The organism is bacterium (genome assembly GCA_031082185.1).
Lineage (GTDB): Bacteria > Sysuimicrobiota > Sysuimicrobiia > Sysuimicrobiales > Humicultoraceae > VGFA01.
In genome coordinates this window covers 1-56,416 of the sequence record JAVHLI010000004.1, presented here as the reverse complement: position 1 = coordinate 56,416, position 56,416 = coordinate 1, and the positions used below count along the sequence as shown (strand labels likewise).

The following is a 56,416-nucleotide window of genomic DNA, read 5'->3' as shown; positions in this document are numbered from 1 at the left end:
GGTGAACTACTGGGAACTGGAGACAGAGCAGCGCAATCCCAGGACCATGGAGATGGACCGCCTCTCCACCGAGGAGATCCTGCGTGTGATCAACCAGGAGGATGACAGCGTCCCCGATGCCGTGGCCGCCGAGATCCCCCAGATTGCGCAGGCGGTGGAAGCCATCGTGCGGGCCGTGCGCTCCGGGGGCCGCGTCATCTACGTAGGCGCCGGCACCAGTGGGCGGATCGGCCTGCTCGACGCGCTGGAGTGGCCGCCCACCTTCGGGGTTGAGCCGGGGCTGATTCCGGTCCTCGTCGCCGGAGGTTCGCAGGCCACAATCGGATCGGCTGCGCCGTCCGAGGATGACGCTGCCGCGGGCGCCGCGGAGGTATCGGCAATCGGCGCAGGAGGCAACGACGCGGTCGTGGCAATCGCCGCCAGCGGCGTGACGCCGTTCGTGCTGGGAGCCGTCGCAGAGGCGCGGAGGCGCGGCTGCACCATCATCGGTCTGTGCAATGCCCCCGGCTCGCTGCTGGAGCGGGCGGTGGATATTCCCATCACGCCGGTTACCGGCCCGGAGGTCCTCACCGGTTCGACGCGCATGAAGGCCGGGACCTCCCAGAAGATGGTGCTGAACATGCTCAGCACCACGGCCATGGTTCGGCTGGGCAAGGTGTATTCGAACCTGATGGTGGACATGCCGCCCAGCAACCAGAAGCTGGAATCGCGCGCGCGGCGCATGGTGGCGCAGGCGACCGGCCTGGATGCCGACGCCGGCGGCCGACTGCTGGACGAGGCCGGCGGCAGCACCAAGGTCGCCATCGTTATGGCGCTGGCAAGGGTGGGGCGCCAGGAGGCCGAGCGGCTGCTGGAACGGGCGGGCGGGTTTGTCCGGGCGGCAATCGAGGCCAGAGATGAGGGGTGCGGACGGTGAGAACCGCGGCTATTCTTGCGCGCAAAGACCCGAAGCGGGTGGTGGGCTTGATCTCGGGCACCTCGGCCGATGGGATTGACGCCGCTCTCGTTGAGATCGCCGGCGCCGGGCTGGAGGCACGGGTGCGGCTGGTCGCCGGCCTGACGGTGCCTTTCTCCGATGCGGATCGTGACGAGCTGTTCTCCATGTTCAATCCGGCGACCGCCTCGGTGGATCGCCTGTGCCGGTTCAACTTCCGACTGGGCGACCTCTTCGCGGACGCGGCGCTGGCGGTGATCGCCCAGGCCGGGCTGCATCCGGCAGAGGTGGATCTGGTCGGCTCGCACGGCCAGACGGTCTGGCACATTCCCAGCCCGGACGGCGCGACGCTGCAGTTAGGGGAATCGGCGGTGATAGCGGAGCGCACCGGCCTGCCGGTGGTGGCCGACTTCCGCGTGGCCGACATTGCCGCCGGCGGGCACGGCGCGCCGCTGGTGCCGTACTTCGACCTGGTCGTGTTCCGGCACCCCGCGCGCACGCGCGCTGTGCAGAACATCGGGGGAATCGGTAACGTCACCTATCTACCGGCCGGATGCGGTCCCGGCGACGCCCTGGCGTTCGACACCGGTCCCGGTAACATGCTGATTGACGGCGTGGTGCAACTCACCACCGGCGGGGCCCAGGCATACGACCACGGGGGCGCGATGGCCTCCAGGGGACGGGTGCACGAAGACTGGCTGGACGAGCTGATGGGCGATCCGTTTCTGCGGCTCTCCCCGCCCAAGACCACCGGCCGAGAGGTCTACGGCCGACCGTTCGCCGCGGCACTCCTTGAACAGGCGCTCCGCCGCGGGCTCGGCCCAGAGGACGCCGTGGCCACCGTCTCGGCGCTGACCGCAGATTCGATCGTGCGGGCCTACCGCGAGTTCCTGATTCCTCGGGCCGGGCTGGACGAGGTGGTGCTGGGAGGCGGCGGATCCTACAACGACTTCCTGCGCGGGCGCATTGCCTCGGGGTTGGGTCTTCCGGTCTACCGTTGCGAGGAGTTCGGGGTGGACGGCAAGCTGAAGGAGGCGATGGCGTTTGCGCTGCTGGCCTCCGACGCGGTGGCCGGGCTGGCCACGAACGTGCCGGCCGCAACCGGGGCAGCCGGGCCGCGCGTTCTGGGGAAGTTCACGCCCGCGCCCCTCGCGCCTGCACCCCGCGCGCCGGTATCCCGCACGGCGTAGGTGGTATAGTAAGGCGATGTTTCGCGAGGCCCTGAGGCGAGAGATCCGGGACGCCATCACCCGCGCCATGGAATCCGGCGCGATTCCCTCGGGTGATGTGCCGCCGTTCGATGTGGAGGTTCCCAGGGATCGCCGGCACGGCGACTATGCGACCAACGCGGCACTGCTGCTGGCCAAGCACGTCGGCGGGAAGCCCCGCGAGATCGCGCAGCGCCTGATCGAGGCCTACGCGCCTCCCCCTGATCGCATCGAGCGTCTCGAGGTCGCCGGCCCCGGGTTTATCAACCTGACGGTTGCCTGGCCCTGGAAGCGCGACTTGGTTGCGACTATCTGCCGGCTCGGGGACGGCTACGGCCTGCAGACGATCGGCGCCGGTCGGCGCGTGAACGTCGAGTTCGTCAGCGCCAACCCCACAGGCCCGCTTCACGTCGGTGCCGGCCGCAACGCGGTTATAGGCGACGTGCTGGCCAACCTGCTGGGGGCTCTTGGATTCTCTATCTCGCGCGAGTACTACATGAACGATGCCGGCCAGAAGGTGCACAACCTGGCGCGTTCGGTTGAGGCCCACTACCTGAACATGCTCGGGCAGCCCACGCCGTTTCCCGAGGGGGGCTACCCGGGCGAGTATGTCAAGGACCTGGCAGGCAGGATCGTTGCGGACGACGGCGACAGATGGCTGCGGGCCTCCCAGGACGAGCGCCTGGACCACTTCCGAGACGTGAGCGTGACCGCGGCCGTCGCGGACATCAGAGAGGTGCTCGAGCGGTTTGGTGTGAGGTTCGACACCTGGTTCAGCGAGCGCGGGCTGATTCGTTCAGGGGCGGTGGACCGGGTGCTCGCCGAGCTTCGGGCCCGCGACTACATCTACGAGGCCGATGGCAAGACCTGGTTTCGCTCGTCCTGCTTTGGTGACGACAAGGACCGGGTGATCGTCAAGTCCACCGGCGAGTGGACCTACTTCGGCAGCGACATAGCCTACCATCTCGACAAGCTGGCGCGCGGCTTCGACATGATGATAAACGTCTGGGCCATTGATCACATCGGCGATGTGGCCCGCGTCAAGGGCGGGCTGGCCGCGATGGGCGTCCCGCCCGAGGCCCTGGAAATCCTCATCTACCAGCACGTGCGATTGAAGAACGCGGGTGAGTCCCTGCGCATGTCCAAGAGCAGCGGCGAGTTCGTGGCCCTGCGGGAGCTGATGGACGCCGTCGGGGTGGACGCCGCAAGGTACTTCTTCGCGATGGCCTCGCCCTCGGTTCCCATGGACTTCGACGTCGCGTTGGCGCTTCAGCCCTCGCAGGACAACCCCGTGTACTACGTGCAGTACGCCCATGCGCGTATCGCCGGCATCCTGCGCGAGGCAACCGGGAAGGCAGGTGGCGGAGACGCCTGCTCATCGCTGGACCGCCCGCTGGAGCGCCTGGCCGACGAACGCGAGGCCGCTCTGATCCACGCCCTGGGCGAACTTCCCGAGGTTGTCCGACTGGCAGGTCTGCGGCGTGAGCCCCATCGTCTCTGCGCGTATGCCCGCGAGGTTGCCGAGGCGTTCCATCTCTTCTACGCCCACTGCCGCGTTCTGACCGACGATCCGGACCTGACCGCCGCGCGGCTGGCCCTGGTCGAGGCTGCCCGGATAGTGCTGCGGCGCACGCTGGGGCTGCTGGGGGTTTCAACCCCCGAAAGCATGTGATCGGAGGCCCACCTGATCGGCACCGGTTCGATTCGGCCGAGGTTGCTATTGCAATGGCATCGGCCTGTGTGATACGAATATCTCAAGATCTACCGGCGGCAGGTGCGCGGTCGCCGCTTGCCGCTATCAATCTCCGGCCCAAACGAAACTTCCGGGGTTGTGTCCCAGACGATGTTCGAACCACAAATCACGCGGTGAACAGTTCTGATAGACCTGCACGCCATCGGTAATCCCGAGGGAGGCGCACCTGTGATGACGATTCGCACACGCTTGGCCGCGGTGTTGGTCCTGATTGCCCTGGCCGCGGCTCCGGCCACCGCCCAGATCTTCACGGACATGAGCACGCACCCATCGCGGCGGGCCGCGGAGCGGATGGTGGCGAAGGGACTGGCGATTCGCCTGCCTGACGGCCGGCTGGCCCCTGAGGAACCTGTCACCCGGCTGGACATGGCGCTGTTCCTGGCCCGCGCGCTCGGCATACCCACGGGTGGGGTGCGTCCGCCCGACTTCCGCGACGTGGACCAGATTCCGGCGGCAGACCGGATGGCCGTCGCCGCGGCCTCGATAATGGGCACGGTCTCGGCCACGAGAACCGAGGTAAGGAAGGGTACCGTCCGGTACGCCCTGACGGCAAACAAGACCACGTACGGTCCCGACGAGGAGATCGAGATCACCTTCACGATCGCCAACGATGGTCCGGGCCGTGAGACCGAGTTCCTGTCCCCGGACCGCGGACGGACGCGCATCAAGATGAGTGACCGTGACGGGCTGAAGGCAGGGGTCGAGGGCGAGCTGTACACCGAGACCCGTGCCGCGGCTGGAGTAACACGCGGCAAGGTCGCAAGGTTCCGGGTGCTGGAGGCGCGCGCGGACGGCTCGGTTCTGGAGCTCTACGATGAGGGCGCCGTCCAGATCAAGCCGGGACTCAAGGTGTTCTTGCTGCAGGATGTCGCGTTTGAGTACACGACCTCGCAGTTCCACGACTTCGTGATCCGCGACGCGGAAGGGAACGAGGTGGCGCGCTGGTCGCTGAACCGGCCGTTCGTCCCCATGGAGCGGCCCGTGTCTCTGGCCGCCAACCAGTCAATGAAGTTCGCGTCGCGGTGGAAGCAGCTCGACCAGAACTCCCAGCCGGTCCGGCCGGGCCGCTACGAGCTGGTCGCAGTGCACACGACCAAGGAGAATCCCACAACGATCTTGATCGCGTTTCAGCGCGGGCTGATCTCGGCGTATCCCGACAACACGTTCAGGCCCAGGCTGCCGGTGACGAGGGCCGAACTGGCGGCGTTCATCGTGCGCGCCATGGGCCTTGAAGTGGAGGCGCTGCGCCGGGCCAACGATACGCTGGTGGTGGCCGACGCGCGCGATATCCCATCAGATTTGCGTGGGAGCGTGGTGGTGGCCATTGACCGCAAGATCGTCCTTCCCCTGGCCGACAACACCTTCCGGCCGGCGCGGACCGCCAACCGCGGCGAGGCGATCTTTGCCCTCAACGTCCTGATGGAGGCGCTGGGCCGCTACGACTATGTGACCGCGACGCTGCGCGAGGTCCGTGGCGGGCCGCCCCCGGTTGTGGTCGTCGAGGACGCGAACCGCCAGGTTCGATCGCACCGGGTGGCGGTTGTCAGCGCCATCTACCGGAACGATCAGCCGGTACTGCTGATGCAGCTGCGGCCCGGGGACACGCTCAAGATGCTGCGTCCCACCGAGGCCGCCGAGGTCATGTACATCGAAGCCACCGGAAGGTAGCGGCAATGGAATTCTTCGTCGACACCGCCAGCATCGAGGAGATCCGCGCCGCGCAGTCGTGGGGCATCCTCGACGGCATTACCACGAATCCCACCCATGTCGCCAAGGAAGGCCGCGAGCACAAGAGTCTGATCCAGGAGATCTGCTCGATCTGCCCGGGCCCTGTGAGCGTCGAGGCGACGGTGGCCGATGCCGAGGGGATGATTCGGGAGGGTGAGGAGTTCGCCACCTGGGCCCCCAACGTGGTCGTGAAGGTCCCGATCACGCCCGAGGGCATCCGGGCGCTGCGGGTGCTGCGCGCGAAGGGCATTCGGTGCAACGTCACGCTGGTGTTCTCGCTGGCCCAGGCGCTGATAGCCGCGAAGGCGGGCGGAACCTATGTAAGCCCGTTCGTCGGACGCCTGGACGACGCGGGCACCGATGGCATGGAGCTCGCACGCGACATCTGCGACGCCTACCGGAACTACGGGTTCGAGACAAAGGTGCTATCCGCCAGTCTCCGCCACCCGGTCCACGTGATCCAGTCCGCGCTGGTCGGCTGCCACGTGGCCACGATGCCGTTTAGGGTCATGGAGCAGCTCTTCAACCACCCGATGACCGACATCGGGCTCGAGAAGTTCCTGGCGGATGCCCGCCGGCTTCAAGTAGAACTCGAGGCCCGGCGCACCGCGCGCGGCTGAGCCCTCGCCGCGGTGGGGACCGAACAGGAGAGGTGATCTAGCCGTGCCGATAGCCGAACTCGAAACCAAGACCCTCGCGGAGCTCCAGGACATGGCCCGTGAGCTCAACATAGCCAACTACCGGCGCTACCGGAAGCAGGAGCTGATCATGCGCGTGCTTCAGAAGCAGACCGAGGATGCGGGCCTGCTGATTCGCGCCGGGATCCTGGAGATCATGCCGGAGGGCTACGGCTTCCTCCGGACCAGCGGATACCTGCCCGGGGGCGAGGACATCTACGTGTCGCCCTCGCAAATCAAGCGGTTCGGGTTGCGCGTAGGCGACGAGGTCCTGGGTCAGGTCCGGCCGCCGAAGGACAACGAGAAGTACTTCGCGCTCCTGCGCGTGGAGGCGGTCAACGGCCTCGACCCGGAGCAGGCGCGCTCGCGTCCCTCGTTCGAGCACCTGACGCCGATCTTCCCGCTTGAGCGGATCCGGCTGGAGTTGCCCGAGTCCGACCTAACCGTGCGGGTGGTGGACCTGTTCGCGCCCATCGGCAAGGGGCAGCGCGGCATGATTGTCTCGCCGCCCAAGGCCGGGAAGACCACCCTGCTCAAGAAGATCGGGCAGTCTATAGTACAGAATCACAGCGAGATCTACCTCATGGTGCTGCTGCTCGACGAGCGCCCCGAAGAGGTCACCGACATGCGGCGCTCCGTGGAGGCCGAGGTCGTGGCCAGCACCTTCGACCGGGCGCCCGAGGAGCACATCCAGGTGGCCGACCTGGTCTTGGAGCGCGCCAAACGTATCGTGGAAGGAGGCCGGGACGTCGTGATCCTGCTCGACAGCCTGACCCGGTTCTCCCGCGCGAACAACCTGGTCATCCCGCCGTCGGGCCGCACGCTTTCGGGCGGACTCGACCCCGCGGCCCTGCACAGGCCCAAGCGGTTCTTCGGCGCCGCGCGCAAGATCGAGGAGGGCGGCAGCCTGACCATCATTGCCACAGCCCTTGTAGACACCGGCAGCCGGATGGACGACGTGATCTACGAGGAGTTCAAGGGTACGGGCAACATGGAGCTGCACCTCAACCGGAAGCTCCAGGAGCGGCGCACCTTCCCGGCAATTGACATCAAGATGTCGGGCACTCGGCGCGAGGAGCTGCTGCTGACCGACGAGGAGTTGCGCAAGGTCTGGGTGCTGCGCAAGAGCCTCGAGCAGCTTGATACGGTGGCGGTAACCGAGCTTATCCTTGACCGGCTGCGCAAGACCGCGAACAACGCGGGCTTCCTTAGGTCCATCGTCAAGAGCTCAGAAGACAACGGGCCGTAGCAGGAACCCCCAGCCCGGTGTCGAACTGATAGAACTACCCAGTCAAACCGAGGAGGGAAGGTTGCGCACACCCGCCACAGCCATCGTGCTCCTCGGGATCTTCGTGGCGGTTACTCCCGCGTTCGGGGTTACGGACACCCATCGCCCCCCTGTCCAGGCCGTCGTGGTTCCGGCTTCCGCCGAAGAAGGCCTCCGGCAGATCGTGGCCCTGCGGCCATCGGCGCATGCCGCCCGGCAGATGGCCGCGGCGCAGGCAGCACAGAAGACGGCACAGGCGGCCGTGAAGGCATCCAGGCCTGACCCGACGCCCCGCGTTCACACGGTACAATCCGGGGACACCCTCTGGACGATCGCGCAGCGGCACGGCGTGACGGTTGAGGCTCTGGCCGCGACCAACCGGCTGGTCCTGACCGCGATCCTGCCGCTAGGCAGGTCCCTGGAAATCCCGTCGGGGGCCGCGTCGGTTACTGCCTCCCTGCCCGCGGCCCGTACCGTCGCGCGTCCCGAAAGGTCCGCGGTGCACGTGGTGCGGAGCGGTGAGACTCTGTGGGAGATCGCCGGCCGCTATGGGACGCGGGTCGAGGACCTGATGGCGATGAACGATCTGGGCGACTCCGACTGGATCAAGCCGGGCCAGCGGATCGTTGTTTCGGCAGGGGCGCTTCCGCGGCACCGGCAGGTCGGGCTGCGGTCGCGGACCCGGCCGTATCCGTCGGGGTCGGTGATGGCAGACGCCTCGCTGCTGCGCTCAGGCGGGGCCCTCATCTGGCCGACACGCGGCACCTTGACCTCGCGGTTCGGCTTGCGGTACCGCCGCCACCATGAGGGCATTGACCTGGCCGCGCCGCGGGGCACACCGATCTATGCGGCGCGCGATGGCGTCGTGGAGTACTCCGGGTGGAAGGGCGGCTACGGCCGGGTGGTGTTCGTCCGCCACGGCGGCGGCGTCGTGACCGTGTACGGCCACGCGTCGAGCCTTCTTGTCCAACCCGGGCGGCCCGTCAAGAAGGGCCAGTTGATCGCCCGTGTCGGTTGCACCGGCCGTTGCACCGGGTCGCACCTGCACTTCGAGGTTCGCGTCAACGGTCGCGCCGTCAATCCCCTGAGCTACCTTCGCTGATCCGTCCTCGCACATGAGCCGGCCTCGACGCCGGTGGTCCGGTCTGGTATAATCCCGCGTGTTCCCACCCCGGGATGAATGGCAAATGAGGAGAAGGACATGAAGCAGGGTATCCACCCAGACTACCAGGAAGCGCGCGTTACCTGCGCCTGCGGCGAGACGTTCGTGGCAGGATCCACCAAGAAGGCGATCCGCGTCGAGATCTGCTCGAAGTGCCATCCTTTCTACACCGGCCAGCGCAGGTTCGTTGACGCCGAGGGCAGGGTCCAGAAGTTCGTCCGCAAGTACGGCCTGAAGGTCCAGTAGGCCCTACGCGTCCGCTGACCCTGGCGCTGGTGGCCCTCTCCGCGGGATCCGTCCTGGCGTGGAGCCCGCCTGCCGGCGTCATCCTGTCAGCCGGCGCCATCCCGCCTGGCGATCGCGGCGCGCCCCCGGTTCCGCCCTGGGTGGCGACCGCGGGCGCGCGATCCGTGGTCTACACCCTGCCCGGCACAAGAGAAGATGCCGAGGCGGGCTCGGTGGCGGCCCTCTTGGACAACCTCCTACGGCAGATTGAGAGCGACAGCGGTCTTGCGCCGGACGGTGTGCTCACCTACCCGCTGTTCCCGTCGCCCGATGCGTTCCGGAGGGACTGGTGGCAGTTTGCGATCCTTCGGGACGGCACGGTCCACGGATGGGGGACCGTCGTCGAGGGGGGCAACGTTCTGGTCTCCCCTTATCAGATAGCGCGGATTGTCGTCCGCCAGGCGGTGGGGCGATCCGTGCCGCTCCTTTCCTGGGGGCTGGGGGACCTCGTCGCCGACAGGCTGGTCGGGATTGACAGCCACGCTCACGCGAGGCTGTTTCTTGATAGGGGCGGGCTGCTTCCGATTGCGGAGATCGTGCACCAGCTCGACTTCAGCCGGGCCCTGCCGGGCGCCTACGTCCAGAGCGTATCGTTTCTCGCCTACCTGGCCGAGGAGCACGGCCTGCGCCATGTGGCTGCGTTTGCGCGGGTCGGCGGAGCGCGGTGGTACGATTTCCCCTCGCTCTTCCAACGGTACTTCGGCATCTCGATTGCCGAGGCCGACCGGCGCTGGCGTACGCGGCTCGCGCAGGCGGCGCCCCCGCGCCTCTCGGACGCGGACTTCCTAACCTACAGGCGTGGGGTGGAATATGCCTGCGCCTACACCCTCGCCCAGACCCCGGGCCGGCTGGTTTCCAGGCCCGGCGGCGCGACGGCCTACGTCGAGGCCCTGCGCGCAACCGGAGCCCTGCGCCGGCTCGACATTGCGGACGCTTCTCGGGCCGTGGAGGCCGGCCGGAAGGCCGGCGAGCAGGTCCAACGGCGGGCCTCCCGGACGCGGCTGGCAGTCACGGCGGCGCTGTGGGCGCTGGGCCTGGGCCCAATCGTTCTGGCCGTGCTCCTGCTGGCGGGGCCGGCCATCCGCGACGCCTGGCGAGGCCGGAGGGACAGGCGCGCAAGAACCAGGAGGCGGCGATGAATCGCGCGACCGGTGGCATCGAGATTATCTGCGGGAGCATGTTTAGCGGCAAGACAGAGGAGTTGATCCGTCGCGTGCGCCGCGCACAGATCGCCCGGCAGCGAGTGGCGGTCTTCAAGCACGCACTGGACGACCGCTACGGCGCGGGTGCGATCACCTCGCACAACGGTGTATGCATCGAGGCGATACCCGTGACCCACAGCGCTGAGATCCTGCCTCTGGTGGAGCCGGGCACCGAGGTCGTGGCCGTGGACGAGGTGCAGTTCCTCGACAGCGGGATCGGGGAGGTGGCCGAGACGCTCGCCGGCAGAGGGATCCGCGTTCTCCTGACCGGGCTCGACACCGACTTTCGGGGCGTGCCTTTCGGACCGATCCCCCACCTGCTGGCGGTAGCCGAGGAAGTCACCAAGCTGCAGGCGATCTGCATGACGTGCGGGGCACCGGCGAGCCGTACCCAGCGGCTGGTGGAAAGCCGCGCGGCGCACTACAACGATCCGGTAATCCTGGTAGGCGCGCGCGAGGCCTACGAGGCGCGCTGCCGCAGATGCCACCAGGTTCCAGGCCGCCCAGGTGAACCGGTCGTGCCGGTGTTATAATCGAAAAGGCATGACACGCATGGATTCCCGCATGCAGGCCCGCCTGGAGGCGGTGGAGGCCCGGTTCGAGGCGCTGTCCGCGGCCATGGCCGACCCAACGGTTCACTCCGACCGGGCCCGCTACCAGCAGATCGCCCGCGAGTATTCGGGCCTCGATCTGACCGTGTCGCGCTTCCGTGCATATCGCGAAGCCTGCCGCGAGGCCGAAGAGACCGAGGTGATGGTGCGCGAGGAAACCGACCCCGAGATCCGCGATCTGGCGAGAAGTGAAGCGGTCCAACTGCTCGAGCAGATGGACGATCTCGAGGAGGAGTTGCGGGTGCTCCTGCTGCCCCGCGATCCGCGCGACGACCGCAACGTCATCATTGAGGTCCGCGCGGGGACGGGCGGCGATGAGGCCGCCCTGTTCGCCGGAGATCTCTTCAGGATGTACACGCGCTACGCGGAGTTGCGCCGGTGGAAGCCGGAGATTCTCTCCTCGAATGCGACCGGCATTGGCGGGTTCAAGGAGGTGATCTTCGCCATTACCGGCCGCGGGGCGTACAGCCGGCTGAAGTACGAGAGCGGCGTGCACCGCGTGCAGCGCGTGCCGGTGACCGAGGCCTCGGGACGCATCCACACGTCCACCGTCACGGTGGCGGTGCTGCCCGAAGCCGAGGAGGTGGAGATCGTCATCCAGCCCGACGAGATTGACGTGGGAACCTACCGGGCGGGTGGGGCCGGCGGCCAGAACGTCAACAAGGTTGAGTCCGCGGTGCGCATCCGGCACATCCCCACGGGGATCGTGGTGGTCTGTCAGGACGAGCGATCCCAATTCAAGAACCGGGAGAAGGCGATGCGCATCCTGCGGGCGCACCTGTTGGAGAAGGCCGAGCAGGAGCAGGCCGAGGCCATCGCCCAAGAGCGCCGCCTGCAGGTGGGAACCGGGGTGCGCAGCGAGAAGATTCGGACCTACAACTTCCCCCAGAACCGCATGACCGACCATCGCATCGGGCTCAGTCTCCACCGCCTCGACGTGATCCTCGACGGCGACCTGGACGAGTTCGTCGACGCGCTGACCTCGGCTGAGGAGACAGAGCGCCTGACGGCCGTGGATTGAGGACGGTCGCCGAGGCCTGGCAGGTCGGCAGGGAGCGCCTGGCCGCGCTGGGGATCGAAGAGGCCGCAGTCACGTCCGAGGTTCTGCTGCGCCACGCACTCGACCTGAACCGCACTCAGTTTCACATCGCATGGAACCAGCCGGTCCCCGACGGGGCTTGGGCCCGGTACCTGGGCTACATCGGCGAGCGTGCCCGCGGGCGGCCGCTGGCCTACATCGTCGGCCGCCGCGAGTTCATGGGGCTTGACTTCCTGGTGGACGAACGGGTGTTGATCCCGCGCCCAGAGACCGAGGTCCTGGTGGAAACCATGCTGGAACTGCTGTGTGGCACTACCAGTCCCGTCGTTGCCGACATCGGCACGGGCAGTGGCGCGATAGCGGTGAGCGTGGCCGTCCTGCGTCCCGATGCGCGGGTGGTGGCCACCGATCTCTCGCACGGGGCGCTGGATGTGGCCCGCGCCAACGCCGTTCGCCACCGCGTCGCTGAGCGCATCACCTTCCTTGCCGGCGACCTGCTGGGCCCGGTGATAGGTGGGGGATGGCACTTCGACGTGGTGGCGTGTAACCCGCCATACGTTGCCCCGGAGGTCGCCGCCGCCCTGCCGCGCGAGATCCGGGAGTTCGAGCCCGCGCTGGCAGTCGTGGCGCCAGGGTACGGAGAGAGCGTCCACGCCCGCCTGGTGGACGAGGCGCCGGGCGCGCTGCGTCCGGGAGGTTGGCTGGTGCTGGAGGTCGCAGCAGGCCAGGCGCCTCGGGTGGTCGAACTCCTGCAGCAGAGGTCCGACTACGAGGCGGTGCAGGTGCGGCGCGACGGCCTGGGATGGGAACGCGTCGTCGCCGCCCGTCGGCCCCACAGGGATCGTTGCGCAGGCATTGATTGTGGGAGGTGATCCGTGTGCGGATAGCGATCGGTGGAGACCACGCGGGCGTGATCCTTAAGGCCGAGGTGGCGCGGCTGCTGCTTGAGCTCGGGCACGAGGTGCGCGACTTCGGCACCGGCTCGGTCGAACCCGTGGACTACCCCGACTACTGCATCGCGGTGGCCGAGGCGGTGGCACGCGGTGATTCCGACCGAGGCATCATATTTGGCGGGACCGGCAACGGCGAAGCAATAGCGGCCAACAAGGTCCTGGGCATTCGCTGCGCAGTGGTCCACGACGTTACGACCGCCCGGCTGGCCAGGTCCCACAACGACTCCAACATGATCGCCCTGGGCGCGCGCATAGTGGGACTGGAAGTGGCCAAGGAGATCGTCCGGGCCTGGTTGACGACCTCGTTCGAGGGCGGACGACATATCCCACGGATCGACAAGATCTCAAGGTACGAGAAGGAGCGCAAGAAGTAGGGCTCGGGCTGCGATTCGGTCTACGCTATACCCGGCACCGGGAACCGCCGGCACAACGCCCGCACTTCTTCCCTGATGGCCGCGAGGCGCGGACTTGCGCCGATCGCGGCGCGGAACTCCTTGAACGCCCGGTTCCTGGCCTCCCGATCCTCCGGCAGCCGGAACTGACTGATCTCCTCGTGCACTCGGGCCATCCATCCCGCGATCTGATCCATCTCTGGCTCGCGCATGCCGCGCGTCGTTGCGGCCGGCGTGCCTAGGCGCACACCCGATGGGTAGAAGGCCGACGAGGGCTCGCCGGGAATCGTGTTCTTGTTGGCCGTGATGCCGACCGCGTCCATCGCCTCCTGCATGAAGACGCCTCGGCCGACGCCGCCGGGGGTGAGGTCCAGCAGCAGCATGTGGTTGTCCGTCCCGCCGGTCACAAGCGTGAACCCCGCGCGGATCAGCGATGCGGCCAGCGCCCGCGCGTTCGCCACGATCTGCGCGGCGTACGTGCTGAACTCCGGCCTAGAGGCCTCGGCCAGCGCAACCGCGATCGCGGCGGTGGTGTGGTCGTGCGGTCCTCCCTGGAGTCCTGGGAAGATGGCCCGGTCAACCTTCTCGGGCAGTTGCCGGTCCTTGGCAACCCCGCGGTCGGTGACCATTATCATTGCGCCGCGAGGACCGCGCAATGTCTTGTGGGTAGTGGTGGTGACGACGTGCGCGTGCCCGACCGGGCTGGGGTGCGCGCCGCCGGCCACCAGCCCGGCGATGTGGGCGATGTCCGCGGCCAGGTACGCCCCCACCTCGTCGGCGATCTCGGCGAACTGCGCAAACGGCATCTCCCGCACATAGGCGGTGGCGCCGCACCAGATCAGGCGGGGCCTGGCTTCGTGCGCCAGGCGCCGCACCTCGTCGAAGTCGATCATGCCGTCGGGGCGCACGTGGTACGGGACGCTCCGGTAGAAGATTCCGGTGGCGCTGACCTTCCACCCGTGGGTCAGGTGACCGCCGTCGGTCAGGTTCTGGCCCATTATGACATCGCCCGGCTCGCACGTTGCCATGTACACCGCCAAGTTGGCAGGGCTGCCCGAGTAGGGCTGGACGTTCACGTGCGGCACGTGGAACAGGTCCCTGGCGCGCCGCTGCGCCAGCCGCTCGATCTCGTCTATATGCTCGTTACCGCCGTAGTACCGGCGGCCGGGATACCCCTCCGAGTACTTGTTGGTGAGAATGGAACCCATCGCCTCCAGCACGGCGGCCGAGACGTAGTTCTCGGAAGGTATGAGCTCGATGCCGTCCCGCTGCCGCGCGCGCTCGCGCGCCATTATCGCGAACAGTTCCAGGTCCTGACTCTCAAGGATCATTCTCGGCCTCCAGGGGATCGGTGCAGTTGCGTCCCAGGTTGTATTCGGCGGCCGCCGGCGGCTTGCCTTCATGGGGAGGGATGCCTTTGTACGGCAGCGAAGCCGGTAGCAACTTCCAGACCATCCAGGAGGCTCGGTGATGTCTACCGTGCACGTGTTCGACCATCCGCTCATCCGGCACAAGCTCACGATCCTGCGAGACAAGCGCACCGGCCACAAGGAGTTCCGCGAGATCACCGAGGAACTGGCCGCGTTGATGGCCTATGAGGCAACCCGATCGCACCCGGTACGCGAGATCGAGGTCGAGACGCCGCTGGCCAAGACCACAGGTTGGTCCATCGCCGGGCAGGAGCTGGCGGTGATTCCGATCCTGCGGGCAGGGCTGGTGATGGAGACCGCGATCACCCGGCTCATTCCCACCGCGCGGGTCGGACACATAGGCATGTACCGAGACCACGAAACCCTGCAGCCGGTCAGCTACTTCGTTAAGCTGCCCGCAGACATCGCCGAGCGGGAGGCGATGATTCTCGATCCCATGCTGGCCACCGGCGGATCAACCGTAGAGGCGATCAACACCCTCAAGGCCCACGGATGCCACAACATCAAGGTTATGGCAATCATCTCCTCGCCAGAAGGGATCAAGAAGGTCCAGGAGGCCCACCCGGACGTTGAGATCTTCACCGCCGAGGTGGACAGCCACCTCAACGACAAGGGCTACATCGTGCCCGGGTTGGGAGATGCGGGCGATCGCCTGTTCGGGACCAAGTAGATTGCTCGGGACCAAGTTACCCCTGTGCTGAGCATTGTAGCCACCGTCCTCGCCTTCGCTCTGGGAGGCCTTCCCACCGGATACGCCGTGGGCCGGCTCCTGCGCGGTGTGGATCTGCGCCGCTACTCCGCGCACAACCTCGGCCTGGGGACGGTGGCCGCCGCGGCCGGAGCCCATACCCTCGCGCTGGCCGCCGCGCTTGATCTGCTCAAAGGAGGGCTCGCGGTTGTCCCCGCCCGGTTGCTGGGCGGCGGCGACTGGACCCTGGCCGCCTCCGCGGCCGCGGTTGTAGCGGGCCACGCCTACTCGCCCTTCTGGTTTCTCGCGCCGCCGGCAGCGGTGCGGGTGAAGGGCGTTGTCGTAACCGCGGGCGCGCTTCTCGGCCTGGGCGCCCTGGGCGCGGTGCCCTGGCCGGCGCTGGCGATCCCCGCGGTGGTGGCGTTGGTGACGCTGGGAGTGCCGAGGATCGCGGGGCGGCGCTGGGGCTATCTCTCGCTGGCGACGGTGCTTGCCACGGCCAGCCTGCCCGCGGGCCTGTGGGCGCTGGGCGGCCGTGCGCCGTACCTGGCGCTGGGTCTGGCGCTTGCGATAGTGAGCCTGTGGAACCACAAGGAACACCTGGCGCGGATAGCCGACGGTACCGAGCCCAGGATGGGCGAACGCCTTCCGCTGCCGCTGCTGTTGGGCGACGATGCCGTGTGCGCATTCCTGGTCCACCCGATGACCGTTGACGACAACTGGGAGGCCGGCAGGTTCCGCTGGCTGATGCCCCTGCGCCGGCGCGGGATCATCTCCGACGCCTTGGTGCGCCGGGTCGCGCGCTTCGTGCGGCCCATGAAGGTTGACGATATCCACCCGGTCATCACCGCCGACGGTCGGCGGGCCCGCGTCTACCTGATTGGGGTGCCGCTGCTGCCCGACCAGATCCGAGCGCATCCCCGTCTGGCGGTGCGGCGGGCGGTGCAGGCCGCCCACCTTGCCGAGAATCTGGGCGCCACGGTTCTGGGGCTGGGCGCCTACTGGTCCGTTGTCGGGAACAAGGGCGTCGAGGTGGCGGCAAGGTCCGGGATCGCGGTCACCAACGGCGGCGCCTATACCGCCGGCACCGTGAAGATGGCGGTGCCCGTGATCCTCGACCGGCTTCGCTCCCGCGGCATTGATCCGGCAGACGCCACGATCGCGGTGGTCGGGGCGAACGGCGTGGTGGGCTTCGGAATCTGCCGCCAGGTGGTGGAGCACGTGGGGCGCCTGGTCATGCTGGGGACCGATGCGTCACGGCTGGAGCGGTCGCGGGAGTTGCTGGCGCGCCGCCACCCCGGCGCGCGCATCGAGGCGACGACCGACTACGGGTTGCTGCGAGAGGCCGACGCCATCTTCACCGCCACCTCCTCGCCGCGCCCGGTCATCTTCCCCGAACACGTGAGGGACGGCTGCCTCATCATAGACCTGGGAAGGCCCTATGATGTGGACGATTCGGTGAAGGCAATGCCGGGAGCCGAGGTCATCCCAGGAGGAGTTGTGCGCCTTCCCGGGAATCCTAGTTGGAATATCAACCTGGGCTACGGTCCGGGCCTTGTGCCTGCCTGCCTGGCAGAGACTGTGATCATCGCGCTCGATGGGTGCACCCAGCGCATCAGCCTGGGGGACCGCACCAAGACCGAGAACATCGAGTACCTGGTGGCACGGGCGGCCGAGATGGGGTTCGAGGTTCAGACCACGGCACTTAGGAGGAGCGGTGATGACGAAAGAACAGGTGCTTGAGCAGGCCCACGCGTGGGGTGTGAGGTTTGTCCGCCTGCAGTTCACGGACATCCTGGGTACCCTAAAGAACGTGGAGATCCCGGTGGAGCAGCTCGAGAGGGCGCTCGACAACGAGATCCTGTTTGACGGTTCCTCTATCGAGGGCTTCGTGCGCATAGAGGAGTCGGACATGTATCTCATACCGGATCGCGAGACTTTCGCGCTCTTTCCGTGGAAGAACCGGGAGGGGGCCACGGCGCGCCTGATTTGCGACGTCTATACCGCCGAGCGGGAGCCGTTCGCGGGCGATCCCCGCTCCGTGCTGCGTCGCGTCGTCGCCGCTGCCGCGCGCAGTGGGTTCACCATGATGGCCGGGCCGGAGTGCGAGTTCTTCCTTTTTCCCACCGACGCCGACGGCCAGCCCAAGCTGACGACGCACGACCGGGCCGGCTACTTCGACATGGCGCCCGTGGACAAGGGTGAAGAGGCGCGGGCAGACATGGTGACCGCGCTCTCAGCCATGGGCTTCGAGGTCGAGGCCGGGCACCACGAGGTGGCCAACGGCCAGCACGAGATTGACTTCAAGTACGCCGACGTGCTGCGCGCGGCCGACAACATCGCCACGTTCCGCCTGGTGGTGCGGACGATCGCCAGGCGCCACGGGCTTCACGCGACCTTCATGCCGAAGCCCATTACCGGCATCGCGGGGTCGGGGATGCACACCCACCAGTCGCTGTACCGCGAGGGGAAGAACGCCTTCTACGACCCTGAGGGCACCCACCAGCTCAGCGCGACCTGCCTGCAATACGTCGCTGGGCTGCTGACCCACGCGCGGGGCATGTGCGCGGTGACCAACCCCCTGGTCAACTCCTACAAGCGCCTGGTGCCGGGGTACGAGGCACCGGTTTACATCGCCTGGGCCGAGCGCAACCGGTCGCCGCTGGTTCGCGTCCCGGTGTCGCGCGGGGACGGCACGCGCGTGGAGCTGCGCATGCCGGATCCCTCCTGCAACCCCTACCTGGCCATGGCGGTGATGCTGGCCGCCGGCCTCGACGGCATCACAAGAGGGCTGGACGCCGGCCCGCCGCTCAACCGGAACCTCTACGCGATGACGGAAGACGAGCTGGATCAGTTGGGCATCCGGGTGCTTCCCCGCAACCTCGACGAGGCGGTGGGGGAACTCCTGGCCGACGAGCTCATCACTGAGACGCTCGGCAGCCACATCGTAGATCATCTTGTACGGGCCAAGCGACTGGAGTGGCGGGAGTACATCACCCGCGTACACCCGTGGGAAGTTGACAGTTACCTTACGGCTTTTTAGACGGCCTTCTGAATGAGCAGACCTTCGTGGGACACGTACTTCATGCGGATGGCTCAACTCGCATCCAGCCGCTCCACCTGCCTGCGCCGCCAGGTGGGCGCGGTCGTGGTCAAGGACCGGATGGTTCTGTCAACGGGCTACAACGACACTCCCCGGGGGCTGCCCAACTGCGGCGACGGCGGCTGCGAGAGGTGCGCGGGCGACACGCCCCCGGGCACGGGTCATGACACCTGTCTGTGCCTGCACGCCGAGCAGAACACCATTATCCAGGCGGCCTACCACGGCGTCGCCATCGCGGGCGCCGCGATCTACGTTACCCACCAGCCGTGCCTGACCTGCGCCAAGATGATCCTCAACTCGGGGCTGCGCCGCGTGGTATTCTCAGGGGAGTATCCGGACGAGGCGGCGCGCCGGGTTCTGGAGTTGGGCGGGGTTGAACTCGTGCGGGTAGTGTGATACAGTAACCCCAGTCGTCATAGTTGCGTCTTCCGAATCGGGCGATGTAACTGCTGAGTCGCCCGTTTCATGTGTCCGCGGAGTTTATCTCACCAGGGCTGGGTGGACCGGTGGGCACGCGCATGATGCCGGCTCAAACCCGGCCCGGGTTTCCCCCGGGTCAAATCAGGAGGTAAGTCTAATTTCCATTTCAACGCGCGAGACCGCGTTCGGCGGCCTCGTATTGCGCCCGGAGACCATCCGGGCGATAGCCCGTCTTGGGTGGACCGAACCCACCCCCATTCAGTTGAAGGTTATCCCAGGGCTGACCGCCGGGCACGATGTGGCCGGCCAGGCCCAGACCGGCTCCGGCAAGACCGGTGCCTATGTGATTCCCATGCTGGAGCGCCTCGACCGTAACGCCCGAGGGATCCAGGCGCTCATACTCTCACCCGTCCGCGAGCTGGCCCTGCAAATCGCGGACGCGGTGCGCGCGCTGGGCGGACCCAAGCTCCGCGTTACCGCGCTGTACGGCGGGCAGCCCATCGAGCGGCAGCTCACCGCGCTGCGCGCCGGCGTTCAGGTGGCAGTGGCCACGCCGGGCCGCCTGCTCGACCACATCTCCCGGGGGTCCGTGAAGCTCGACGGCGTCCGGTTCCTGGTTCTGGACGAGGCCGACCGGATGCTGGACATGGGTTTCCTGCCCGACGTCGAGGAGATCCTCAGACGGACGCCGGCGGCGCGCCAGACGGCTCTGTTCTCAGCCACGCTGCCGGATGCGGTGTCTACGATCGCGGCGCGGCACATGCGCAACCCGGCGTGGGTTAGGGTTGCCGACAAGATGCCCACGGTGGATACGGTCACGCAGTACTACCTGGAAGTGGCCGAACAGGACAAAGTACGGGCGCTGCGGCTGCTGCTGACCAGCGGCGAGGTGCCCTCTGCCCTTGTCTTCCGGCGGACCCGCCGGGGTGCCGATCGTCTTGCGAAGATCCTGCGCGAGCGGGGCCAGCCGGCCGAGGTGATTCACGGCGACATGACCCAGGGCGCGCGGGTGCGCGCGCTGACCGCTTTCGCAAAGGGCAAGGCCCAGGTGCTGGTGGCCACCAACGTGGCCGCCCGCGGGCTGGACATTCCCGACATCTCGCACGTGATTAACTTCGACATGCCCGAGGACGTGGATACCTACATCCACAGGATCGGCCGCACTGCCAGGGCCGGCCGTGCAGGCGAGGCGGTTACCTTTGTAGGTCAGTACGACATGGAAGTGTTCGACCTGCTGAAGCGGCGGATCGGCTCGGCGCTTCAGCCCCACCCGCTGCCGCTGTACCGGTAGCGCGGGCGACATACATGATCGTGGCGGGCCCGGCGCATATGCGCCGGGCCCGCCCGTGCTTCGGCGTGCTCCGCCTGCCCCGAAGCGCTCGGTGCGCCCGGTGGCGCCTGACGTGGTATGCTCGGTGCGTATGGTTGATCCTTCACCCGACGCGGTGCCATCGCCTCGCGCCGCACCGCTTCCGCGTGAGAGGGAGTTCGACCTTCTCGAGGAGATGACGCACGCCATCCTCGATGCCGCCGAGGCGCTCGTCGGGGCGCTGGAGAGCCGTACGCCTGCCGATCAGGCCTGGCAGGCGATTCGGGATCTAGAACACAAAGGCGATGCCATTGCGCGCGATCTCTTCGAATCCCTCTCGGCCGCCGGCATTCCCTCTGGCGACCGTGACACGCTAAAGAGCCTGACCGGGCTTCTCGACGACGTGCTCGACGCCATCGAGGCGGCGGCGGCACGGCTGGCGATCTATCGCATCCGGCGGGCGATCCCGTCCGCGCGCGAGATGGGACAGATCATGCTCCGGTCGGCGCAGGAGATCAGACAGGCGATTCGCGAGGTGCGCCGCGGGCGAGAGGTCTTCTCCCACACACGGACGCTGCACCGCCTGGAGAACCAGGGCGACGACGTGCTGCGGGACGCCCTCGAGGCGCTGTTCTCGGGCCGGCGCAGCGCCAGGGACATCATCAAGTGGAAAGACATCTGCGAGATGCTTGAGACCGGCACCGACCGCTGCGAGGACATCGCCAATGTCCTGGAGACCCTTGTCGTCCAGGCGGGCGTCGAACTAACGCTGGTGGCCGGCCGTCTGGCCGTAGACCCCGAACGCCACGAGGCCGCCGTGGCCGGCGTGCCCGTGCCCCTCACCGCGAAGGAGTTCGGCCTGCTGCACCTCCTGCTGCGGCACCAGGGCAAAGTGGTCCGGCGCGAGCGCCTCCTGCACGAAGTCTGGGGCGAGGACTACTTCGGCAACTCTCGTACCCTCGATACTCACATCGGCTGGCTGCGCAAGAAAGTCGAGCCCCGCGGCGGCGTGCGGCTCGTGGCCGTGCGCGGCATCGGATACCGCCTGGACCTCAAGTAAGTTTCACCTCCCTTTGACATAGGGTTCACCTGGCCTTGGCCTGTCCACCACCTTTCGGGTTTAGGGTTGGGATGAAGGGAGCGCGCCGATCGGGCGTCCCCTCGGATCCACCCAAGCCAAAGGAGGCCGGACAGTGTTGAATCCGCTATCGTGGTTCGCTGCGCTTGCCCTGAGCGCCGCCGTGGTGCTCGGCGCGGCGGGGACCACCCCCGCCCAGCAGCCGGTGACGCTCACCGGTGCAGGGGCGACATTTCCGTTCCCGCTCTACTCCAAGTGGTCGCAGGTCTACGATGCCGAGCGTGGCGTGCGCATCAACTATCAATCCATCGGCTCGGGCGGCGGGATCCGCCAATTCATCGCGAAGACCGTGGACTTCGGCGCCACCGACGGCCCGATGACCGACGCGCAGATTCGCCAGGCCGGCGGCCGCCCGCTGCACATCCCCATGGTGGCCGGCGCGGTGGTACCGATGTACAACATTCCCGGTGTGGGGACCGGGCTCAACTTTGCCCCCGGCGTCCTGGCCGACATCTTCCTGGGCAAGATCACGAAGTGGAACGATCCCCGGCTGCTCAAGGACAACCCCGAGGCGAAGCTGCCGGCCGCCGACATCATCGTGGTGCGCCGCTCGGACGGGTCCGGGACCACGGCCATCTGGGTGAACTACCTGAGCAAGGTCAGCCCCGACTGGCGGAGGAAGGTAGGCGAGGGTACGTCGGTGAACTGGCCGGTCGGGATCGGCGGCAAGGGCAACGAGGGTGTCGCCGGCCTCGTGCGGCAGATGCCGAACGCGCTGGGCTACGTGGAGCTGGCCTACGTGCTGACCAACCGGATGCCCGTTGGCAATGTGCGCAACCGCGCGGGTCAGTTCATCCGGCCCTTGCTGTCCAGCACCACCCGGGCGATGGATGGCGCGCTGCGGGCAATCCCCGAGGACTACCGGATCTTCTTCACCGATCCCGAGGGCCGGGACGTCTACCCCATCGCCGGGTTTACGTGGATCCTGATCTACGGCGAGCAGCCCGACCCGGTCAAGGGCAAGGCCCTGGTGGACTTCCTGCGGTGGGCGGTCCATGACGGCCAGAAGTACGCGCCGCCGCTGCACTACGCGCAGCTGCCCAAGAGCCTGGTGGCGCGCGTCGAGGGCACGCTGCGGACGGTCACCGCGCAGGGGAAGGCGTTGCTGCCCTGACGGCTCCCGTGCGGCACGTCGCGCATATGGGCGACCGGCTGTTCGCGCGGCTGCTGGCAGCGATGGCCGGCGTGGTGCCGGTAATCATGGCCGCCATGCTGGCCGCGATGACCGTCGGTGCCTGGCCGGCGATCCGGAAGTTCGGCCCGGCGTTCTTCGCCACCTCGACCTGGGACCCTGTCGCCGGCGACTTCGGCGCCCTGCCCTTCGTCTACGGCACGCTGGTGTCCTCGGCCGTCGCGCTGGCCCTGGCCGTGCCGCTGGGTCTGGGGGTCGCCATCTTCCTGTCCGAGCTGGCCCCGGGCTGGCTGCGCCGGCCGGTCGGATTCCTGCTCGATCTGCTGGCCGCCATCCCCAGCGTGGTCTACGGGCTGTGGGGGATCTTTGTGCTGGTCCCCTGGGTGCGGACGACGCTCTCGCCGCCGCTGAAGGCGACGTTGGGCTTCCTGCCGCTGTTCGAGGGGCCGCCGCTGGGCATTGGGATGCTGGCCGCCGGGCTGATCCTGGCGATCATGGTCGTGCCCTTCATCATCGCCGCCAGCACCGAGGTAATGCGGGCGGTGCCGACTTCGCAGCGTGAGGCCGCGCTCTCCCTGGGAGCTACCGTCTGGGAGACCACCCGGACCGCGGTCATCCCGTATGCCCGCTCAGGGATCGTGGGCGCGATCTTCCTGGCTCTGGCCCGGGCCTTGGGCGAGACCATGGCGGTCACCATGGTCATCGGCAACGTGCCCCAGATCAGGGCGTCGCTTCTCGCGCCGGGCTACACCATCGCGGCGGTGATCGCCAACGAGTTCGCCGAGGCCACCGACGACCTGTACGTGGCCGCGATCATCTACGCCGGGCTCGTCCTCTTCCTGGTCACGCTGACGGTCAACATCCTGGCCCGCCTGCTGGTGGCCCGCGTGGCGCGGGGCCCGGGCCTCATTCGGGAGTAGCCGATGGCCCGCTCCTATCTGCGCCGCCGCTGGACCGACCGCCTGATGGCCGGGGTGACATTCCTGTGCACCGTGGCCGCGCTGGTCCCGCTGTTCCTCATCCTCTTCTTCCTGGCCCGCACCGGCCTGGGCGCCCTGAACCTGGAATTCTTCACCCACCTGCCCGGGGCCGCCGGCGAGCCCGGCGGCGGGATGGCCAACGCCATCTCCGGCACGCTGGTGCTGGTGGGCCTGGCCGCGCTGCTCGGGATGCCGGTCGGCGTGCTGGGCGGGACGTTCCTGGCGGAATGCCCCAACAGCCGGCTCGCCGGTGCCGTGCGGCTGATGGCCGACGTGATGAACGGGGTGCCCAGCATCGTGATGGGCCTGTTTGCCTACACCATTCTGGTGCTGCCCCTGCGCCATTTCAGCGCCGCCTCCGGCGGCGTAGCGCTGGGGATCATGCTGATCCCGACGGTGATGCGGACCACCGAGGAGATAGTGCGGCTGGTCCCCCAGAGCGTTCGCGAGGCGTCACTGGCGCTGGGTATCCCCCAGTGGCGAACGCTGCTTCGGGTGGTGTTGCCCACCGCCGCCGGCGGGATCGTGACCGGCATCATGGTGGGGCTGGCCCGCATCGCGGGCGAGACCGCGCCGTTGCTCTTCACCGCGTTCGGGAACCGGTTCTGGAACTGGGACCTGCTGCAACCGATCGCCGCCCTGCCCCTGCAGATCTTCGCCTACGCCGTCTCGCCCTTCGAGGACTGGCACCGGCAGGCGTGGGCCGGCGCCCTGGTCCTGATGACCATTGTGCTGAGCGTCAACATCGCCGCCCGGGCGGTGGCGGCCCGCCATGTGAAACTTCGGTAACGGAGCGAATGCTGCGATGATGGAGGGTCCGATGCCAGACGCCATGCAGGCCGGGGTCGCCGTGACGGCGGACGCCGGGATCTTGATCGACCACGCCGCCGGGATCGAGGCACAGGGCGTCCACGCCTGGTTCGACCGCCACCACGTTCTGCGTGGCGTCTCCCTGACCATCGCCCCTCGCCGGGTGACGGCCATCATCGGGCCGTCGGGATGCGGTAAGTCCACCTTCCTGCGCTGCCTGAACCGCATGCACGAGCTGGTGCCCGGCGCGCGCTCCAGCGGGAGGGTACTGATGGACGGCGTCGATATCTACGCGCCGGGCGTCGACCCGGTCCGGGTCCGCCGCCGCGTCGGCATGGTGTTCCAGAAGCCCAACCCCTTCCCCACCATGAGCATCTACGACAACGCCGCGGCCGGGCTGCGGCTGGCCGGCGAGCGGGACCGGCGTGTGCTGGACGAGACAGTGGAGCGCAGCCTGCGCGCCGCGGCCTTGTGGGATGAGGTGAAGGACCGCCTGGGGCGGCCCGGCACCAGCCTCTCGGGCGGCCAGCAGCAGCGGCTGTGCATCGCCCGCGCGCTCGCCGTCTCGCCAGAGGTACTGCTGATGGACGAGCCGGCCTCGGCCCTGGACCCGGCAGCCACGCTGCGCATCGAGGAGCTGGCCCGCGAGCTGGCCCGGCAGCTCACCATTGTCATCGTGACCCACAACATGCAGCAGGCCGCCCGGGTCTCGGATGTGACCGGGTTCCTGTTGGACGGCGAGCTGGTCGAGGTTGGTGCCACGGACCAGATCTTCACGCGGCCTGGTGATCGCCGGACCGAGGACTACATTACCGGCCGGTTCGGGTGAGCCCGGGCCGGCACCCTGCCAGGAGTTCCCAGGCGTGGCCAGAACATCGGGGGGAGGGAGCCGAGGTTGACTCGCGAGCTGTTCCTGAGGGAGTTGGAGGGGCTCCAGGCCGACGTCGTCCGCATGGCGACGATGGCTGGGGAGGCGATCCACGCGTCGGTGGAGGCGCTGCGGACGCTGGACGCCGACTGGGCCGAGCGGATCGTCCGGGATGACGACCGGATCGACGCGCTGCACCTGGAGCTGGAGGACCGCTGCATGCGCCTGTTGGCCCGGCAGCAGCCCATGGCGTCAGACCTGCGGACCATCGCGGCCGCCTTCGTCATTACCATCGACCTGGAGCGGCTGGCCGACCACGCCGAGGGCATCTCCAAGTCGGTGAAGCGGCTGGCCGGCCAGCCGCACCTCAAACCGCTCATTGACATCCCGCGCATGGAGGAACTCGTGCAGCAGATGCTCCGAGAGGCCATGGACGCGTACCTGCGAAGAGATACGGCCCTGGCCGAGGCCATGGCGAAGCGAGATGACGAGGTGGACGCCCTGCGCAGCCAGGTCTTCAGAGAGCTGCTGACGTACATGCTCAGCGATCCCCGGACCATCCCGCGGGCGCTGGAGCTGCTGCTGGTGGCGCAGAACCTGGAGCGCGCCGCCGACCATATCACCAACATCGGTGAGCGGGTCATCTACATGGTGACCGGCGAGCTGCGGGAGCTGAACGTGTGATGCGGCCCCGCCAACACGGTACAGGCGGCCGCGGGCGTGGTCGCGGGCCTGGCGGCGCCCACGGTGGGCCAGGACTGCTCCGGGGCGGTGAGGAGGGTGTCATGCCACGCGTCCTGTTTCTCTGAGTGCACAACTCCGCCCGCTCGCAGATGGCGGAGGGGTTGTTCAACGCCCTGACGCCGGCGGGTTGGCGGGCCGGGTCCGCGGGCACGGACCCCGGGGAGCGCGTGCGCGAGGAGGCCGTGACGGTCATGCGCGAGATCGGCGTGGACATCAGCGACCACATGCCCAAGCCGCTGCAGGCGGCCCTGGGGCCCGACGTCGAACTGGTGGTGGGCCTGTGCGCCGAGGAGGCGTGCCCGTTGGTGCCGGGCGCGCGAAGCCTGCACTGGCCGCTGCCGAATCCGGCCGGCCGCGATCTCACGTTCTACCGCACGGTCCGCGACGACCTGGCCGGCCGCATCCGCGCGCTGGTCCGGGACCTGACGGATCGCGACGCGGGGGCGACCGGGCCCGACGGAGGGAGATGGGGATGACCGAACGGGCTGTGACCGTGCTGGCCTTCGTCGAGGTGCCGCGGGGCAGCCGAAACAAGTACGAACTGGACCCTATCCGCGGCGGGATCCGGCTCGACCGGGTGCTCTACTCGCCGCTGCACTACCCGGCCGACTACGGGTTCATCACAGACACCCTGGCCGACGACGGCGACCACCTGGACGTGCTGATCTTCACCTACGAGCCCACGTTCCCTGGCTGCCTGGTGGAGGTGCGCCCCATCGGCGTGCTGGACATGCACGACGAGAAGGGGCACGACCAGAAGGTGCTGGCCGTGCCCGTGGGCGATCCGCGCTTCGACGGCGTGACCGAACTGGAGCACGTGCCACCGCACTTCCTCAAGGAGGTGCAGCACTTCTTTACGGTCTACAAGACGCTCGAGCAGAAGCCGGTGGAGATCCACGGCTGGGCCGGGGCAGAGGACGCGCGGCGGATGGTCAGCGAGGCCCGGCGCGCGCACGCGGCCGGGGGCGGCTCAGAGCCCAAGCCCGCGTGACCGGGCGAACTCCAACAACTCCTCCCGCCGTGGCATCGAGGGCTGCGCACCCATCCGGGTCACCGACATCGCGCCTGCGGCGTTCGCGAACCGGACCGCCTCGGCTAGGCTCCTGCCTTCGGCCAGCGCCACCGCCAGCGCTCCGGCGAACGCATCACCCGCGGCGGTTGAGTCCACGGCCTTGACTGGAATCCCCGGTACTGCTTCACGCGTCGCGTCCACCGCCAAGAAGGCACCCTGCACGCCGCGCTTGATGACCGCTGCCTGGCATCCTAGCTCCAAGAGGCGGTCTGCAGCAGCGGCCGCGCCCTGATCGTTGGCCACCGCGATTCCGGTGAGCGCCCGGGCTTCAACCTCGTTGGGGTTTATTACGAAAAGACTCCGGTACAGGCCTTCGGGCAGCGACCCGTCCGCCGGTGCGGGCGCCGGGTCCAGCACGACACGGCAGCCGCTGCGCTTTGCCAGGGCCGCAGCGTGTGCCACCACCTCCGTCGGCACCTCGAACTGCAGCAGCAGGACCTGGCTCTCTGCGATTACCTCAGCAGCGGCATCCACGTCCGCGATCGTCAGGCGCATGTTGGCCCCTGAGGCCACGACGATGGTGTTGTGACCGGCGAGATCTACTGTGATGAGCGCGACACCCGATGCGGTGCCCTTGGTTGCGCGCACGTGCGCAGCATCAATGCCTTCCTGCTCCAGGCCGGCACGCATCTGCGCGCCGAAGGGGTCGTCCCCAACGCGGCCGACCATTACCACGCTCGCTCCCAGCCTGGCTGCGGCCACGGCCTGGTTGGCACCCTTGCCTCCCGAGAAGACGGCGAACGAGCCGTCCATCACCGTCTCGCCGCGCTCGGGCAGCTTCGGCGCCCTGACCACAAGGTCGGTGTTGAGGCTGCCCACGACGGTGACCCGTGGTGCCACGGTCATCCACCCCTCCTTCGGGTTGGCCGGAACGCCTCCAGCCGGGGCATGAGGTCCCGCAGCAGGATCCCGCTCGAGAACGGCAACACCGTCGCCGGAAGACTCCCAGCCGCCACGGCCATCGCCTTCCGGACGGCTACGATCAGGTTCGGCCCCCGCACCGCGGCGAGCTTATCGAGCTTCGTCTTGAGGTACTGTGGGGTCCAGTACCCGACGATCTCCAAGGCCACCTCGGTTCCATCCTCGTGGGTGAAGACGAAGTCCGGCACCACCAGCGCCTCGCCCGCCTCGAGGATGAGCGCTTCCCGGCCGAGTCGCCAGCCGTCGCGCTCGGGACCGAACTTGCGCGCGAAAGTCTCCTCCAGGCGCGAGTCGAACAGCGCCGGGACAGGCACCCGCGAGCGCAGGCCGTCGGCGTCCGAGAGCGCGAACAGAACCGGCCGCCACCCCTTGCGCATCACGACCTCGGCGGTCAGGGTCCAGCCTCGGGCCTGGACGAGCGCTGCCAGGAACTTCGCGAAGTCAACCCCGTAGGCGTGGGTGTACCGGAGGATCGAGTTGGGTCCGTCGAAGACCAACCGGTATGCTCCGCCGCGCACCCGCTCGCCCCGGTGCAGCAGGCGCGAGAGACGCGCGTACTGGACGATGTGCCTGAAGTCGCGCCGGGCTTCAACCGTGATCCGGACCGCGTCGTAGAGCAGCGCCTGGGCCTGGGCGAGATCGTAGTCGGCACGGAGGTCGCCGGCGGCGTAGTCGAGGGGGAAGGCGCTCATCCGGTGGAACTCCGGGTAGTCGGCGTAGAGGAGGGGCACGGCATCCTCGGGGCGGTGGGGCGCCGGGTTGAGCCCTGCCGCCAGCAGGTCCCGGGCATGGTCGCGTTCGAGTACCGGGTGATTCCGGGCCGCCGTCTCGAACACCCGCACCCGCACTTCGGCCTGCCGCGAGCCGCGGGGCCACTCGTAGGTGGCCACATCGTCCAGGAGCTTGATGATCCCCTCGACCCGATCAGGCTGGATCCCGCCGAGCGCGCCCCGCGCCGCATCCCGCACGCGTCCCCGCCGGCCGCCGACCAACCGCCGGTAGACGGCGATGGCCCGCGCCAGATGCGGCAGGTCCTCGTCGTCCAGCCGATCAGAAGAGATCGAGCTGCCGGGCCTGATCCACCGATAGACGCGTTGCTGTTTGGTAAGCATCCGTCCGGCTCCGGCGCCGTGCCCTGGTGATCTCGGGGCTCTCCTGCACCACGACCTCGTAGAGGCGCGCGGAGCGGTCGCCCGACCTGCGCAGCAGCCGCCCCAGGCGCTGCACGGCCTCCTTGGCGCCCTTCTCGCCCCCGAGCACCACGCCGACCTTCACCGCGGGCGCGTCCCATCCCTCGTTGAGGACCTCACAGGCGACGAGCGCACGCAGCGTGCCCCGAGCGAACGCGTCGAGCACGGCGTTCCGTTCCTTCTTGTCCGAGTGGGCGGTGAGCGCCGGGATGAGGAAGCGCGCCGAGACGTCCAGGGCCATTCGGTTGGAGGCGGTGAAGATCACGCACTGATCCGCAGGGTGCAGGCGCAGGACGTCTTCGACCACGCGCAACTTCTCGGCGGAGCGATGGATGAGCGTCAACTTCCTCCGGTAGGCGCGCAGGATCGCCTTGGCCTCGGGATCGGTGCGCGACCGCCTGGCCAGGTCATGCGTCCAGTCGAACGCCGGGGCTCGCTCGCCCGCAGCCCCGCCTCCGGCGCCCCCGTCCCGCGCTGCCCTGCCTGCAGCGCCTTCCCGACGGCCGCGGGCGACGTACGCGCGGATCCGCCGCGAGAGCCCGTCGAACTCGGCCTGCTCGTCCTCGGTCAGGGCGATCGGCACGCGGATGATGCTGTAGCCGGCCAGGGTCTTCCCCCTTGCGTCGGCGATCTGTTCTTCGTACACGATCGGGCCGATCAGCTCGTCGAGCAACCGGTCCAGGCCGTCGGCACGGCGGGGGGTAGCGGTGAGCCCCAGCCGCATCGGCGCCAGGCAGTCCAGCGCGCTCTCGCGGAAGGTGACCCCCGGGAGGTGGTGCGCCTCGTCGTAGACTATGAGACGGTACCGGTTGCCGATCTCCTTCATGTGGATGTAGGCGCTGTCGTAGGTGGTGACCGTGATCGGCCAAACCTCGTGACGCCCGTCGCCCAGGACCCCAGCGTCGAAGCCCAACCCCTGCTTGATCCGGCGCTGCCACTGGTACATCAGGTCGCGCAGCGGCACGACGATCAACGCCGAGACGCGGTGGCGGGTGATCAGGGCCAGCGCGATCTCGGTCTTGCCCGTACCCGTGGGCTTGACCACGACCCCCCGGCCTCCAGCTTGCTCCCATGCCTCCACCGCGGCCTGCTGGTCGGGCCGTAGCGCCGGAAGCGATGGGATCAGCGGCGGGCAGTCGAAGAACCGCGGCGCCTCGTCGGATAGGTCCAGGTGGTAGGCCGGCGCGTCCTCCCGAACCTGCAGGTAGTGCACCGCCTCGGTGCGCCACGCCTGCACGCGCCGGTCCCAGATCAGGTAGGGCGGCACCCGGGTGGCCTTGGGGAGGTCGAGGCGGAGGGAGCCGCGGTCGAACCGGAGCCGGCCCGCGCGGTTCGCCATCAGGCTGCCGTCTTGATGTACCGGATCAGCCCTAACGCGTTCAACCGCGAAGGCATGACGACTTCCATACGGCCCGCCGCATTCGGTCCGTCCGCTGCGGCCGCGCCGGCGCCCGTAGCCCGCAGCCGCTCTACGATCGCCTCCTCGCCCAGGCCGGAGTCCAGCGCCGAACGCACGAGCTCCACAGCAGCGGGAAGGCGCGCCTGCATCTGGGCCAGCAACTCATCGCACCAGGTATGCGGTCCGAAGTGCGTGAGCAGCAGGCGCCGCGGCCGCAGCGCGCGCAGCCGGGCGAGGGTCGCGTTCCAGGTCGGTACGTCCAGCTCCGGCGGCGGCGTGGGCGGGAGCACGTAGCGCGATCCCGTCAGGCAGATGCCTGCCGCGTCTCCGGTGAAGAGGTCGCCCGAGGACTCGTCCAGGAGCGCCAGGTGGTGCCGGGCGTGTCCGGGCGTATCGAGAGACCGCAGCCGCCGTGATCCAAGCATGATCTGGGCCCCGTCCTCAAGGAGCTGTACCCGATCGGCGGGGACCGGCTCGGGTTCGCCCAGGAGCGTGTCGAGATCATCCCCGTAGAGCCGGCGGGCGCTGGTGATCAGGCGCGAGGGATCCACCAGGTGCGGCGCGCCGATGGGGTGCACGTACACGTCCAGATGGGGCAGTCGCCGTAACAGCGCCCCTGCCGCGCCCGCGTGGTCCAGGTGGATGTGCGTGACCGCGACCGCCCGCAGGTCGCTCGGGTCGAGCCCGGCGGCCCGCACCCCTTCCAGCACCGCCTCGACCGTCGAGGCGGGCCCGGTCTCGACCAGGGCCGGTCGCTCGCCCAGCAGCAGGTAGACGCCGATCGCTGCGGGAGTACGGCAGTAGCCGGTGTCGATCAGGACCAGGTCGTCGGCGAGGTGTTCGATGGCGGGCATGGTTTGAATCAGGATACCACAGTCAGTTACCGGACGGTTGCGGCAGGGGCCCCGCGTGTTATAATAGGCGGTGTTCGGGCCCCGGCGGTTGGGGCCTGTTGTGTGTTGGAGGGATTCCCGTATGGAGCGGTTGGCGCTGTCTGCACAGGTTCGCGATGGTGTTGGCAAGGGCGTGGCGAGAAGCCTGCGACGCAAGGGGCTCGTCCCGGCCGTGGTCTACGGCCGCGGCCGCAAGCCGATGCCGGTTGCCGTGGATGGGAAGGCGATTTCGTCGGCGCTGCAGACCCACGCCGGGCGCAACGTGCTGATAGATCTCGACATGACAGGGGGCGGCGGCGCCGAGCCGGCAACGGTCATGGTCAAGGAGATCCAGCGCGACGTCTTCAAGCAGCACATCATTCACGTGGACTTCCTCGCGATCTCTCTCACCGAGATGATCGAGACACGTGTGCGGGTCATGCTGCGGGGCGCCTCAAAGGGTGTCGCCGAGGGCGGGATAGTGGAGCACCACCTCCGGGACGTGCTCGTCGAGTGCATGCCGACGCTCATCCCCGAGCAGTTCGATCTGGACATTACCGAACTGGGTGTAGGGCATTCGCTGCACGCCAGTGACCTGGTGATTCCGGGGGGCGTGACGCTACTCACTCTGCCCGACGAGGTCATCGTCACGATAGTCGCACCCCGCGTGCAGGAGGAAGCGGCGCCGGTGGCAGCGGTCGCAGTGGAGGGCGCGCCTGCTGCTGTGGTTCCTGAGGCGGTTCCCGAGAAGGAGTAGGCGGCGCGACGCCCAGGGCGAGTTGGCCCCAGAGTTTGAGCAGGGGCGCCACCCGGCGCCCCTGTTTGCATATCAGATGCGAGAGGTCATATGCGACTGATCGTGGGAGTGGGCAATCCTGGACGCCGGTACCGCCGCACCCGGCACAACACCGGGTGGGAAGTACTGGAGGCGCTCGCCGGCGCCCACGGCATCTCCATTGCGACCGAGGACGGATGGGCGCTGGTGGGGCGAGGCACGATTGGCGGCCGGCGCGTGATGCTCGCCCGGCCGGAGACCTACGTGAACGTGAGCGGTACGGCCGTCGCCGACCTTCGACGGCGCCACCGCGTGCCGGTGGAGCACCTGATGGTGATCGTGGACGACCTCGATCTTCCGGTCGGCGCCGTGCGGGTACGGGAGAAGGGAAGCCACGGGGGACACAACGGCCTCCGCTCGATCATCGAAGCCCTGGGTACTACGGCTTTCGCCCGCGTGCGTGTGGGCATCGGCCGGCCTCCGGCGGGTCAGGATCCGGCGGAGTTCGTGCTTCAGCGGCCTGGTGCAGACGAGCGCGTCCTGATTGACGAGGCAGTCGCCCTCGCTGCTGAGGGCGTGAGACTGTGGGCGGTCGAGGGCGTGGATGCGGCCATGCGCCTCTGTAACCCGAAGCGCTCGGCAGATGGAGCGGGTCAGGGTGCCGTCGGCCAGGGTGCCGTCGGTCAGGGCGCGGCGAAGGGGAGTGAGGGATGATGGTGCACCGTTCCGAGGAGCGTGTTCCACCCGGACAGCGCATCACCGATAAATGGCCCGTGCTCCACTATGGCGATGTGCCCCGACTTGATCTCGCCGGTTGGGATTTCCGAATCTTCGGCCTGGTCGAGGAACAGGTACGGCTCTCATACGAGGAGTTTCGCGCCCTGCCCACCGCCTCGATCACATGCGACATCCACTGCGTGACCACGTGGAGCCGCCTCGGAATGACGTTCGAGGGGGTTCCTGCCCGAACGGTGTTGGATCTAGTGAGGATCCGCCCGGAGGCGCGATTCGTCATGGTCCACGCCGAGGCGGGGTTTGAGACGAACCTGCCCCTGGAATACCTACTCTCCGACGATGCCTTCTTCGCCTACCGCGCCGACGGCGCAGACCTGACCCCGGAACACGGATGGCCCCTACGCCTGGTGATTCCGCGCCTCTATTTCTGGAAGAGCGCCAAGTGGGTGCGCGGCATCGAACTGATGGCCGAGGACCGCGCCGGGTTCTGGGAGCGCAACGGGTATCACATGCACGGCGATCCCTGGAAGGAGGAGCGTTACTCACCGCCGTGGTGAACTCGCCCCGCAAGGCGGGCCATCGCGTTGTCTGACTCCGCGGCCGTGCGGCCCGCAGGAAGACGCGAGGTCTTTGCGCCGCTTCGCCAGCGCAACTTCCGGTTGCTCTGGACCGGTCTGCTCGTCTCCAACACCGGGTCGTGGATGCAGTTCACCGCGCTCGGCTATCTGGTTGACCAGATCACGAAGGACCCCATCTATCTCGGCCTGCTGGGGCTGAGCCAGGCCGTTCCGCGGCTGCTCTTCGCCTTCCTGGGCGGCGTGGCGGCCGATCGTTTCGACCGCCGCCGAATACTGCTGTGGACGAACGCCGCCACGATGATCTCCGCGGCCCTGCTGGGGTTGCTGACGATCTCGGGGCGCATCCAGGTGTGGCAGATCCTGGCGATCGGCGCCTTCAACTCACTCGCCAACTCCTTCGATATGCCGGCCAGGCAGTCGCTGGTACCGTCCCTGGTGGGAGAGCGCCAGTTGATGCAGGCGGTCAGCTTGAACACGATGGCGTTCAACGGCTCCGGCATCTTCGGCCCGTCGCTGGCCGGGGTGCTGATCGCCACGGTCGGCGTCGCGGGCTGCTTCTTCGCCAACGCCGCAAGCTACATCGCCGTGCTGACGGCGCTCTGGTTGATGGACGTGCTGCCGGCTAACGCCTGGAGGCGAGAATCGGTGGGGGAGGATATCCGGCAGGGGATCGGGCTGCTCATCCGCCACCGGCACCTGATGGCGATCTTGGGGATCGTCGCGGCGATCAACTTCTTCGGCCGTCCCTACATCCGCCTGATGCCCACGCTGGCCCGCGAGGTGCTGCGCGTCGGCCCCTCCGGGCTGGGCCTGCTGCAGGCCGCGCCCGGAGTCGGCACCATCCTGGCGGTGTTCCTGCTGGGCGCGATCGGCGAGGCGGCGCAGAAGGGCAAGCTGCTGGTGGTGGCGGCGATGGCGACCGGCGCCATCGTGGTGCTGTTCGCGCTCTCACCGTGGTTCGCCGCCTCAATGGGGCTGTTGGTGCTGGTCGGCACCAGTCAGGCGGTGGCAATGGCCGCGGCCAACACGCTGTTGCAGACCAGCGTGGCCCCCGACCAGCGTGGGCGGATAATGGGGCTCTACGGCATGGTCACGTTTGGGATGCTTTCACTGGGCACGCTGCCGCTGGGCGCCCTGGCCGGCGTGGTAGGCGTGCCGCTGACCCTGGCGCTGGGCGGGGCGGTGGTTGTGGTCCTGGTCGGCCTGCTGGCGATTGCATCGCCCAGGATCGCCAGGCTGTAGGATTTCCTCGCGGGCCTGCCTGCTACCGCTCCGCCGTTCGGTGCCGCGCGACCAGCATCGCGGACACCCGGCGCTCACCGGCCCGGGGTGGAGCGCTGACCACGCGTCCGCCCACCACGAGCGTCGCGGATCCGCCTCCGTCCAGGTTCACCGCATCGCGCGCGCCGAGCGAGCGCATCAGCGACGCCAGCTCGAAGAGATTCATTCCTGTGCTCTCCAGGCGGCCGCGACGGCCGGCCCTTCGATCTACCGTGACGAAGAGCACCGTGCCGTTCCTCGCGATGCCGATTGCCGACCGGGCGGTCCGCGCCATGGCGAACCACCTGCCGAATCCCTCCCAGGCGTATGGGACCTCGACCGCCCCGGCCCGTACCAGACGCGGGCCGCCCTGTAGGGCGTGGCGGAGGCCGCCCGGCTCAAGCGCCAGTTGCACCGTGACGCGCTGCTCCCGTACGAGGTTGGTCAGGAAGTGTTGCTGGGAGGCCGCCGCCGCGAGCGCGTAGCCATCGGAAGGGATGGCCGGGCGCCCGTTGCTGAAGGCGGCGATCCGGCCACCGCGCACGATCGCCACCAGCGCCTGCGGCGGGGTCTGCGGCCCGAACTCCGGCGTGTACAGAGCGATCCCGCTCGCGCGCGGCGGCCGGTTGACCGCGGAGATCGGGACCTCCATTCCGGTGTCGGTTACGAGCCGCCCGCCGAACTCCACGGGGCCGATCCATGGCCGGCCCGCGGCGTCCACGCCAAAGGCCGTGCGCCGAGGTAGGGGTGCCGACAGGATGCGCCCGTCAAGCACGACCAGTCCCAGCGGCAGGCCCGCGCGCGAGTAGTAGTTACCGTTGATGGCGGCCGCAGCCTCCAGCCGGGTAGCTGCCGTGCTGGTGGTCTCGGTCGCGGCGACCGCGCCGCCGCCGAGCGCCGACCTGATCTCGATCCCAGGGGCGCGCGGGTCTATCGTTACCACGTGAGCCCGCGCGCGACCCGCGCCGGTGGCGACGCGGAGCGACCTGTATGCCACGCCCTTCGGGAGCGCGACGGCTCCCTTCCAACTGGGGAAGACCGTGACCACGAGGCGATCGTCGCGCGCGAAGACTTTGAACCGGGCCGGCCGACGCAGGAGGATCGTCAGTCGCGTGACCTCGGGGGTGAGCCGGCGCAGACTGATCGAGGACGCGACGCCACTTCCGACGGCGACGGTGCGCTCTGATTCTCCCGCGGCCTTCCACAGATCGAGCGTGATGACCGTCGAGGAGGCAGCGGCGCGGTAGCGCACAGGCGCGGAGAGCCGTACGGTGATGCCCGTCGCCTCGCCGGTCCGGTGCCAGCGGAGATCGAGTACCCGGGCAGGATGGTCGGTCGCGTCGGCAGGCGGGAGGCGTCCCGCGAGCAGGAGGCAGGTTGAGAGGCCCAGGGCGAGCAGGTCGCGTCGCATGCAACGGCGCTTTAGGCGTCCTGCGCCACGAATCCTGCCGGAGATCGCCATGTGGTAACTCGGTGCCTCCCCTCTGCAGGGCGGAAGCCATCTGCTAGGATAGGCAGCAGCAGATCTTCGCGGGGGGATAGCATGACCTCTCTGCCCATCAACCTGGACATGATCCGCAGCCGCAGCGCCGATATCCGGCGCGAGAGCGAGATGCTGCGCGCCTACTCGGTCCTGTCCGTGGAGACCTTCTCCACCGATGCCGAAAAGGTCAGGGCCGCGCGGTACAGCCTGACCGTGGTGGTAGAAGCCGCGGCGACCATCTGCAACCATCTGGTTGCCCGCCAGGGGCGTGTCTCAGAGAGCTACCCCGGTTGCTTCCAGTTGCTCGGGGAGCTGGGGATTGTGGATGCTTCCCTGGCCACCCGCCTTGCGGCCCTGGCGCGGCTTCGCAACCTCCTTGTCCACGGCTACGGCCGGGTGGATGACCGGCGGTTGCATCACCTCATGCGCCAGGACCTGGGCGACCTGGAGGCGTTCCTGGCCGCCGTCGGGGCTCACGTTCTTTCTTCAAGCGGTGAGTTGCCATGAAGGAAGAGCCGCGGACTGGTACGCTGAAGCATCACGACCTTGCGGCATCTGACCGCGAGCGCGTGCTGGTCCGTGTTGCAAAGAGCCTGGCCGCGGAAGGCGCCGTCCTCTTCGCCTATGTGTTCGGCTCGTTCGTCGAGGACCGGGCCTTTGGGGACGTTGACGTGGCCGTCTTCCTGGATCCGGAGCGCTGCCCGGACGCGGGCATGTTGCCCCTGCAGCTCGATCTCGCATGCCGCCTGGAGGCGGCCGCGGGCCTGCCGATTGATGCGGTACTGCTCAACGATGCCCCGCTCGGCCTGCGGATGGCCGCTTTGCGCGGGCGCGTCGTTCACTCACGAGACGAAGCACGGCGCCTGGCCTTCGTCGAGGCGACATGTTTACAGGCCATGGACATGGCCTGCCTGCTGCGCGAGTCGCTACGAGACCTGTTGGGTTCCAGGGCCCCGGGTCGCGCACAATGACGGTGACGGCGCGTCGAGCGCGGGACATCACCGTGGGGCCGCCGTGGCCAGGCCGCGCCACAACAGGATCGCCACCATACGCGACGCCTGCCTTTCCTCCACGGTGACGACGTAGAACTGCCTGCGCTTGGCGTCAGCCAGGAACCGGTAGTACACCCTGCCCGCGCTCTTGGGCGTCTCGCTCTCGAAGGTGGACGTCCACCCGCTGATTGTCAGCTTCGCGTAGAACTCCCGCACCTGATCATAGGGCGCGGCGCTGCGCAGTTCGATCTGTTCCCACTTCGACCTGGGAAACCCGTGCGCCTCGCTAACAGAAGACGCTCTGCCGACGTGCGTGGATCCCGGGAAGTAAGGAAGGTCGCCCAGCCGGTCGCCGCGGCCGCACGCCGCGGCCAGGAGCATAGCGGGCACCAGGAGCAGGGCGAGCACCAGGGCTTGGCGCTTCATGGGACACACTCCTGATCCCGGGTCAGACCGGGATGTCGAGTATCTGAAGCTGCAGCCTACCATCGGGCGTCACCCTCTTCGTGGTCCACGGCGGGGACCACACGAAGGTGACGGGAGCGTGCTTCGCGCCGGCGGCCAGCATCTTCTCCTCGATCTCCGCGGCGATCTGCGGGCCGACCGGGCACCCCGGCGCGGTGAGCGTCATCTTGACGGCGACGTTGCCGTCGTCCACCTGAAGGTCGTAGATCAACCCGAGGTCCCAGACATTCACCGGGATCTCGGGATCGAATACGGTCTTGAGCACCTCGATGGCCTGCTCGCGGGTAATCGGCTCGTCCATCGCGAATATCGTATCGCCCCCCAGAGGGGCAGTCAAACCGGGAAGGGGATGTCTGACGCATGCGACGGATGCGATTGGCACTGTGGATCGCGATCGCCGTGTTCTTCGTGGTGGGGCCGGCGATCGCGCGCTGGTACACCGACTGGCTCTGGTTCGCCGAGGTCGGTTACCTGCGGGTCTTCTGGGTGCCGTTCCTATCGAGGGTCGCGATGACGCTCGCGGTCGCGGCTGCGGTGTGGCTGCTGGCGTTCGTCAACCTGCGGTCCGTACTCGCGGCCTGGGGGAGCAGCCGCGGCAGGTGGTGGGGGTGGGCCCTGGCGGCGGTCGCGGTGCTGGCCGGCCTGTCGGCCTCGCGCGAGTGGGTGGCCGTCCAGCAGTTCCTGCACGCCCGGCCGTTCGGCGAGACCGACCCGCTCTTCGGCCGCGACGTGGGCTTCTACGTCTTCCGCCTGCCGGTCTACCGCATGCTGGCCGATGGTCTCTTCGCCTGGCTCGTGGTCATCACCGCCGGCGTCGCCGCCGGGTACGGTGCGGTCCACGGCCGCATGATGCTGCGTGGGGTATCTCTGGCGCCCATGGGGGTGCGGGTGCACCTCTCGGTGCTGCTTGGGGCGGCGGTGCTGGCGCGCGGCTGGGGGTTCCATCTGGACGCCTTCGATCTCCTGTACTCGTCACGAGGGCCGGTTCTGGGCGCTGCGTTCACCGATGTCCACGCGGTACTCCCGGCACTGCGCGTGCTGACCGTGCTCTTTGCGGCGTGTGGGTTGCTGCTGATCGCCAACGCCTGGCTGCGCACGGTGCGCCTGGCGATCTGGACAGTTGTATTGATCGTCGTGGCCTGGGCCGGGGGCCTTGTAGTGTACCCGGGTCTGGTGCAGGCGCTGCGCGTGCGTCCCAACGAGCTCACCGCCGAGACGCCGTTCATCCGCCACGCCATCGCGGGCACGCTGCGGGGATTCGGCCTGGACCGTGTGCGTGAGCGCGAGTTCCACATCGCGCCGCTCGATGCCGCCGCGATCGTCCGCAACCGCGCCACGGTGGAGAACGTGCGCCTGTGGGATTACCGGCCGCTGCTGCGGGCCTACGGGCAGTTGCAGGCGCTGCGACAGTACTACGCCTTCTCCGACGTAGACATAGACCGCTACACGATCGGCGGCGCACAGCGGCAGGTCATGCTCTCCGCGCGCGAGATGGCCACCGGCCGGATGACGCCCCAGGCGCGTACCTGGGTCAACCAGCACCTGGTCTACACTCACGGCTACGGCCTGGTGATGTCACCGGTCAACCGCGTCTCGCCGGAGGGGATGCCCGAGTTCCTGGTCAAGGACATCCCACCCGAGACGGTCCCGGGCTTGGCGATCTCGAGGCCGGAGATCTACTACGGTGAGCTGACCACGGACTACGTCGTGGTGAACACCAACGTCCGCGAGCTGGACTACCCGCGCGGGGACGAGAACGTCTACGTGCGTTACGCCGGGCAGGGAGGGATAAAGCTGGGCTATCTGGCACGCCTGGCCCTGGCCTACCGGTTCGGCGATGCCAAGCTGCTGCTATCCACCGACATCGGAGGGGACAGCCGGCTGCTGTTCGCCCGACAGATCACTACGCGCGTGGGGCGCATCGCGCCGTTCCTCCGCTACGACCGCGATCCCTACCTGGTGCTTGCCGACGGCCGGCTGTTCTGGATCATTGACGCCTACACCGCCACCGACCGCTACCCGTACGCGACGCGGTACGGCGACGTCAACTACATGCGCAACAGCGTCAAGGTCGTGGTGGACGCGTATGACGGCTCCGTGGCCTTCTACCAGATGATCCCCGACGAGCCGATTGCCCGCACCCTGGCCGCGATCTTCCCCGACCTGTTCAGACCGGCGGGCCAGATGCCGCCGGAGCTCGCCGCCCACCTGCGCTATCCCGTGGACCTGTTCGAGCTCCAGGCGCAGGTCTACGCCACGTTTCACATGCGCGACCCGCAGGTGTTCTACAACAAGGAGGACGTGTGGGCGATCCCGCGCGAGCTGCTGGGCAAGGAGGCGGTGTGGGTCGAGCCTTACTACGTGACGATGCGGCTGACCGAGGGCACCGCGCCCGAGTTCGTGCTCATGCTGCCGATGGTCCAGGCCGGAAGGGACAACATGATCGCCTGGATGGCCGCCCGCAACGACCAGCCGCACTACGGCGAGTTGATCGTCTACCGGTTCCCCAAGGCGCGCGTTGTCTTCGGGCCGATGCAGGTGGAGGCGCGGATAAACCAGGATCCCTTCATCTCCCAGCAGTTGACCCTGTGGAACCAACTGGGTTCGCAGGTGATCCGCGGCAACCTGCTGGTGATCCCGATCGAGGACGGCCTCCTCTATGTCGAGCCGCTCTTCCTCCAGGCCGAGCGCAGCCAGATGCCCGAGCTGAAGCGCGTGATCGCCGCCAGCGGCGCCCGGATCGTGATGGCACCAACACTGGAAGCCGCGCTGGCCGAGCTGTTCGGTGGCGCGCCGGCGGGCGGGTCGGGGCCGGCGTCTCCCCGCGCGCCCGTGGAAGCCGGCACCGAGGTCCGGGCGCTGGTCGAGGAGGCCATGGAGAGTTACCGCCTGGCGCAGGAACGGCTGCGGGCCGGCGACCTGGCCGGCTACAGCCAGCAGATCGAGCGGCTGGGGCGAATCCTGGAACAACTGCGCGCGCTCACACGGACCAGGTGATCTGATGGCGAGGACCTCTCACCGGCCCGCCTGACCAGGCGGTTCCCAGCAACTTCGCCGGCACGCGGGCGGACTGGTTGATCTATCGCGGTGCCGGTGATGCCGCCACCGGTGCTGGGGGATTAGCTCTGCTATCGCTACGCCGTGAACCTGGCCATCCGCACCGTGTGCCTCTCGACGCGCTCGGGCACGATATGCACGCCCAGGCCGACGCCGGTGGGTACCGTTATCGTCCCGTCGGTGTTGAGCGTGACGGGGGGGTCAATAAGGTCCTCCGCGAAGTAGCGGTCGCTGGCCGAAAGGTCGGCCGGCAGCGCGAAGTTGGGCAACGACGTGAGGGCCAGGTTGGCTGCCCGGCCGATGCCCGTTTCCAGCATCCCGCCGCACCAGACCGGGATTCCCTGCGCACGGCACAGGTCGTGGATCGCCACCGCCGCCGATAGTCCGCCGACCCGGCCCTGCTTGATGTTGATGACCCGGCACGCTCCGAGCTGCAGGGCCGCCCTGGCCGCGCGCTCGTGTACGATGGACTCGTCCAGACAGATGGGTGTCCGCAGTTGTGCCTGCAGCGCCGCGTGGTCCACCATGTCGTCCTCGGCCAGCGGTTGTTCGATCAGCAGCAGGTTGAAGGCGTCCAGCGCCTTGAAGGTTGCGGCATCGGCCAGATCGTAGGCCGAGTTGGCGTCCACTTGGAGAAGGATTTCCCCGAACTGCTCGCGGATGCGGCGAGTCGGCTCGATGTCCCAGCCCGGCTTGATCTTGATCTTGATGCGCCCGTAGCCCCGACCCAGGTAGTCGGCGACGCGCTCAAGCAGGGCGTCCACCGTCGGCTCGATTCCCAGGCTGACGCCCACCGGCACCGTGGCGCGCTCGCCGCCCAACAGCCGCGACAGCGGCTGTCCCTGCCGTTGTGCCGCGATGTCCCAGAGCGCGGCCTCCAGCCCGGCCTTGGCCATGTGGTGGCGGCGGATGTGGACGGCGCCGGCGGCGAACGCCTGCGGTCGGGGGACCTGCATTCCAAGCAGCGGCGGTATGAGGAACCGTTCCAGCACAGACCACGCGGTGTCGGAGGTCTCCTCGTTGTAGAGCGGGGCGATGCCGGCCGGCACCTCGCCCCAACCCTCCAGGCCGTCGGCCTGCACGCGAACCAGCAGGCAGACCTTGTCCTCCTCGCGCCCAAAAGAGGTTTCAAACGGCGCGCGCAGCCTCATCTCGATCTGGCGCAGTTCAACTGCCTCGATCTTCATGGCTCCTCCTCGTGGGTCTCTTGTGAAAGCACGTACTCGCCCCTGAGCCGTTCGCCGCGGTGCAGGAGGAAGTCTACCGCCCGGTACCCGCGACCAAAGTAGTGTAGAAACGCCTCACGGCTGGCCAGCCGCCACGCCTGGGCCAGGCCTTGGTCCCGCACCCGAATGTCCGGGAAGTCGGTGGGGATCTCCAGGAGGACCACCGGTGCCTCGAGCCCGGGCACCGGATCACCCGGCGCTCCGGTTTCCGGTTCTGCCCGCAGCGCGTGCGGCGCCTGCGGCCACACGCGATCCGCGGCCCGGCCCGACGTCGCGGCCCGAACCCTGGGAGAGCGCAGCTCCCAGTCCACCTCGATCCGGTCGCTCTCCACACCGCGGTTCAGCTCGTCGGGCATGTCGCCGTAGTAGTTGACGTGATAGCGACAGGCGGTGGCCCCCAGCTTGTGCATGTTGAACCGCGCGTTCACGCTCTGGAGCGGGTCGTACGTCCAGACGGCGCGGTCGTATCCCATGGCGATCGCGGCCTGGCGCTGGGCGCACTTCAGCCGGAACCCTACCTCCTGCAACTGCCTGCCCCCCAGCACGCCGGCCATGTGCGAGTAGAAGAGCGGCCGGCCATCGCGCCATCCGGCAAAGCCGTAGCAGAAACCGATAAAATCACCGTCGGCACCGATCGCAGCGATCACCGCGCCGCCGGCACCGGACGCCGCCTGCAACTGGTGCACCGGCACGACGTCGCGCTCGGGCATCCCCCAGATCTCGATCTGGAGCGCCTCGATACGCCGGAACGACTCGATGTCCTTGATGGTCTTGATGGCGATTTCCGTCATGTCTGCTTCACGATTGAGAAGGGTTCGCCGGGGACGGCCAGAACTCTTCCTGTAACTCCTATGAATGTCCTCCGCGCACACGCCGCCGCCCACCTGACCGAGCACATTGACCTCCTCGACGGCCTTGTCCGGCTGCCCAGCGTAGCCGCCCAGGGGCAGGGGCTGGAGGAGACGGCAACGGCCGTATGTGGCCTGTTCGAGGCCGCCGGAGGAACGGCCGAGATACAGCGCCTCCCCGGCGCCGCACCCGCGGTCCTGGCTGAGTTCGCAGGGCGGAGCGACCGGACGCTCCTGTTCTACGACCACTACGACGTGCAGCCCGCAGAGCCTCTCGATGAGTGGACGGTTCCGCCATTCAAGGTCACGGTGCGCGACGGCCGCATCTACGGACGGGGTACGAGCGATAACAAGGGCGACCTTGTCACGCGGGTGGCGGCGCTGCGGGCGCTGCGCGATACCTCGGGCGGGCTTCCCTGTAGCGTGCTGTTCCTGGTTGAGGGTGAAGAGGAGATCGGGTCGGTGCACTTCGACTCCTACGTCGCCGGCCTGCGCGGTCGGCTGAGGGCCGATGCCTGCGTGTGGGAGTACGGCGATCGGGACCCGGCCGGACGAATGAACGTCATCGCCGGGGTAAAGGGCATCTGCTACGTCGAGCTTGAGCTGACCGCCGCCAGCCGGGATCTCCACTCGTCGCTGGGCGCCGTCGTGGAAGGGGCCGCCACCCGTCTGGCGTGGGCTGTCGCCGGGCTGCGCGACGCCACCGGCCGCATTTTGATCCCGGGGTTCTACGACAGGGTGAAAGCCCCGCGGGCCGAAGCGGTCGCCGCCGCCCGAGATGTGCCCTTTGAAGAGGGGCAGATGCAGGTGCACGCGGGCGTCCGCGGCTTCATCGGCGGGCGCACCGGCGGGGATGCGTTGCGGGCCCTGCTCTTTGAGCCTACCTGCACCGTCTGCGGACTTGAGGCGGGCTACACCGGAGGCGGAATGAAGACCGTGCTGCCCCGCAGGGCCCGGGCGAAGATTGACTTCCGGCTGGTGCCCGTCCAGGACCCCGAGGAGATCGTAGGGCTCCTGCGCGCCCATCTCGATCGCTCCGGGTTTGCGGATTGTGCCATCAAGCCTCTGGGGGGCGAGCTTGCTTTCCAGACAGATCTCTCCCATCCCTTCGTGCGAACGGTCGTGGACGCGGTCCGCGCGTCCACCGGCCGCGAGACGGTGCTCCTTCCCACCTCGGCGGGCACCGGGCCGATGCACCCCGTAGGGAATCTGCTGGGCGTGCCGATTCTCAGCATTGGGAGCGGCTACTGGGGCTGCAACGCCCACGCGCCGGACGAGCACATCCGGGTTGCCGACTTCGAGGAAACGATCGTCATGATCGCGCACGTGCTGGAGCGTTTCGCGCTCGAATCATAGTACGGAGGCCCTGATGCCGTCGCTGCGAGACATCGCCAGAGAGCACACCGATCCCGCGTTGGAGGTCCTGCGCACGATGCTCCGCCAACCGAGCGTGGCTGCCACCGGCGAGGGGGTAGCCGCATGCGCGGCGTTGGTCCGCGGCGCCTTCGAGGAGGCCGGCGCCACAGTCGCTCTCCATCAGGAGGGAGACGCCGCCCCGATCGTGATCGCCGAGTTCCCCGGCGAGGGAGAGCGCACGCTTCTGTTCTACGACCACTACGATGTTCAGCCCGCGGATCCGCTCGGCGAATGGACTTCGCCGCCGTTCGAGCCGGTGGTCCGGGACGGCCGTCTCTACGCGCGCGGCGTCGCCGATAACAAGGGAGACTTGGTCACACGCCTGGCCGCGGTGCGGGCACTCAAGGCCGCCCACGGCCGGCTGCCCTGCCGGGTGAAGTTCCTGGTCGAGGGCGAGGAGGAGATCGGATCGCCCAACTTCGGTTCATACGTGAAGGCGCACGCGGACGCGCTGCGCTCCGACGCCTGCATCTGGGAATCCGGGCAGCGCGACCTCAAGGAGCGGCTGCAGATCACCACCGGCATCAAGGGGATATGCTACCTCGACCTGGAGCTGCACGCCACGAGCCGGGATCTTCACTCGTCGCTGGGCGCTGTCGTGGAGGGCGCCGGGAACCGAATGGCCTGGGCGCTGGCTTCCCTGAAGGATCCGGTCACGGGCCGCGTCCTGGTGGAGGGTTTCTACGACCGCGTGAGGGAGCCCAGCGCGCGCGAGATCGAGGCCACGCGCAAGATTCCCTTTGATGAGCCCGAGCTCAAGGCGCACGTCGGCGTGGAGCGATTCATCGGAGGGGCGACCGGTTTCGACGCGGTGATGAGGCTTCTCTACCAGCCCACCTGCACGGTGTGCGGCCTGGACAGCGGCTACACAGGGGAGGGCTCGAAGACCGTGCTGCCGCGCCGCGCACGCGCCAAGGTGGACTTCCGGCTGGTACCCGACCAGGACCCCGACGAGATCGCAGCCCTGGTGGAGGCGCACTTCAAGAAGCTGGGGATAGAGATCACGGCGTCGCTGCTGGGAGGCGAGCGCGCCTACCGCACCGACCTGGACGACCCGTTTGTCTCACTCGTGACGGGGGTGGCCGGGGAGGCCACCGGCCGCGAGGTCAAGCTGTACCCCACTTCTCCCGGCACCGGGCCGATGTACGACCTGGGCGCGGCGCTGGGAGTCCCGGTCGTGAGCGTCGGAGGATCGTACTGGGGCAGCCGTGCCCATGCGCCGGATGAGAACATCCGGCTGGCGGACTTCGAGGAGACGATCTACCTGATTGCGCGCGTCATCGAGCGATTCGCCGGCCGGCCGTAGATTCGGCGCCTAAGCCTGCATCCGCTCGCGCAGCGCCGTCAGATGCGGGCTCAGGGCCACATGGTAGGCCGCGCCGTCATCGAGATGCTTCAGCTCCTCAGGCAGCGCCACCAGCCGCTCGGTACAGCGCTGCCGGATCTCCACAAGGGACTCGGACAGGATCTGGCTGCCTGCCTGCATCACCGGGATCAGCATCGGCGTGGCGCCGGGCGGTCCGGGCTCGTCATGCAGCGCCAGCAGATCGCCGGATGGTACTCCTTCGGGATCGTGGCGGCGCCAGACCTGCTTTCGACCGGGCAGAGTAGCTTTGCCTGTGCTCAACTTGATCCGATAGCCCTTCTCGTCCTCAACCAGCTTGTAGACACCCCCGATGCTGGGCGCGTCCGCCGAGGTCCCCATCTCGGTGCCCACGCCGAAGGCGTCCGCAGCCGCGCCCTGCGCCAGCATCTCGGCGATGCGGTACTCGTTGAGGTCTCCGCTCAGGAAGATCTGCGTCTCGCGCAGCCCGGCCGCGTCCATCGCCGCGCGCACAGCCCGGCTCTGCGCGGTCAGGTCTCCGCTGTCTATGCGCACGCCGCGCAGGAGCGCGCCCGCGGAGGCCATCTCACGGCCGACCGTGATTGCGTTTTCCACGCCCTGCATCGTGTCGTAGGTGTCAATGAGCAGCACGGCGTTGTTGGGGAAGTCGCGCGCGAACGCGCGGAAGGCCTCGAGTTCATCCGAGAAGGACATGACATACGAGTGCGCCATCGTCCCCACGACCGGGATCCCGTACATCATGCCCGCGAGCACGTTCGAGGTGCCGGTGCAGCCCGCGATGTAGGCGGCCCGCGCGGCCTTCAGCGCGGCGTCGGCGCCGTGGTCGCGCCGGGGGGAGAAGTCCACCACCCCGCGGCCTCGGGCGGCCAGCACCGACCGGGCCGCCTTGCTGGCAACCATCACCTGGAAGTTCAGCGTGTTCAGCAGGAGCGTCTCGATGATCTGGGCCTCGATGCGGGGCGCGCTGATCTCCAGCAGGGGCTCGGGTGGAAAGAACACTTCGCCTTCGGGGATCGCGCGCGCGTCGCCGGTGAAGCGGAAGTCGCATAGGTACTCCAGGAACTGCTCGCTGAACAGGTGCAGCCCGCGCAGGTAGCGGATCGCCTCGTCCCCAAAGCGCAGCGTCTCGATGCAGGCCAGGGTCGTCTCCAGCCCGGCGCTTACCAGGAACGCGCGGGACGGGGGCAGGGACCGGACGAACAGGGCGAACGTCGCCCGGCCGTTCATGTCGTTGCGCAGGTAACTGTCCGCCATGGCCAGCTCGTAGAGATCAACGAGCAGGGCGATGTTGTCCGGGGTGACGTAGCCGAAGCCGGGTGAGACCGTGGGTCCGCTCATAGCCATCGTAGCCGGCGGAAGACCGCCAGCATCGTTAGCACGCTCGCGGCCATCAACCCCAGCGCGGTGATGAACCCATACCGCCAGCCGAACGGCGGATAGGCGCGCTCGAAGTTCATCCCGTAGATTCCAGAGATCACCGCCAGCGAGGCGAAGACCGCGGTGATCACCGTGAGCACCTTAACGACCTCGTTCAGCCGGTTGCTCACGATGCTGAGGTAGATGTCCAGCGCGCCGGCCAGCAGGTCGCGGTGAGTATCTATCTGCTCGGTGATGCGCAGCAGGTGGTCGTAGATGTCGCGGAAGTACGCGCGTAGCGGCGCGCCGATCAACCGCGAGTCGTGCCGCAGCAACAGGTTCATCATGTCGCGCTGCGGCGCGGCGACGCGCCGCAGGTGCAGCAGCGCGCGCTTCACGGCGAAGAGCTGGTCCATCGTCCGCTGCTTTGGCCCCTTGAAAAGGGTGTCCTCGAGGCGCTCGACGTAGTCGTCCAGGGCATCGAGCACCGGGAAGTACGAGTCCACCACGGCGTCGAGGATCGTGTAGAGGAGGTAACCCTCCTTGCTGCGCAGATCAGGCGGGGCCAGCGCCAGCCGCCTCCGAACCTCATCCAGCACAGGTGCCGCGCCGCTGTGGGCGGTGATGACGAAGCCCGCACCGAAGAAGACGTCAATCTCGTCCAGGGCCACGTCGTGCCCCTGCGCCCCGCGGAGCCGCGCGGCATGGGTGGTGATGAACAGGAACCCTTCGTACTCCTCGGCTTTGGGCCGCTGCCGGCGCTTGAGCGCGTCCTCGACTGCCAGCGGGTGCAGCCCAAAGGTGTCGGCGATGGGCACCATCATCTCGGCCGTGGGGTGCGAGAGGTCAATCCACAGGGCCTGACCCTCGCGCCCCCGGAGGGAGTCGAGAGACTCCGGAGGGTCGGTGATGGTCTCCGAGCCGCGGAAGACCAGTATCTGCGTGGCAGGACGGAATGCAGGCATCGGGATGTAGGTTCGGCCCGCGGGGGGGCTTTCCTTGCAGGGCCCCCGGCGGACCAGGAGGAACCGCGCTCGGCCGCGAATAGGCCAGGTGCGCTACAATAGCCGTCTCCGATCCGCGCTATCCCCCTGGGAGGTGCGGGCGATAGGGTGAGGGGGGCAACTCCCCCGCCTGCCGTATGCAAAGGAGGCGACCCCAATGCGGGTGGCCTCCTGTTTTCATTCTGAGCAAGGGAGGGGAGGGGAGAGTCCGATGAGCAAGCTGCTGCGGGTCAACATGACCGACCTGAAGGCCGCGTTCGAGGAGGTTCCCGAGCCCTACCGGCTCTGGGGAGGTCGTGGCTTCACCACCATGGTTACGGCCCGAGAGGTCCCGCCCAACTGCCACCCCCTGGGACCCAACAACAAGCTCGTCATCGCGCCGGGGATCGTCAGCGGTACCGCGGCGCCCACTTCCGGCCGCACGTCGTTCGGCGGCAAGAGCCCGCTGACCGGGACGATCAAGGAGTCCAACGCCGGGGGGCTGTCCTCCCAGAAGATCGCCCGCCTCGGCATCAAGGGGATCATCATCGAGGGCCATCCCAAGGAGGCCGGGCAGTTCTGGCTGCTCAAGATCAACAAGGACGGCGCGGAGTTCCTTCCGGCGACCGATCTGGTGGGCAAGGGGATGTACGAGGTCTGCCGCACCTTGTGGGAGCGCCACGGCAAGGGCGTTGCGGTTATCGGGATAGGTCCGGCCGGGGAGTACCGCCTGACGAACGCCGGCATCTGCATCAACGATCCGGAGAACTCCGCGGGCCGCTACGCAGGGCGCGGGGGAATGGGCGCGGTCATGGGGGCCAAGGGTCTCAAGGCGATAGTGATTGACGACACCGGCGGCCCGGGGGTTGCCATCGCAGACAAGGAACGCTTCAGGGCGGCGATCAAGAAGCTCACCGAGGCTTCGCTCAAGCACGATGTCACCAAGAAGGAAGGCGCGCTCAACACCTACGGCACCAACGTCCTGGCCAACATTATGAACGAGGCCGGCGGCTATCCCACCCGTAACTTCAGCAGCGGCCGGTTCGAGATGACCGGCCAGATCAGCGGCGAGGCCGCCCGCGAGATCATCCAGAAGCGGGGCGGCGTCGGCACCACCGGGCACCCCTGCCATCCCGGCTGCATCATCCAGTGCTCGAACATCTTCCCGTACCCCGACGGCAAGTTCCACACGTCGGTGATGGAGTACGAATCGGTGTGGGCGCTGGGCGCCAACTGCGGGATCGGCAACCTGGACGACATCGCCGACCTGATCTGGGCATGCAACGACGTCGGCGTGGACACCATCGAGGCGGGCGCCGCCATTGCCGTGGCCATGGAGGGCGGCCTGCTCGAGTTCGGGGATGCCCAGGGCGCCAAGGAGTTGATCCACGAGGACGTGCGGCACGGCACGCCGCTGGGGCGCATTATCGGCAACGGCACCGAGTTCACCGGCAAGGCGTTCGGCGTGGTGCGCGTGCCGACGGTCAAGGGCCAGGCGATGCCTGCCTACGAGCCCCGGGTCGTCAAGGGCATCGGCGTGACCTACGCCACCAGCACCATGGGGGCCGACCACACCGCGGGGTACACGATCGCCCCAGAGATCCTGAGCGTGGGAGGCAAGGCCGACCCGTTCAATCCCCAGAAGGCCGAGCTGTCCCGCGCGTGGCAGTCGGCCACCGCGTTCATTGACACGAGCGGGTACTGCCTGTTCGATGCCTTCGCGGTGATGGACATCCCTGAAGGCCTGGAGGGGATGGTTGAATCGTGCGCGGCGGTGCTGGGCACGAACTGGACGGTCAACGACATCGGGCTGCTGGGCATTGAGGTCCTGAAGGCCGAGCGCGGCTTCAACGAGGCGGCCGGATTCACGAAGGCGCACGACCGCCTGCCCGAGTTCATGAAGTACGAGCCGCTCCCGCCGCACAACACCACCTTCGACGTGACGGATGAGGACCTGGACAAGGTGCACGCCTATTGATTGAGGTTCACCTGTACGGACGGCTGCGGCGACTGGCCGCGCAGTCGGGGGTGCACAGGCCTTCGGTCACCTGGGTTGATCTGTCGGAAGGCACGGTCGCCCAGGTGATCGAGGCGCTTGGAGTTGGACGGGAAGCCGTTAGCAACATCTTCGTCAACGGCCGCTACGATCCCGCGGCCCTGGACCAGACCGTTCGGAGCGGAGACAGGGTAGGGCTCTTCCCGCCGGATATGAGGATGCTGTATGTCTAGTGATGCGGTGGACGTGCACGTCTACGGGGCGCTGCAGAAGCGGTTCGGCGCCCCGTCGCCGTTTCAGGCGGTGCGCAGACAGGTCGCCGTGCGTGATAGGAGCACCATCGCTGAGATCCTGGGGGAGATCGGAATAGCGTCCGAGGAGGTCAGCCACCTCTTCCTCAACGGCGAGTACTCGGCCGTCGGCCGGCGCGTGCGGCCCGGGGACCGCCTGGCGGTATTTGGACGCGACATGGCGCTGCTCTACCGGCAGTACTTCCCCAAGGTGACGGACCCACCGTGATCGTCACGGTACGGCTCTACGCGACGCTCCAGGGTCTGGTTCCGGGCGGAAGGAAGGCCCTTGAGGTAGACCTCCCCGAGGGTACAACCGTAGGTGGCCTCATCGCGCACCTCGGCATTCCTGCCGGGACCGTGCGCAAGGTATTCGTCGGCGGGATCGCCAGGGAGGATTCCTACGTATTGCAGCCGGGCGACGAGATAGGCGCGTTCCCACCGATCGCCGGTGGCGCGCCGGTGCGGGAGTTCCTACACATCCGCACGGTGGCCCAGGCCAGGGCACGGTTCCTGGAGGCGTGGGCCCCTCCCAGGCCGCGGACCGCGCCGGCCGAGCTTGCCGCGGCATGCGGGCGCGTGCTTGCGGCAAGCGTCGTCGCCCCCGAGGATCTGCCACCGTTTCCACGCTCGGTCGTTGACGGCTACGCGGTGCGCGCCGCCGACACCTTCGGTTCCAGCGAGGGCCTTCCCGCCTACCTAACGGTCGCCGGGGAGATCCTGATGGGCCAACTCCCGGTGCTCACGCTCGGTCCGGGCCAAGCGGCCCGCATCCCGACCGGGGGCATCCTGCCTGCGGGCGCCGACGCAGCGGTGATGGTCGAGCACACGGAGGAGCTGGCCGCAGCGGAGATCGAGGTCCGCCGACCGGTGGGCCCGGGTGAGAACGTTATCAGGCCCGGTGAGGACGCGCGGCGCGGCGCGGTCGTGCTGCCCGCGGGAACCGTCCTGCGCTCAGCTCAGATAGGGTTGCTTGCCGGCCTAGGGATCGCGCAGGTGGAGGTTGCGGTCCGGCCGCGCGTGGCCATCATCTCGACCGGCGATGAGTTGATCCCGCCCGAGCAAACGCCCGAGGCAGGCCAGATTCGCGACATCAACGGCCCGGCGCTCTCCGCGGCGGTCTTGGCCGAAGGTGGGGAGCCGGTCTTCTGCGGGATCGTTCCCGACCGGCTTGAGCCATTGCTGGCCGTACTGCGCGCGGCGCAGGAGCGGGCCGACCTTATCCTGGTTTCAGGGGGCAGTTCGATCGGGCTCCGCGACGAGGTTGCCCGCGCGATCGCGGCGCTGGGACCGCCCGGGGTGTTGGTGCACGGGGTGGCCATGAAGCCCGGTAAGCCGACCGTGCTGGGACTGTGCGGTCAGACGCCTGTCGTGGGCCTGCCCGGTCATCCCACCACGGTGCTGGTGGTGTTTCACGTCTTCGTGCGCGAGATGATCGCCCGGCTGCTGGGGCGGCGACCCGATCCCCTCCCATCTGTGAGGGCCCGACTCACCCGCCGCGTCGCCTCCGCGCCCGGGCGGACAGATTACCTCCGCGTCACGCTGCAGCATCGCGACGGCGACGTGTGGGCAGAACCCATCCTGGGGAAGTCGGGATTGATATCCACCATGGTGGGAGCGGACGGGCTCGCGATGATACCTGAGGCCGTAGAGGGAATCGAATCCGGCGAAGAGGTGGTGGCGGAGATCCTGACCTCGTGACCGGCAGGCGTGTCTACCTGACCGATCTTCCCCTGGAGGAAGCGCTCTCGCGCTGGATCACGACGCTGCGATCGCGCGGGCTGCTGGCGCCGACGCCGGCCGAGGCGGTTGGCACGGCCGAAGCGTGCGGCCGCGTCACGGCAGAGGCGGTCTGTGCTGCGCGTTCCGTGCCGCACTACCACGCGGCAGGGATGGACGGGATCGCCGTACGCGCGGAGGACACCTTCGGGGCTTCGGAGACCACCCCGATCCTGCTGTCCCCGGATCGCTTCGTGACGGTCAACACCGGCGATGCGATGCCCGAGGGCGCGGACGCGGTGGTCATGGTCGAGGAGATCCGCGACGTGGGTGGCGCGGTTGAGATCCTGGCGCCTGCCGTGCCATGGCAGCACGTTCGGTCTGTCGGGGAGGACATCATCGCAACCGAACTGCTCCTTCCCAGCAGCCATCTCATCCGCGCCGTGGACGTGGGCGCGATGGTGGCCGCTGGTGTGGCAGCGGTGATGGTCCGGCGGCGGCCGAGGGTGGTGCTCATCCCCACGGGCGACGAGGTGGCAGATGCCGCCGGAGTGCTCCGCCCTGGTCAGGTTCCCGAGTTCAACACCGCGATGCTGGCCGCGGAGGCAACTGGCTGGGGCGGTGAGGCACGCCGCCACACCATTGTGCCCGACGATCCCGACCGTCTCTGTGCGGCGATCGAGGCGGCGATCGAGGCGGTGACCGGGTGCGACCTGCTGGTGGTCAATGCGGGCGCATCAGCCGGCGAGCGCGACCACACCGCCCTGGTCTTCGAGAAGCTGGGCGAGGTGCTCGTGCACGGCGTGGCGATCCGGCCCGGCAAGCCGGTGATCCTGGGGATCGTGCGTAACCGGCCGGCCATCGGCCTGCCCGGGTACCCGGTCTCCGCCATGCTCACCTTTGACCTGTTTGCCAAGCCGGTCGTGTACGCGTTGCTGGGCATCGTGCCGCCCGAGCGCGACCGGCTCTGTGCGACGCTGGTGCGCAAGGTGCACTCCACGCTGGGAGTGGATGAGTTCGTGCGCGTGACCGCAGGCAGGGTGGGCGGCCGAATGGTGGCCGCGCCGCTGGGCCGGGGTGCAGGGCTGGTGACCTCGCTGGTGCGGGCGGACGGGATGCTGGTTATCCCGCGGACCAGCGAGGGCATTGAGGCCGGCGAAGAGGTGGAGATCGAACTACGGCGCCCCAGGGCCGCGATCGAGGCCGCGGTCCTAGTAGTGGGCAGCCACGACGTGGCGCTGGACGTGCTGGCCGACTTCCTGCACCGCGTGGATCCGGGCGCCTCGCTCACCTCGGCGCACGTGGGGAGCCTGGGTGGGCTGCTGGCGCTCAGCCGCGGCGAGGCGCACATGGCGGGCGTACACCTGCTGGACGAGACCACCGGCGAGTACAATGTTCCTTACGTCCGCCAGTACCTGCCGGGTCGCGCGGTGGTGCTGGTCACGCTGGCCCACCGGGAGCAGGGGCTGATGGTCCGGCCCGGCAACCCGAAGCGCATAGGGAGCATCGCCGATCTCGCCCGGCCTGATGTGCGCTTCGTCAACCGGCAACGCGGCGCCGGCACACGGCTGCTGCTGGACTACGAGATGCGCCGCTGCGGCCTGGCCCCCCACCAGATCTGCGGCTACGACCGCGAGGTCTACACCCACATGGCCACTGCGGCGGCCGTTGCCTCGGGTGCGGCCGATGCAGGGCTCGGCATCCTGGCCGCGGCACGGGCGATGGGGCTGGAGTTCGTTCCGGTGGCGCGCGAGCGGTTCGACCTGGCGATTCCGGAAGAGCACATGGCCTCACCGCCGGTCCGTCGCGTGCTGGATGTCCTGGATCGCGACGAGTTCAAGGCCGCAGTGGCCGCCCTGGGCGGGTACGATTTGTCGGCAACCGGCACGCGAATCCAGGTTCTGCCATAGCAGTCGCGGTCCCTCCGCGTCAGTTGACTTAGTCCAGGACTTAGTTCACTATTAGGCCGGTGAGAGCCATGGCTTTCAACGTCCACCAGGCCAAGACCCATCTCTCGAAGTTGCTCGACCGGGTCATGCAGGGTGAGGAGATCATCATCGCAAGGGCCGGCAAGCCCGTTGCGCGGCTCGTACCGGTCGCGGCACATCCAGCCCGGAGGATCCCCGGGAGCGCGCGGGGACAGGTGCACGTGTCCCCCGACTTCGACGCCCCGCTGCCGGAGGAGATCCTCAGGAGCTTCGAGGAGTGAAGCTGCTCCTCGACACCCATGCATTCCTCTGGTGGATCTGCGACGACGGGCGTCTATCTGGACGCGCGCGCGCCCTCCTCATAGACGGGCAGAACGATGTATTCTTCAGCGCAGCCAGCGCGTGGGAACTGGCGATCAAGGCCGGAGCGGGAAGAATCGTGTTGCCTGGCGACCCTGAGCGCTTCGTCGCGGAGCAGGTTGCCGTCAATGCGTTCCAGGTGCTGCCCGTGCACATCCGACACGCCCTGAAGGTCTTTGGCCTCCCGTCCCTGCACCGCGACCCATTCGATCGGATGCTCGTGGCTCAGGCGGTCGTTGAGGAGATGCCTATACTCAGCGCCGACCCGCAACTCGCGCAGTACCCGGTGGAGGTCATCTGGTAGGACCAGAGACTTGAGCAGGGGGTGGACTTGTGGCAGTCGAGGTGGGCCATCAGGGCGCTGGGGTAGCCGCCGGCGCAAGCTTCGCTGCTCTCACTCCCAGCAGGCGCACTGGGCGGTCCACGACCACCTTGTCGAGAAGGGCCACCGCGACCTCCGCCAGCGCGGCACGGTCGTCTATCGCAGCCGGCAGCGTGAGTGAGCGCGATACTGTTCGGAACGTGGCAAACCTGACCTTCAGCGTAATGGTTGCGGCACTGTAGCCCTGCTCCCTCAAGTCGTCCGCGACCCGGCCGGCCAGGCGCGCGACCGCCTCGCGCATCGCCTCGAGCCGGCGCAGATCCACCTGGAAGGTGTGCTCCCGGCTGACCGACCTGGGTTCCCACTCGGTCTGCACCGGGCTCTCGTCAATGCCGCGGGCGATGCGGTGCAGGTAGGCGCCCAGCCGCGGCCCGTACTCCTCCTGGAGCCGTTCCTCCGGGAGTCCGGCCAGGTCGCCCACGGTCTTCACCCCGAAACCCTGCTGCAGCCGCTCGGCGGTCTTGGGCCCGACGCCCCACAGGGTCGTGACCGGAAGCGGCGCGAGGCGCGCTTCCACGTCTCCGTCGGGGATCACGGTCAGGCCGGCCGGCTTGTTGAGGCCGGAGGCGATCTTGGCCACGAGCTTGTTCGGTCCCACGCCGACCGACGCCGTCAGCAGCAGCTCGGAGGCAATGCGTTCCTGGACGGCCCGGGCGATGGCCTCGCCCGGTTCCGGAAGGTCGGTGACGTCGAGGAACGCCTCGTCCAGGCCCAGCGACTGCACGCGGGCGCCGGTGTCACGCAGGATCGCGTGCATCCGTTCGGAAACCTCCCTGTATGCCTGGAAGTCCACCGGCAGGAAGATGGCCTGCGGGCACCGCTGGTAGGCGGTGCGAAGCGGCAGACCCGAGTGCACGCCGAAAGGGCGGGCTTCGTAGGATGCCGTGGAGACCACGCCACGCTGGCTCGGGTCGCCTCTTCCGCCAACGACGACAGGGCGCCCGCGCAGCTCGGGCCGCCGCAACTGCTCAACCGCGGCGAAGAACGCGTCCATGTCCACGTGCAGGATCGTGCGACCGGGCATAGGTGTTCCCCCTGGGGCAGTTCGCGGTGTTCGGTGGCGCGTTCCTACCATGAGGATGGGAAATGCCGGTGGCGCGTTTCTGCCATGAGGAGGGAAGGTAGATGATCAGGTTCGACGGAAAGACGATGCTGGTCACCGGAGGCACCGCCGGGATCGGGCTCGCCACCGCGCGACTGGCCCTGGAGCTGGGGGCCCGCGTGGCGGTTGCGGGACGGGACCCTGCGCGCGGCCGAGGGGCGGCCGCCGGGCTCGGCGACGACGCGCTCTTCATCGAGGCCGACGTCGCGCGCGAGGAGGACGTGCAGCGCATGGTTGCCGGGGTGCTCGAGCGGTTCGGCCGGCTGGACGTTCTGGTCAACAATGCGGGCGTGATCCATCGGCGCCCCGTTCTTGAAGAGGAGTCGGAGGGCTGGGACCACCTGATGGCCGTTAACCTCCGCGGAGTATTCCTATGCTGCAGGTACGCGCTGCCGGCGCTCATCGCGAGCCGGGGCGCGATCGTCAACGTATCCTCGGTCCTCGCGTTCCGCTCTGCCGCGGGCCGCACACCTGCCTACGACGTCAGCAAGGCCGGGGTCGCTGCGCTGACGCGCTCGCTGGCCGTGCGCTACGGGCCGGACGGCGTGCGTGCCAACGCGGTCTGCCCCGGGTTTGTGCCGACCGACCTGAACCGCGACTCCTGGGAGACGTGGACGCCGGAGCATCGCGCGCAGGTCATCCAGACCTATCCCCTGCGCCGCCTGGGGACGCCGGAGGACGCGGCGCGGGCGATTCTGTTCCTGGCTTCGGACGCGGCCTCCTGGATCAGCGGGGCCGCGCTCCTGGTGGACGGCGGGCTGTCGGCGGCGTAGAAGATCGTTTGAGTAAAGTCCAGGGTAGCAGTTGAGGGGATTTCGGTAGCGAAGCAGAAA

Annotated in this window: 56 protein-coding genes and 1 riboswitch; of the genes, 43 read left to right on the top strand and 13 right to left on the bottom strand. The window is 68.2% G+C overall.

Annotated features, from left to right (window positions below; translation table 11 throughout):
- The first annotated feature begins 1 nt into the window (after position 1).
- The 13 genes from murQ (at position 2) to rpiB (ending at position 13,193) form a co-directional block, all read left to right on the top strand.
- Positions 2–916, top strand: coding sequence for an N-acetylmuramic acid 6-phosphate etherase (murQ, locus tag RDU83_05245; protein ID MDQ7840420.1), 915 nt, complete (start codon positions 2–4; stop codon positions 914–916).
- The gene (locus RDU83_05240; GenBank protein ID MDQ7840419.1) at positions 913–2,124 is read left to right on the top strand and encodes an anhydro-N-acetylmuramic acid kinase; all 1,212 of its coding nucleotides are present in this window, start codon (positions 913–915) and stop codon (positions 2,122–2,124) included. The genes murQ and RDU83_05240 overlap by 4 nt, the downstream gene beginning before the upstream one ends.
- 16 nt (positions 2,125–2,140) lie before the next feature.
- Positions 2,141–3,814 (top strand): arginine--tRNA ligase, encoded by a 1,674-nt coding sequence (gene argS, locus RDU83_05235; protein ID MDQ7840418.1) that lies wholly within the window; start codon positions 2,141–2,143, stop codon positions 3,812–3,814.
- A gap of 252 nt (positions 3,815–4,066) precedes the next feature.
- On the top strand, positions 4,067–5,563 hold the full coding sequence (locus RDU83_05230) for an S-layer homology domain-containing protein (GenBank protein MDQ7840417.1): 1,497 nt from the start codon (positions 4,067–4,069) through the stop codon (positions 5,561–5,563).
- Positions 5,564–5,568: 5 nt separating this feature from the next.
- On the top strand, positions 5,569–6,243 hold the full coding sequence (fsa, locus tag RDU83_05225; protein ID MDQ7840416.1) for a fructose-6-phosphate aldolase: 675 nt from the start codon (positions 5,569–5,571) through the stop codon (positions 6,241–6,243).
- A 43-nt stretch (positions 6,244–6,286) separates the two neighbouring features.
- The gene (rho, locus tag RDU83_05220; GenBank protein ID MDQ7840415.1) at positions 6,287–7,549 is read left to right on the top strand and encodes a transcription termination factor Rho; all 1,263 of its coding nucleotides are present in this window, start codon (positions 6,287–6,289) and stop codon (positions 7,547–7,549) included.
- Positions 7,550–7,610: 61 nt separating this feature from the next.
- Complete coding sequence (locus RDU83_05215) at positions 7,611–8,669, top strand: M23 family metallopeptidase (protein ID MDQ7840414.1); 1,059 nt, start codon at positions 7,611–7,613, stop codon at positions 8,667–8,669.
- Between the two features lie 99 nt (positions 8,670–8,768).
- Entirely contained in the window at positions 8,769–8,975 is a 207-nt protein-coding gene (gene rpmE / locus RDU83_05210; protein ID MDQ7840413.1) for a 50S ribosomal protein L31, read from the top strand.
- Positions 8,976–9,004: 29 nt separating this feature from the next.
- A complete protein-coding gene (locus tag RDU83_05205) occupies positions 9,005–10,153 on the top strand; it encodes a hypothetical protein (protein MDQ7840412.1) in 1,149 nt (382 codons plus the stop codon).
- Positions 10,150–10,749 carry a thymidine kinase gene (locus RDU83_05200; GenBank protein MDQ7840411.1) on the top strand — a complete coding sequence of 200 codons (600 nt, stop codon included), beginning with the start codon at positions 10,150–10,152 and terminating at the stop codon, positions 10,747–10,749. Before RDU83_05205 ends, RDU83_05200 begins: the two co-directional genes overlap by 4 nt.
- Positions 10,750–10,780: 31 nt before the next feature.
- On the top strand, positions 10,781–11,848 hold the full coding sequence (prfA, locus tag RDU83_05195; GenBank protein MDQ7840410.1) for a peptide chain release factor 1: 1,068 nt from the start codon (positions 10,781–10,783) through the stop codon (positions 11,846–11,848).
- The gene (gene prmC, locus RDU83_05190) at positions 11,845–12,738 is read left to right on the top strand and encodes a peptide chain release factor N(5)-glutamine methyltransferase (GenBank protein MDQ7840409.1); all 894 of its coding nucleotides are present in this window, start codon (positions 11,845–11,847) and stop codon (positions 12,736–12,738) included. The genes prfA and prmC overlap by 4 nt, the downstream gene beginning before the upstream one ends.
- A 5-nt stretch (positions 12,739–12,743) precedes the next feature.
- A complete protein-coding gene (gene rpiB, locus RDU83_05185; protein ID MDQ7840408.1) occupies positions 12,744–13,193 on the top strand; it encodes a ribose 5-phosphate isomerase B in 450 nt (149 codons plus the stop codon).
- 20 nt (positions 13,194–13,213) lie between these two features.
- Here rpiB and glyA read toward each other — a convergent pair whose 3' ends face one another.
- Complete coding sequence (glyA, locus tag RDU83_05180) at positions 13,214–14,542, bottom strand: serine hydroxymethyltransferase (GenBank protein MDQ7840407.1); 1,329 nt, start codon at positions 14,540–14,542, stop codon at positions 13,214–13,216.
- Between the two features lie 139 nt (positions 14,543–14,681).
- Between glyA and upp the strand changes: the two genes are divergently transcribed.
- The 13 genes from upp to RDU83_05115 all read left to right on the top strand — a co-directional run bounded on the left by upp (position 14,682) and on the right by RDU83_05115 (position 26,824).
- Positions 14,682–15,311, top strand: coding sequence for a uracil phosphoribosyltransferase (gene upp / locus RDU83_05175; protein MDQ7840406.1), 630 nt, complete (start codon positions 14,682–14,684; stop codon positions 15,309–15,311).
- A 24-nt stretch (positions 15,312–15,335) separates the two neighbouring features.
- The gene (locus RDU83_05170; protein ID MDQ7840405.1) at positions 15,336–17,072 is read left to right on the top strand and encodes a glycerol-3-phosphate acyltransferase; all 1,737 of its coding nucleotides are present in this window, start codon (positions 15,336–15,338) and stop codon (positions 17,070–17,072) included.
- Positions 17,050–18,372: a type I glutamate--ammonia ligase gene (gene glnA, locus RDU83_05165; GenBank protein MDQ7840404.1), complete on the top strand. Its 1,323-nt coding sequence runs from the start codon at positions 17,050–17,052 to the stop codon at positions 18,370–18,372. The genes RDU83_05170 and glnA overlap by 23 nt, the downstream gene beginning before the upstream one ends.
- A gap of 12 nt (positions 18,373–18,384) precedes the next feature.
- The gene (locus tag RDU83_05160; protein ID MDQ7840403.1) at positions 18,385–18,828 is read left to right on the top strand and encodes a dCMP deaminase family protein; all 444 of its coding nucleotides are present in this window, start codon (positions 18,385–18,387) and stop codon (positions 18,826–18,828) included.
- A gap of 223 nt (positions 18,829–19,051) precedes the next feature.
- A complete protein-coding gene (locus RDU83_05155) occupies positions 19,052–20,143 on the top strand; it encodes a DEAD/DEAH box helicase (protein ID MDQ7840402.1) in 1,092 nt (363 codons plus the stop codon).
- A gap of 130 nt (positions 20,144–20,273) precedes the next feature.
- The gene (locus RDU83_05150) at positions 20,274–21,221 is read left to right on the top strand and encodes a DUF47 family protein (GenBank protein ID MDQ7840401.1); all 948 of its coding nucleotides are present in this window, start codon (positions 20,274–20,276) and stop codon (positions 21,219–21,221) included.
- Between the two features lie 133 nt (positions 21,222–21,354).
- Positions 21,355–22,413, top strand: a complete 1,059-nt coding sequence (gene pstS / locus RDU83_05145; GenBank protein ID MDQ7840400.1) for a phosphate ABC transporter substrate-binding protein PstS — start codon at positions 21,355–21,357, stop codon at positions 22,411–22,413.
- Positions 22,414–22,421: 8 nt separating this feature from the next.
- A complete protein-coding gene (gene pstC, locus RDU83_05140) occupies positions 22,422–23,351 on the top strand; it encodes a phosphate ABC transporter permease subunit PstC (protein MDQ7840399.1) in 930 nt (309 codons plus the stop codon).
- A 3-nt stretch (positions 23,352–23,354) separates the two neighbouring features.
- Positions 23,355–24,200 carry a phosphate ABC transporter permease PstA gene (gene pstA, locus RDU83_05135; GenBank protein ID MDQ7840398.1) on the top strand — a complete coding sequence of 282 codons (846 nt, stop codon included), beginning with the start codon at positions 23,355–23,357 and terminating at the stop codon, positions 24,198–24,200.
- A gap of 43 nt (positions 24,201–24,243) precedes the next feature.
- Positions 24,244–25,050 carry a phosphate ABC transporter ATP-binding protein PstB gene (pstB, locus tag RDU83_05130; GenBank protein MDQ7840397.1) on the top strand — a complete coding sequence of 269 codons (807 nt, stop codon included), beginning with the start codon at positions 24,244–24,246 and terminating at the stop codon, positions 25,048–25,050.
- 66 nt (positions 25,051–25,116) lie between these two features.
- Complete coding sequence (gene phoU, locus RDU83_05125; protein ID MDQ7840396.1) at positions 25,117–25,773, top strand: phosphate signaling complex protein PhoU; 657 nt, start codon at positions 25,117–25,119, stop codon at positions 25,771–25,773.
- A 125-nt stretch (positions 25,774–25,898) separates the two neighbouring features.
- Positions 25,899–26,309, top strand: a complete 411-nt coding sequence (locus RDU83_05120; protein ID MDQ7840395.1) for an arsenate reductase ArsC — start codon at positions 25,899–25,901, stop codon at positions 26,307–26,309.
- On the top strand, positions 26,306–26,824 hold the full coding sequence (locus tag RDU83_05115; GenBank protein ID MDQ7840394.1) for an inorganic diphosphatase: 519 nt from the start codon (positions 26,306–26,308) through the stop codon (positions 26,822–26,824). Before RDU83_05120 ends, RDU83_05115 begins: the two co-directional genes overlap by 4 nt.
- On the opposite strand, the gene rbsK is transcribed toward RDU83_05115, so the two are convergent.
- From rbsK to RDU83_05095, 4 genes are read right to left on the bottom strand one after another with little or no spacing between them, the layout of a single operon-like run.
- The gene (rbsK, locus tag RDU83_05110; protein MDQ7840393.1) at positions 26,804–27,751 is read right to left on the bottom strand and encodes a ribokinase; all 948 of its coding nucleotides are present in this window, start codon (positions 27,749–27,751) and stop codon (positions 26,804–26,806) included. The two genes, RDU83_05115 and rbsK, sit on opposite strands and share 21 nt — an antisense overlap.
- Complete coding sequence (locus tag RDU83_05105; protein ID MDQ7840392.1) at positions 27,748–28,938, bottom strand: DUF790 family protein; 1,191 nt, start codon at positions 28,936–28,938, stop codon at positions 27,748–27,750. The genes rbsK and RDU83_05105 overlap by 4 nt, the downstream gene beginning before the upstream one ends.
- Entirely contained in the window at positions 28,877–30,355 is a 1,479-nt protein-coding gene (locus RDU83_05100; GenBank protein MDQ7840391.1) for a DEAD/DEAH box helicase family protein, read from the bottom strand. The genes RDU83_05105 and RDU83_05100 overlap by 62 nt, the downstream gene beginning before the upstream one ends.
- Positions 30,355–31,269, bottom strand: a complete 915-nt coding sequence (locus tag RDU83_05095; protein MDQ7840390.1) for an MBL fold metallo-hydrolase — start codon at positions 31,267–31,269, stop codon at positions 30,355–30,357. The genes RDU83_05100 and RDU83_05095 overlap by 1 nt, the downstream gene beginning before the upstream one ends.
- A 121-nt stretch (positions 31,270–31,390) precedes the next feature.
- Here RDU83_05095 and RDU83_05090 point away from each other — a divergent pair, with 121 nt between their 5' ends.
- From RDU83_05090 to RDU83_05075, 4 genes are all read left to right on the top strand, one after another.
- Positions 31,391–32,044 carry a 50S ribosomal protein L25 gene (locus RDU83_05090; GenBank protein ID MDQ7840389.1) on the top strand — a complete coding sequence of 218 codons (654 nt, stop codon included), beginning with the start codon at positions 31,391–31,393 and terminating at the stop codon, positions 32,042–32,044.
- Positions 32,045–32,134: 90 nt separating this feature from the next.
- On the top strand, positions 32,135–32,776 hold the full coding sequence (gene pth / locus RDU83_05085; protein MDQ7840388.1) for an aminoacyl-tRNA hydrolase: 642 nt from the start codon (positions 32,135–32,137) through the stop codon (positions 32,774–32,776).
- Positions 32,773–33,354, top strand: coding sequence for a sulfite oxidase-like oxidoreductase (locus RDU83_05080; GenBank protein MDQ7840387.1), 582 nt, complete (start codon positions 32,773–32,775; stop codon positions 33,352–33,354). Before pth ends, RDU83_05080 begins: the two co-directional genes overlap by 4 nt.
- A 27-nt stretch (positions 33,355–33,381) precedes the next feature.
- A complete protein-coding gene (locus tag RDU83_05075; protein ID MDQ7840386.1) occupies positions 33,382–34,617 on the top strand; it encodes an MFS transporter in 1,236 nt (411 codons plus the stop codon).
- A gap of 22 nt (positions 34,618–34,639) precedes the next feature.
- On the opposite strand, the gene RDU83_05070 is transcribed toward RDU83_05075, so the two are convergent.
- Complete coding sequence (locus RDU83_05070; GenBank protein MDQ7840385.1) at positions 34,640–36,097, bottom strand: phosphodiester glycosidase family protein; 1,458 nt, start codon at positions 36,095–36,097, stop codon at positions 34,640–34,642.
- A gap of 81 nt (positions 36,098–36,178) precedes the next feature.
- Between RDU83_05070 and RDU83_05065 the strand changes: the two genes are divergently transcribed.
- Together RDU83_05065 and RDU83_05060 are read left to right on the top strand one after the other, a co-directional pair.
- The gene (locus RDU83_05065; protein ID MDQ7840384.1) at positions 36,179–36,625 is read left to right on the top strand and encodes a DUF86 domain-containing protein; all 447 of its coding nucleotides are present in this window, start codon (positions 36,179–36,181) and stop codon (positions 36,623–36,625) included.
- Positions 36,622–37,089 (top strand): nucleotidyltransferase domain-containing protein, encoded by a 468-nt coding sequence (locus RDU83_05060; GenBank protein ID MDQ7840383.1) that lies wholly within the window; start codon positions 36,622–36,624, stop codon positions 37,087–37,089. The genes RDU83_05065 and RDU83_05060 overlap by 4 nt, the downstream gene beginning before the upstream one ends.
- 27 nt (positions 37,090–37,116) lie before the next feature.
- Here RDU83_05060 and RDU83_05055 read toward each other — a convergent pair whose 3' ends face one another.
- Positions 37,117–37,536 carry a hypothetical protein gene (locus RDU83_05055; GenBank protein ID MDQ7840382.1) on the bottom strand — a complete coding sequence of 140 codons (420 nt, stop codon included), beginning with the start codon at positions 37,534–37,536 and terminating at the stop codon, positions 37,117–37,119.
- Positions 37,537–37,558: 22 nt separating this feature from the next.
- Positions 37,559–37,876, bottom strand: a complete 318-nt coding sequence (locus tag RDU83_05050; protein MDQ7840381.1) for an iron-sulfur cluster assembly protein — start codon at positions 37,874–37,876, stop codon at positions 37,559–37,561.
- Positions 37,877–37,935: 59 nt separating this feature from the next.
- On the opposite strand from RDU83_05050, the gene RDU83_05045 reads away from it, so the two are divergent.
- Entirely contained in the window at positions 37,936–40,572 is a 2,637-nt protein-coding gene (locus tag RDU83_05045; GenBank protein MDQ7840380.1) for a UPF0182 family protein, read from the top strand.
- Between the two features lie 137 nt (positions 40,573–40,709).
- On the opposite strand, the gene menC is transcribed toward RDU83_05045, so the two are convergent.
- Both menC and RDU83_05035 read right to left on the bottom strand, forming a co-directional pair.
- Positions 40,710–41,819, bottom strand: coding sequence for an o-succinylbenzoate synthase (menC, locus tag RDU83_05040; protein MDQ7840379.1), 1,110 nt, complete (start codon positions 41,817–41,819; stop codon positions 40,710–40,712).
- Positions 41,816–42,649: a GNAT family N-acetyltransferase gene (locus RDU83_05035; protein ID MDQ7840378.1), complete on the bottom strand. Its 834-nt coding sequence runs from the start codon at positions 42,647–42,649 to the stop codon at positions 41,816–41,818. The genes menC and RDU83_05035 overlap by 4 nt, the downstream gene beginning before the upstream one ends.
- Before the next feature lie 60 nt (positions 42,650–42,709).
- On the opposite strand from RDU83_05035, the gene RDU83_05030 reads away from it, so the two are divergent.
- Positions 42,710–44,062 carry a M20/M25/M40 family metallo-hydrolase gene (locus RDU83_05030; GenBank protein MDQ7840377.1) on the top strand — a complete coding sequence of 451 codons (1,353 nt, stop codon included), beginning with the start codon at positions 42,710–42,712 and terminating at the stop codon, positions 44,060–44,062.
- A 13-nt stretch (positions 44,063–44,075) separates the two neighbouring features.
- Complete coding sequence (locus RDU83_05025) at positions 44,076–45,428, top strand: M20/M25/M40 family metallo-hydrolase (GenBank protein ID MDQ7840376.1); 1,353 nt, start codon at positions 44,076–44,078, stop codon at positions 45,426–45,428.
- Positions 45,429–45,437: 9 nt separating this feature from the next.
- Here RDU83_05025 and RDU83_05020 read toward each other — a convergent pair whose 3' ends face one another.
- Together RDU83_05020 and corA are read right to left on the bottom strand one after the other, a co-directional pair.
- Positions 45,438–46,805 (bottom strand): nicotinate phosphoribosyltransferase, encoded by a 1,368-nt coding sequence (locus RDU83_05020; protein ID MDQ7840375.1) that lies wholly within the window; start codon positions 46,803–46,805, stop codon positions 45,438–45,440.
- Positions 46,802–47,788, bottom strand: a complete 987-nt coding sequence (gene corA / locus RDU83_05015; GenBank protein MDQ7840374.1) for a magnesium/cobalt transporter CorA — start codon at positions 47,786–47,788, stop codon at positions 46,802–46,804. The genes RDU83_05020 and corA overlap by 4 nt, the downstream gene beginning before the upstream one ends.
- A 94-nt stretch (positions 47,789–47,882) precedes the next feature.
- Positions 47,883–47,991: riboswitch (molybdenum cofactor riboswitch) on the top strand.
- A 47-nt stretch (positions 47,992–48,038) separates the two neighbouring features.
- On the opposite strand from corA, the gene RDU83_05010 reads away from it, so the two are divergent.
- From RDU83_05010 to RDU83_04980, 7 genes are all read left to right on the top strand, one after another.
- Positions 48,039–49,784: an aldehyde ferredoxin oxidoreductase C-terminal domain-containing protein gene (locus RDU83_05010; protein MDQ7840373.1), complete on the top strand. Its 1,746-nt coding sequence runs from the start codon at positions 48,039–48,041 to the stop codon at positions 49,782–49,784.
- The gene (locus RDU83_05005; GenBank protein ID MDQ7840372.1) at positions 49,781–50,035 is read left to right on the top strand and encodes a MoaD/ThiS family protein; all 255 of its coding nucleotides are present in this window, start codon (positions 49,781–49,783) and stop codon (positions 50,033–50,035) included. Before RDU83_05010 ends, RDU83_05005 begins: the two co-directional genes overlap by 4 nt.
- A complete protein-coding gene (locus RDU83_05000) occupies positions 50,028–50,321 on the top strand; it encodes a hypothetical protein (protein ID MDQ7840371.1) in 294 nt (97 codons plus the stop codon). Before RDU83_05005 ends, RDU83_05000 begins: the two co-directional genes overlap by 8 nt.
- Positions 50,318–51,793, top strand: coding sequence for a molybdopterin-binding protein (locus RDU83_04995; protein ID MDQ7840370.1), 1,476 nt, complete (start codon positions 50,318–50,320; stop codon positions 51,791–51,793). The genes RDU83_05000 and RDU83_04995 overlap by 4 nt, the downstream gene beginning before the upstream one ends.
- Positions 51,790–53,721 carry a molybdopterin biosynthesis protein gene (locus tag RDU83_04990; protein ID MDQ7840369.1) on the top strand — a complete coding sequence of 644 codons (1,932 nt, stop codon included), beginning with the start codon at positions 51,790–51,792 and terminating at the stop codon, positions 53,719–53,721. The genes RDU83_04995 and RDU83_04990 overlap by 4 nt, the downstream gene beginning before the upstream one ends.
- Positions 53,722–53,789: 68 nt before the next feature.
- Positions 53,790–54,020, top strand: coding sequence for a type II toxin-antitoxin system Phd/YefM family antitoxin (locus RDU83_04985; protein MDQ7840368.1), 231 nt, complete (start codon positions 53,790–53,792; stop codon positions 54,018–54,020).
- The gene (locus RDU83_04980; GenBank protein MDQ7840367.1) at positions 54,017–54,403 is read left to right on the top strand and encodes a type II toxin-antitoxin system VapC family toxin; all 387 of its coding nucleotides are present in this window, start codon (positions 54,017–54,019) and stop codon (positions 54,401–54,403) included. Before RDU83_04985 ends, RDU83_04980 begins: the two co-directional genes overlap by 4 nt.
- 49 nt (positions 54,404–54,452) lie before the next feature.
- Here the strand turns inward: RDU83_04980 and RDU83_04975 are convergent, their stop codons facing one another.
- A complete protein-coding gene (locus tag RDU83_04975; GenBank protein ID MDQ7840366.1) occupies positions 54,453–55,505 on the bottom strand; it encodes a DNA polymerase IV in 1,053 nt (350 codons plus the stop codon).
- 101 nt (positions 55,506–55,606) lie between these two features.
- Between RDU83_04975 and RDU83_04970 the strand changes: the two genes are divergently transcribed.
- Complete coding sequence (locus RDU83_04970) at positions 55,607–56,356, top strand: SDR family oxidoreductase (protein ID MDQ7840365.1); 750 nt, start codon at positions 55,607–55,609, stop codon at positions 56,354–56,356.
- Positions 56,357–56,416: the final 60 nt, after the last annotated feature.

Excerpts from the sequence above, each read along its gene's own strand:
- argS (MDQ7840418.1), top strand. The coding sequence starts at position 2,141 with ATGTTTCGCGAGGCCCTGAGGCGAGAGATCCGGGACGCCATCACCCGC.
- RDU83_05230 (MDQ7840417.1), top strand. The coding sequence starts at position 4,067 with ATGACGATTCGCACACGCTTGGCCGCGGTGTTGGTCCTGATTGCCCTG.
- fsa (MDQ7840416.1), top strand. The coding sequence starts at position 5,569 with ATGGAATTCTTCGTCGACACCGCCAGCATCGAGGAGATCCGCGCCGCG.
- rpmE (MDQ7840413.1), top strand. The coding sequence starts at position 8,769 with ATGAAGCAGGGTATCCACCCAGACTACCAGGAAGCGCGCGTTACCTGC.
- RDU83_05200 (MDQ7840411.1), top strand. The coding sequence starts at position 10,150 with ATGAATCGCGCGACCGGTGGCATCGAGATTATCTGCGGGAGCATGTTT.
- prfA (MDQ7840410.1), top strand. The coding sequence starts at position 10,781 with ATGCAGGCCCGCCTGGAGGCGGTGGAGGCCCGGTTCGAGGCGCTGTCC.
- glyA (MDQ7840407.1), bottom strand. The coding sequence starts at position 14,542 with ATGATCCTTGAGAGTCAGGACCTGGAACTGTTCGCGATAATGGCGCGC.
- upp (MDQ7840406.1), top strand. The coding sequence starts at position 14,682 with ATGTCTACCGTGCACGTGTTCGACCATCCGCTCATCCGGCACAAGCTC.
- glnA (MDQ7840404.1), top strand. The coding sequence starts at position 17,050 with ATGACGAAAGAACAGGTGCTTGAGCAGGCCCACGCGTGGGGTGTGAGG.
- RDU83_05160 (MDQ7840403.1), top strand. The coding sequence starts at position 18,385 with ATGAGCAGACCTTCGTGGGACACGTACTTCATGCGGATGGCTCAACTC.
- RDU83_05150 (MDQ7840401.1), top strand. The coding sequence starts at position 20,274 with ATGGTTGATCCTTCACCCGACGCGGTGCCATCGCCTCGCGCCGCACCG.
- pstA (MDQ7840398.1), top strand. The coding sequence starts at position 23,355 with ATGGCCCGCTCCTATCTGCGCCGCCGCTGGACCGACCGCCTGATGGCC.
- pstB (MDQ7840397.1), top strand. The coding sequence starts at position 24,244 with ATGCAGGCCGGGGTCGCCGTGACGGCGGACGCCGGGATCTTGATCGAC.
- RDU83_05115 (MDQ7840394.1), top strand. The coding sequence starts at position 26,306 with ATGACCGAACGGGCTGTGACCGTGCTGGCCTTCGTCGAGGTGCCGCGG.
- rbsK (MDQ7840393.1), bottom strand. The coding sequence starts at position 27,751 with ATGACCGTGGCACCACGGGTCACCGTCGTGGGCAGCCTCAACACCGAC.
- RDU83_05105 (MDQ7840392.1), bottom strand. The coding sequence starts at position 28,938 with ATGCTTACCAAACAGCAACGCGTCTATCGGTGGATCAGGCCCGGCAGC.
- RDU83_05100 (MDQ7840391.1), bottom strand. The coding sequence starts at position 30,355 with ATGGCGAACCGCGCGGGCCGGCTCCGGTTCGACCGCGGCTCCCTCCGC.
- RDU83_05095 (MDQ7840390.1), bottom strand. The coding sequence starts at position 31,269 with ATGCCCGCCATCGAACACCTCGCCGACGACCTGGTCCTGATCGACACC.
- RDU83_05090 (MDQ7840389.1), top strand. The coding sequence starts at position 31,391 with ATGGAGCGGTTGGCGCTGTCTGCACAGGTTCGCGATGGTGTTGGCAAG.
- pth (MDQ7840388.1), top strand. The coding sequence starts at position 32,135 with ATGCGACTGATCGTGGGAGTGGGCAATCCTGGACGCCGGTACCGCCGC.
- RDU83_05080 (MDQ7840387.1), top strand. The coding sequence starts at position 32,773 with ATGATGGTGCACCGTTCCGAGGAGCGTGTTCCACCCGGACAGCGCATC.
- RDU83_05070 (MDQ7840385.1), bottom strand. The coding sequence starts at position 36,097 with ATGGCGATCTCCGGCAGGATTCGTGGCGCAGGACGCCTAAAGCGCCGT.
- RDU83_05065 (MDQ7840384.1), top strand. The coding sequence starts at position 36,179 with ATGACCTCTCTGCCCATCAACCTGGACATGATCCGCAGCCGCAGCGCC.
- RDU83_05060 (MDQ7840383.1), top strand. The coding sequence starts at position 36,622 with ATGAAGGAAGAGCCGCGGACTGGTACGCTGAAGCATCACGACCTTGCG.
- RDU83_05055 (MDQ7840382.1), bottom strand. The coding sequence starts at position 37,536 with ATGAAGCGCCAAGCCCTGGTGCTCGCCCTGCTCCTGGTGCCCGCTATG.
- RDU83_05050 (MDQ7840381.1), bottom strand. The coding sequence starts at position 37,876 with ATGGACGAGCCGATTACCCGCGAGCAGGCCATCGAGGTGCTCAAGACC.
- RDU83_05045 (MDQ7840380.1), top strand. The coding sequence starts at position 37,936 with ATGCGACGGATGCGATTGGCACTGTGGATCGCGATCGCCGTGTTCTTC.
- menC (MDQ7840379.1), bottom strand. The coding sequence starts at position 41,819 with ATGAAGATCGAGGCAGTTGAACTGCGCCAGATCGAGATGAGGCTGCGC.
- RDU83_05035 (MDQ7840378.1), bottom strand. The coding sequence starts at position 42,649 with ATGACGGAAATCGCCATCAAGACCATCAAGGACATCGAGTCGTTCCGG.
- RDU83_05030 (MDQ7840377.1), top strand. The coding sequence starts at position 42,710 with ATGAATGTCCTCCGCGCACACGCCGCCGCCCACCTGACCGAGCACATT.
- RDU83_05025 (MDQ7840376.1), top strand. The coding sequence starts at position 44,076 with ATGCCGTCGCTGCGAGACATCGCCAGAGAGCACACCGATCCCGCGTTG.
- RDU83_05020 (MDQ7840375.1), bottom strand. The coding sequence starts at position 46,805 with ATGAGCGGACCCACGGTCTCACCCGGCTTCGGCTACGTCACCCCGGAC.
- corA (MDQ7840374.1), bottom strand. The coding sequence starts at position 47,788 with ATGCCTGCATTCCGTCCTGCCACGCAGATACTGGTCTTCCGCGGCTCG.
- RDU83_05010 (MDQ7840373.1), top strand. The coding sequence starts at position 48,039 with ATGAGCAAGCTGCTGCGGGTCAACATGACCGACCTGAAGGCCGCGTTC.
- RDU83_05000 (MDQ7840371.1), top strand. The coding sequence starts at position 50,028 with ATGTCTAGTGATGCGGTGGACGTGCACGTCTACGGGGCGCTGCAGAAG.
- RDU83_04985 (MDQ7840368.1), top strand. The coding sequence starts at position 53,790 with ATGGCTTTCAACGTCCACCAGGCCAAGACCCATCTCTCGAAGTTGCTC.
- RDU83_04975 (MDQ7840366.1), bottom strand. The coding sequence starts at position 55,505 with ATGCCCGGTCGCACGATCCTGCACGTGGACATGGACGCGTTCTTCGCC.
- RDU83_04970 (MDQ7840365.1), top strand. The coding sequence starts at position 55,607 with ATGATCAGGTTCGACGGAAAGACGATGCTGGTCACCGGAGGCACCGCC.